Annotated in this window: 59 protein-coding genes and 1 pseudogene (2 of these 60 only partly in view); 37 read left to right on the top strand and 23 right to left on the bottom strand. The window is 59.4% G+C overall.

Annotated features, from left to right (window positions below):
• Positions 1–125 carry the 3' portion of a sensor histidine kinase gene (locus N6L24_RS12440; RefSeq protein ID WP_271845008.1) on the top strand. 1,345 nt of this gene lie to the left of the window's left edge, so the window shows 125 of its 1,470 coding nt (coding positions 1,346–1,470); its start codon lies off the left edge, out of view; it ends in the stop codon at positions 123–125.
• A gap of 10 nt (positions 126–135) precedes the next feature.
• Here N6L24_RS12440 and N6L24_RS12435 read toward each other — a convergent pair whose 3' ends face one another.
• Positions 136–948: a protein-disulfide reductase DsbD domain-containing protein gene (locus N6L24_RS12435; RefSeq protein WP_271845007.1), complete on the bottom strand. Its 813-nt coding sequence runs from the start codon at positions 946–948 to the stop codon at positions 136–138.
• A gap of 188 nt (positions 949–1,136) precedes the next feature.
• Here N6L24_RS12435 and N6L24_RS12430 point away from each other — a divergent pair, with 188 nt between their 5' ends.
• Positions 1,137–1,673 (top strand): YqgE/AlgH family protein, encoded by a 537-nt coding sequence (locus N6L24_RS12430; RefSeq protein WP_271845203.1) that lies wholly within the window; start codon positions 1,137–1,139, stop codon positions 1,671–1,673.
• A 2-nt stretch (positions 1,674–1,675) separates the two neighbouring features.
• Here the strand turns inward: N6L24_RS12430 and N6L24_RS12425 are convergent, their stop codons facing one another.
• Positions 1,676–2,629 (bottom strand): L-threonylcarbamoyladenylate synthase, encoded by a 954-nt coding sequence (locus N6L24_RS12425; protein ID WP_271845006.1) that lies wholly within the window; start codon positions 2,627–2,629, stop codon positions 1,676–1,678.
• 109 nt (positions 2,630–2,738) lie between these two features.
• Between N6L24_RS12425 and N6L24_RS12420 the strand changes: the two genes are divergently transcribed.
• The 9 genes from N6L24_RS12420 to N6L24_RS12380 all read left to right on the top strand — a co-directional run bounded on the left by N6L24_RS12420 (position 2,739) and on the right by N6L24_RS12380 (position 10,243).
• On the top strand, positions 2,739–4,457 hold the full coding sequence (locus N6L24_RS12420; RefSeq protein WP_271845005.1) for an acyl-CoA dehydrogenase: 1,719 nt from the start codon (positions 2,739–2,741) through the stop codon (positions 4,455–4,457).
• A complete protein-coding gene (locus N6L24_RS12415; protein ID WP_271845004.1) occupies positions 4,454–5,506 on the top strand; it encodes an MBL fold metallo-hydrolase in 1,053 nt (350 codons plus the stop codon). Before N6L24_RS12420 ends, N6L24_RS12415 begins: the two co-directional genes overlap by 4 nt.
• Before the next feature lie 3 nt (positions 5,507–5,509).
• Entirely contained in the window at positions 5,510–5,962 is a 453-nt protein-coding gene (locus N6L24_RS12410; protein WP_271845003.1) for a DUF6173 family protein, read from the top strand.
• Positions 5,963–6,092: 130 nt separating this feature from the next.
• Complete coding sequence (locus N6L24_RS12405; protein ID WP_271845002.1) at positions 6,093–6,227, top strand: aa3-type cytochrome c oxidase subunit IV; 135 nt, start codon at positions 6,093–6,095, stop codon at positions 6,225–6,227.
• 31 nt (positions 6,228–6,258) lie between these two features.
• The gene (locus N6L24_RS12400; RefSeq protein WP_271845001.1) at positions 6,259–6,879 is read left to right on the top strand and encodes a hypothetical protein; all 621 of its coding nucleotides are present in this window, start codon (positions 6,259–6,261) and stop codon (positions 6,877–6,879) included.
• Between the two features lie 103 nt (positions 6,880–6,982).
• Positions 6,983–7,864 (top strand): formate dehydrogenase accessory sulfurtransferase FdhD, encoded by an 882-nt coding sequence (locus N6L24_RS12395; RefSeq protein WP_271845000.1) that lies wholly within the window; start codon positions 6,983–6,985, stop codon positions 7,862–7,864.
• Entirely contained in the window at positions 7,861–8,475 is a 615-nt protein-coding gene (gene mobA, locus N6L24_RS12390) for a molybdenum cofactor guanylyltransferase MobA (RefSeq protein ID WP_271844999.1), read from the top strand. Before N6L24_RS12395 ends, mobA begins: the two co-directional genes overlap by 4 nt.
• Entirely contained in the window at positions 8,472–8,972 is a 501-nt protein-coding gene (mobB, locus tag N6L24_RS12385) for a molybdopterin-guanine dinucleotide biosynthesis protein B (RefSeq protein WP_271844998.1), read from the top strand. The genes mobA and mobB overlap by 4 nt, the downstream gene beginning before the upstream one ends.
• Positions 8,969–10,243 (top strand): molybdopterin-binding protein, encoded by a 1,275-nt coding sequence (locus N6L24_RS12380; protein ID WP_271844997.1) that lies wholly within the window; start codon positions 8,969–8,971, stop codon positions 10,241–10,243. The genes mobB and N6L24_RS12380 overlap by 4 nt, the downstream gene beginning before the upstream one ends.
• Here the strand turns inward: N6L24_RS12380 and N6L24_RS12375 are convergent.
• On the bottom strand, positions 10,240–11,253 hold the full coding sequence (locus N6L24_RS12375) for a hypothetical protein (RefSeq protein WP_271844996.1): 1,014 nt from the start codon (positions 11,251–11,253) through the stop codon (positions 10,240–10,242). The two genes, N6L24_RS12380 and N6L24_RS12375, sit on opposite strands and share 4 nt — an antisense overlap.
• Positions 11,254–11,271: 18 nt before the next feature.
• Complete coding sequence (gene greA / locus N6L24_RS12370; protein WP_271844995.1) at positions 11,272–11,742, bottom strand: transcription elongation factor GreA; 471 nt, start codon at positions 11,740–11,742, stop codon at positions 11,272–11,274.
• Between the two features lie 330 nt (positions 11,743–12,072).
• Between greA and N6L24_RS12365 the strand changes: the two genes are divergently transcribed.
• The 3 genes from N6L24_RS12365 (at position 12,073) to N6L24_RS12355 (ending at position 16,509) form a co-directional block, all read left to right on the top strand.
• Positions 12,073–13,722, top strand: coding sequence for an electron transfer flavoprotein-ubiquinone oxidoreductase (locus tag N6L24_RS12365; protein ID WP_271844994.1), 1,650 nt, complete (start codon positions 12,073–12,075; stop codon positions 13,720–13,722).
• A 251-nt stretch (positions 13,723–13,973) separates the two neighbouring features.
• Positions 13,974–15,662 (top strand): tetratricopeptide repeat protein, encoded by a 1,689-nt coding sequence (locus tag N6L24_RS12360; RefSeq protein ID WP_271845202.1) that lies wholly within the window; start codon positions 13,974–13,976, stop codon positions 15,660–15,662.
• A complete protein-coding gene (locus N6L24_RS12355; RefSeq protein ID WP_442872602.1) occupies positions 15,655–16,509 on the top strand; it encodes a 4-(cytidine 5'-diphospho)-2-C-methyl-D-erythritol kinase in 855 nt (284 codons plus the stop codon). The genes N6L24_RS12360 and N6L24_RS12355 overlap by 8 nt, the downstream gene beginning before the upstream one ends.
• Positions 16,510–16,563: 54 nt before the next feature.
• Here the strand turns inward: N6L24_RS12355 and N6L24_RS12350 are convergent, their stop codons facing one another.
• A complete protein-coding gene (locus N6L24_RS12350; protein WP_271844992.1) occupies positions 16,564–17,565 on the bottom strand; it encodes a polyprenyl synthetase family protein in 1,002 nt (333 codons plus the stop codon).
• Between the two features lie 55 nt (positions 17,566–17,620).
• On the opposite strand from N6L24_RS12350, the gene N6L24_RS12345 reads away from it, so the two are divergent.
• The 3 genes from N6L24_RS12345 to N6L24_RS12335 all read left to right on the top strand — a co-directional run bounded on the left by N6L24_RS12345 (position 17,621) and on the right by N6L24_RS12335 (position 18,932).
• Positions 17,621–17,839 (top strand): putative signal transducing protein, encoded by a 219-nt coding sequence (locus N6L24_RS12345; RefSeq protein ID WP_271844991.1) that lies wholly within the window; start codon positions 17,621–17,623, stop codon positions 17,837–17,839.
• On the top strand, positions 17,836–18,588 hold the full coding sequence (locus N6L24_RS12340) for a tRNA1(Val) (adenine(37)-N6)-methyltransferase (protein WP_271844990.1): 753 nt from the start codon (positions 17,836–17,838) through the stop codon (positions 18,586–18,588). The genes N6L24_RS12345 and N6L24_RS12340 overlap by 4 nt, the downstream gene beginning before the upstream one ends.
• Positions 18,589–18,767: 179 nt before the next feature.
• Positions 18,768–18,932 carry a YdcH family protein gene (locus N6L24_RS12335; RefSeq protein WP_271844989.1) on the top strand — a complete coding sequence of 55 codons (165 nt, stop codon included), beginning with the start codon at positions 18,768–18,770 and terminating at the stop codon, positions 18,930–18,932.
• A gap of 40 nt (positions 18,933–18,972) precedes the next feature.
• On the opposite strand, the pseudogene yddG reads toward N6L24_RS12335, so the two are convergent.
• The 5 genes and pseudogenes from yddG to N6L24_RS12310 all read right to left on the bottom strand — a co-directional run bounded on the left by yddG (position 18,973) and on the right by N6L24_RS12310 (position 23,607).
• A pseudogene (gene yddG / locus N6L24_RS12330) lies at positions 18,973–19,862 on the bottom strand (aromatic amino acid exporter YddG).
• Between the two features lie 66 nt (positions 19,863–19,928).
• Entirely contained in the window at positions 19,929–20,654 is a 726-nt protein-coding gene (gene phbB, locus N6L24_RS12325; RefSeq protein ID WP_271844988.1) for an acetoacetyl-CoA reductase, read from the bottom strand.
• A 165-nt stretch (positions 20,655–20,819) separates the two neighbouring features.
• Positions 20,820–21,998: an acetyl-CoA C-acetyltransferase gene (locus N6L24_RS12320; RefSeq protein WP_271844987.1), complete on the bottom strand. Its 1,179-nt coding sequence runs from the start codon at positions 21,996–21,998 to the stop codon at positions 20,820–20,822.
• 126 nt (positions 21,999–22,124) lie between these two features.
• On the bottom strand, positions 22,125–22,973 hold the full coding sequence (locus tag N6L24_RS12315; RefSeq protein ID WP_271844986.1) for an EAL domain-containing protein: 849 nt from the start codon (positions 22,971–22,973) through the stop codon (positions 22,125–22,127).
• 67 nt (positions 22,974–23,040) lie between these two features.
• Positions 23,041–23,607, bottom strand: a complete 567-nt coding sequence (locus tag N6L24_RS12310; RefSeq protein ID WP_271844985.1) for a TlpA family protein disulfide reductase — start codon at positions 23,605–23,607, stop codon at positions 23,041–23,043.
• A gap of 21 nt (positions 23,608–23,628) precedes the next feature.
• On the opposite strand from N6L24_RS12310, the gene argH reads away from it, so the two are divergent.
• From argH to N6L24_RS12290, 4 genes are all read left to right on the top strand, one after another.
• Positions 23,629–25,020, top strand: coding sequence for an argininosuccinate lyase (argH, locus tag N6L24_RS12305; protein ID WP_271844984.1), 1,392 nt, complete (start codon positions 23,629–23,631; stop codon positions 25,018–25,020).
• A complete protein-coding gene (locus N6L24_RS12300) occupies positions 25,017–25,190 on the top strand; it encodes a hypothetical protein (RefSeq protein ID WP_271844983.1) in 174 nt (57 codons plus the stop codon). The genes argH and N6L24_RS12300 overlap by 4 nt, the downstream gene beginning before the upstream one ends.
• A 128-nt stretch (positions 25,191–25,318) precedes the next feature.
• Positions 25,319–26,584 carry a diaminopimelate decarboxylase gene (lysA, locus tag N6L24_RS12295; RefSeq protein ID WP_271844982.1) on the top strand — a complete coding sequence of 422 codons (1,266 nt, stop codon included), beginning with the start codon at positions 25,319–25,321 and terminating at the stop codon, positions 26,582–26,584.
• A 36-nt stretch (positions 26,585–26,620) separates the two neighbouring features.
• The gene (locus tag N6L24_RS12290; RefSeq protein ID WP_271844981.1) at positions 26,621–29,197 is read left to right on the top strand and encodes a TIGR02302 family protein; all 2,577 of its coding nucleotides are present in this window, start codon (positions 26,621–26,623) and stop codon (positions 29,195–29,197) included.
• 17 nt (positions 29,198–29,214) lie between these two features.
• Here N6L24_RS12290 and N6L24_RS12285 read toward each other — a convergent pair whose 3' ends face one another.
• Positions 29,215–30,363 carry a zinc-ribbon domain-containing protein gene (locus N6L24_RS12285; RefSeq protein ID WP_271844980.1) on the bottom strand — a complete coding sequence of 383 codons (1,149 nt, stop codon included), beginning with the start codon at positions 30,361–30,363 and terminating at the stop codon, positions 29,215–29,217.
• Positions 30,364–30,509: 146 nt separating this feature from the next.
• On the opposite strand from N6L24_RS12285, the gene N6L24_RS12280 reads away from it, so the two are divergent.
• The 3 genes from N6L24_RS12280 to N6L24_RS12270 are packed head-to-tail and all read left to right on the top strand — an operon-like array spanning position 30,510 to position 32,838.
• Complete coding sequence (locus N6L24_RS12280) at positions 30,510–31,187, top strand: cell division ATP-binding protein FtsE (protein WP_271844979.1); 678 nt, start codon at positions 30,510–30,512, stop codon at positions 31,185–31,187.
• Positions 31,184–32,089 (top strand): cell division protein FtsX, encoded by a 906-nt coding sequence (locus tag N6L24_RS12275; RefSeq protein ID WP_271844978.1) that lies wholly within the window; start codon positions 31,184–31,186, stop codon positions 32,087–32,089. Before N6L24_RS12280 ends, N6L24_RS12275 begins: the two co-directional genes overlap by 4 nt.
• Positions 32,086–32,838: a lysophospholipid acyltransferase family protein gene (locus N6L24_RS12270; RefSeq protein WP_271845201.1), complete on the top strand. Its 753-nt coding sequence runs from the start codon at positions 32,086–32,088 to the stop codon at positions 32,836–32,838. Before N6L24_RS12275 ends, N6L24_RS12270 begins: the two co-directional genes overlap by 4 nt.
• A gap of 249 nt (positions 32,839–33,087) precedes the next feature.
• Here the strand turns inward: N6L24_RS12270 and lpdA are convergent, their stop codons facing one another.
• From lpdA to N6L24_RS12235, 7 genes are all read right to left on the bottom strand, one after another.
• Positions 33,088–34,479, bottom strand: a complete 1,392-nt coding sequence (gene lpdA, locus N6L24_RS12265; RefSeq protein WP_271844977.1) for a dihydrolipoyl dehydrogenase — start codon at positions 34,477–34,479, stop codon at positions 33,088–33,090.
• Positions 34,480–34,549: 70 nt separating this feature from the next.
• A complete protein-coding gene (locus N6L24_RS12260) occupies positions 34,550–34,936 on the bottom strand; it encodes an MAPEG family protein (protein WP_271844976.1) in 387 nt (128 codons plus the stop codon).
• Between the two features lie 110 nt (positions 34,937–35,046).
• Positions 35,047–36,555 (bottom strand): 2-oxoglutarate dehydrogenase complex dihydrolipoyllysine-residue succinyltransferase, encoded by a 1,509-nt coding sequence (gene odhB / locus N6L24_RS12255; RefSeq protein ID WP_271844975.1) that lies wholly within the window; start codon positions 36,553–36,555, stop codon positions 35,047–35,049.
• Positions 36,556–36,562: 7 nt separating this feature from the next.
• The gene (locus tag N6L24_RS12250) at positions 36,563–39,520 is read right to left on the bottom strand and encodes a 2-oxoglutarate dehydrogenase E1 component (RefSeq protein ID WP_271844974.1); all 2,958 of its coding nucleotides are present in this window, start codon (positions 39,518–39,520) and stop codon (positions 36,563–36,565) included.
• 93 nt (positions 39,521–39,613) lie between these two features.
• Positions 39,614–40,495, bottom strand: coding sequence for a succinate--CoA ligase subunit alpha (sucD, locus tag N6L24_RS12245; protein ID WP_271844973.1), 882 nt, complete (start codon positions 40,493–40,495; stop codon positions 39,614–39,616).
• 4 nt (positions 40,496–40,499) lie between these two features.
• A complete protein-coding gene (gene sucC / locus N6L24_RS12240) occupies positions 40,500–41,693 on the bottom strand; it encodes an ADP-forming succinate--CoA ligase subunit beta (protein ID WP_271844972.1) in 1,194 nt (397 codons plus the stop codon).
• 227 nt (positions 41,694–41,920) lie between these two features.
• Positions 41,921–42,328, bottom strand: coding sequence for a DUF4345 domain-containing protein (locus N6L24_RS12235; protein ID WP_271844971.1), 408 nt, complete (start codon positions 42,326–42,328; stop codon positions 41,921–41,923).
• A gap of 89 nt (positions 42,329–42,417) precedes the next feature.
• On the opposite strand from N6L24_RS12235, the gene N6L24_RS12230 reads away from it, so the two are divergent.
• Positions 42,418–42,978 (top strand): TetR/AcrR family transcriptional regulator, encoded by a 561-nt coding sequence (locus tag N6L24_RS12230; protein ID WP_271844970.1) that lies wholly within the window; start codon positions 42,418–42,420, stop codon positions 42,976–42,978.
• 63 nt (positions 42,979–43,041) lie between these two features.
• On the opposite strand, the gene mdh is transcribed toward N6L24_RS12230, so the two are convergent.
• Complete coding sequence (gene mdh / locus N6L24_RS12225; RefSeq protein ID WP_271844969.1) at positions 43,042–44,004, bottom strand: malate dehydrogenase; 963 nt, start codon at positions 44,002–44,004, stop codon at positions 43,042–43,044.
• A 166-nt stretch (positions 44,005–44,170) separates the two neighbouring features.
• On the opposite strand from mdh, the gene N6L24_RS12220 reads away from it, so the two are divergent.
• Complete coding sequence (locus N6L24_RS12220) at positions 44,171–44,908, top strand: sulfite exporter TauE/SafE family protein (RefSeq protein WP_271844968.1); 738 nt, start codon at positions 44,171–44,173, stop codon at positions 44,906–44,908.
• Here N6L24_RS12220 and N6L24_RS12215 read toward each other — a convergent pair.
• Positions 44,905–45,219, bottom strand: a complete 315-nt coding sequence (locus N6L24_RS12215; protein WP_442872601.1) for a hypothetical protein — start codon at positions 45,217–45,219, stop codon at positions 44,905–44,907. The genes N6L24_RS12220 and N6L24_RS12215 overlap by 4 nt on opposite strands.
• Positions 45,220–45,461: 242 nt before the next feature.
• Between N6L24_RS12215 and N6L24_RS12210 the strand changes: the two genes are divergently transcribed.
• The 11 genes from N6L24_RS12210 to N6L24_RS12160 all read left to right on the top strand — a co-directional run bounded on the left by N6L24_RS12210 (position 45,462) and on the right by N6L24_RS12160 (position 53,785).
• The gene (locus N6L24_RS12210; protein ID WP_271844967.1) at positions 45,462–46,316 is read left to right on the top strand and encodes an HpcH/HpaI aldolase/citrate lyase family protein; all 855 of its coding nucleotides are present in this window, start codon (positions 45,462–45,464) and stop codon (positions 46,314–46,316) included.
• Positions 46,317–46,349: 33 nt separating this feature from the next.
• Positions 46,350–46,898 (top strand): NnrU family protein, encoded by a 549-nt coding sequence (locus N6L24_RS12205; RefSeq protein WP_271844966.1) that lies wholly within the window; start codon positions 46,350–46,352, stop codon positions 46,896–46,898.
• A 3-nt stretch (positions 46,899–46,901) separates the two neighbouring features.
• Positions 46,902–47,105, top strand: a complete 204-nt coding sequence (locus tag N6L24_RS12200) for a DUF1737 domain-containing protein (RefSeq protein WP_271844965.1) — start codon at positions 46,902–46,904, stop codon at positions 47,103–47,105.
• Entirely contained in the window at positions 47,105–48,136 is a 1,032-nt protein-coding gene (locus N6L24_RS12195) for a MaoC family dehydratase (RefSeq protein ID WP_271844964.1), read from the top strand. The genes N6L24_RS12200 and N6L24_RS12195 overlap by 1 nt, the downstream gene beginning before the upstream one ends.
• Before the next feature lie 7 nt (positions 48,137–48,143).
• A complete protein-coding gene (locus tag N6L24_RS12190) occupies positions 48,144–48,893 on the top strand; it encodes a DUF4344 domain-containing metallopeptidase (protein ID WP_271844963.1) in 750 nt (249 codons plus the stop codon).
• A 203-nt stretch (positions 48,894–49,096) separates the two neighbouring features.
• Complete coding sequence (gene sdhC, locus N6L24_RS12185; protein ID WP_271844962.1) at positions 49,097–49,480, top strand: succinate dehydrogenase, cytochrome b556 subunit; 384 nt, start codon at positions 49,097–49,099, stop codon at positions 49,478–49,480.
• A gap of 17 nt (positions 49,481–49,497) precedes the next feature.
• Positions 49,498–49,869, top strand: coding sequence for a succinate dehydrogenase, hydrophobic membrane anchor protein (sdhD, locus tag N6L24_RS12180; RefSeq protein ID WP_271844961.1), 372 nt, complete (start codon positions 49,498–49,500; stop codon positions 49,867–49,869).
• A 15-nt stretch (positions 49,870–49,884) separates the two neighbouring features.
• The gene (sdhA, locus tag N6L24_RS12175; RefSeq protein WP_271844960.1) at positions 49,885–51,690 is read left to right on the top strand and encodes a succinate dehydrogenase flavoprotein subunit; all 1,806 of its coding nucleotides are present in this window, start codon (positions 49,885–49,887) and stop codon (positions 51,688–51,690) included.
• Positions 51,691–51,696: 6 nt separating this feature from the next.
• Positions 51,697–52,575 carry a hypothetical protein gene (locus N6L24_RS12170; RefSeq protein ID WP_271844959.1) on the top strand — a complete coding sequence of 293 codons (879 nt, stop codon included), beginning with the start codon at positions 51,697–51,699 and terminating at the stop codon, positions 52,573–52,575.
• Positions 52,576–52,671: 96 nt separating this feature from the next.
• On the top strand, positions 52,672–53,451 hold the full coding sequence (locus N6L24_RS12165) for a succinate dehydrogenase iron-sulfur subunit (RefSeq protein ID WP_271844958.1): 780 nt from the start codon (positions 52,672–52,674) through the stop codon (positions 53,449–53,451).
• Positions 53,452–53,581: 130 nt separating this feature from the next.
• The gene (locus N6L24_RS12160) at positions 53,582–53,785 is read left to right on the top strand and encodes a hypothetical protein (protein WP_271844957.1); all 204 of its coding nucleotides are present in this window, start codon (positions 53,582–53,584) and stop codon (positions 53,783–53,785) included.
• Here N6L24_RS12160 and deoD read toward each other — a convergent pair.
• The 3 genes from deoD to N6L24_RS12145 all read right to left on the bottom strand — a co-directional run.
• Positions 53,782–54,486: a purine-nucleoside phosphorylase gene (gene deoD, locus N6L24_RS12155; RefSeq protein ID WP_271844956.1), complete on the bottom strand. Its 705-nt coding sequence runs from the start codon at positions 54,484–54,486 to the stop codon at positions 53,782–53,784. The two genes, N6L24_RS12160 and deoD, sit on opposite strands and share 4 nt — an antisense overlap.
• 68 nt (positions 54,487–54,554) lie before the next feature.
• Complete coding sequence (locus N6L24_RS12150) at positions 54,555–54,833, bottom strand: acylphosphatase (RefSeq protein ID WP_271844955.1); 279 nt, start codon at positions 54,831–54,833, stop codon at positions 54,555–54,557.
• 56 nt (positions 54,834–54,889) lie between these two features.
• Positions 54,890–55,811: the end of a methylmalonyl-CoA mutase family protein gene (locus N6L24_RS12145; protein WP_271844954.1), read on the bottom strand. Its footprint extends 1,046 nt past the window's final position; the window shows 922 of its 1,968 coding nt (coding positions 1,047–1,968); its start codon lies beyond the right edge, outside the window; its stop codon occupies positions 54,890–54,892.

The raw sequence follows: 55,811 nt of genomic DNA, 5'->3' as shown, positions 1-55,811 counted from the left end.
CCACGATCTCGTCGAGCAAACTGGGATCAATGCTTGTGGCGCAGCTGGCAACTGATTTTGGGGCGACGGTCGAAGCAGACCCCGGCGAGACCCATTATCAGGTGCGGGTGACTTTACCAATTTGACAAAAGCGCATCACCCGGCGCGACAGCCTTTGATATCAACGCTATATTTGCTGCCAAGCACGGTGATACGGACCCCATCGCGATTCAGCAGAAAGGGGTCGTTTTCCACGTGGATGATCTCGCTGCTGACGCTCAGTGTTGCGCCGCGCCGCGCAAGGGCGGCCTCTGCCACCCAAAGTTCTGGGTTGTCAGTTTCGATCACTGCAAACTCACGCCCGGCATCGGGCATTTGAATGGTCGCGCTGAGACGAATACCGTCCGGCGTTGCATCCATATGGCACTCCACGGTGCTGACACCGGCCTCTTGTGCGCTATAGGGCTGTGCCGCCAAAGCCGCAGCGATCCGTGGGTCCACCTCGGTGGCGGTACCGGGCAGAACAGCGACCACTTTCAAGGTCTCGGGGATACAGACGTCTTTGCAGACACCGATCTCTAGCGTGCCGCTCAGTTTGATATCGGCCCCGGCGCGCCGTGGGGCGATGGCAAAAGGCAGCAAAAGCTCGCGTTCATAGCCGACCGAGCGCAGGCCGTTTTGCAAAAACACGCTTGGTGCGGGCCAGATCGGTTGCAGTGCCTTTAGGTTACGCGAACCTGACCAGTTAAACCGGGGCGGAATGCCGCCATCGCCGGGCGCGCGCCAATAGGTCTTCCAGCCGTCTTTCAGAACGATGCGCAACGCCGCGACATGGGTGCCATCGGCCTGTCGCCAGCCGGGCAGAATGTCTGCGTGGGCGGGCTGCTCCAGCAGCTGCGCGAGGGCAGCGCGCTGTGGTACAATCAAAGAGAGGGCGGCCAATCCAGCCAGAATACAGTGCTTCAACATGGTTCAGACATGCGCGATTGGTGCAGAAAAGCCAATTCACTTTCCGGCGAGGCAGGGCGTGAACCCCTGACTTAATTGCGAAATTGCTTGCGCGATGGCATCGCAGCTCTCACAATGGCTAAGCGCTTTGCGTAGGAAGGTAGGGTCTTTTGCAGATAGCCGCTGAACCGCTGAAGCTAACCGGAAAGATGTTGATCGCCATGCCGGGCATGGGGGATCCAAGATTCGCGCATTCGATTGTTTATCTCTGTGCCCACAACGACGATGGGGCCATGGGGCTGATCGTCAATAAAACCATGGGCTCGATGCAGTTCTCTGATCTGCTGGAACAGCTTTCGATTGCCAAAGGGCACGCCAGCCGAGATTTTCCGCTGCACTTTGGCGGTCCGGTCGAAAGTGGGCGCGGCTTTGTGTTGCATTCTGCAGACTACCGCTCCGAGATTTCGACGCTGGAGGTCAAAGCCGGCTTTGCCATGACTGCGACGCTTGATGTGCTGGAGGATATGGCCGAAGGCGGCGGGCCTGATCGGGCCATTCTGGCCTTGGGGTATAGCGGCTGGGGGCCGGGGCAGCTGGAGGCCGAAATTGCCGACAATGGCTGGCTTATCTGTGATCCTGCGCTTGAACTGGTGTTTGACACCGCAGACGATCAGAAATGGGGCGCGGCGCTGAATACATTGGGAATTGATCCGCTGACGTTATCGGCCAGCGCCGGGCACGCCTGAGCCTAGCGATCACGCGGCGCGGCAGCGCGGCGCAGTCGATCGTTGATGGCCGCGCCTAAACCATGCATTGGAATGGGTGACACAGCAATGGCGCGCGCCGCGCGCGCATCAAGCGCGTGCAGGTGGTGAAATAGATTGGCAGCAGCCTCACGCAGATCGCCCGCTGCTGATAGGTTAAGGTCACAGTCTACCGCGCCAAACCCCAGCAGAAGCTCGCCCTCCGCCGCGCTTTCGGCGTTCAACCGTACCGGCGCACCCGGGGCGTAGTGGGATTGCATCTGCCCGGGGGCAACCAGCGGGTCATCCCCGCCGTGCTGCGCCAGCGGGGCATCCAGCGCGGCCTCAAGCGCTTCGGCAGGCAAACCGCCCGGACGCAGCAGCATTGGCGCATCTGCCAGACCGACGATGGTACTTTCCAGCCCGACGTCACAGGCCCCACCATCAAGCACCGCGTCAATTCTGCCGCTGAGCCCCTGAAGAACATGTGCTGCGCGGGTGGGGCTGATGCGGCCTGAAGGGTTTGCCGACGGTGCCGCCACCGGCCCGCCAAAGGTCGCCAGAAGCGCCTGCGCAACCGGGTGCGCGGGCAGTCGAATGGCCAATGTGGGCAGACCCGCTGTGACCAGAGGCGAAAGACCTGCGTTTTCCTTAAGTGGCAACACCAATGTCAGCGGACCGGGCCAAAAGGCCTGTGCCAGCCGATCGGCGGCAGCCGACCAAATCACGTATTTCTGCGCATGCGCGATGCTGTCGACATGTACGATCAGGGGGTTGAAACTTGGCCGTTCCTTGGCGGCAAAAATCCCGGCCACCGCATGATCGTTGCGCGCATCCGCGCCCAGCCCATAGACCGTTTCTGTCGGGAAAGACACAAGCCCGCCTGCTTGCCAAATTGCGCTGGCCTTGGCATAGCCGCGCGCATCTGGCGGCAGGGTGAGAGTCGTTAGGTCATTCATGGGTCTGACGCCGCGTTATGATAGGCGGGGAATACGCCCGAGCTTAGGGTTGTTGACAAAGCTGCATACTCGTCAATTTTAACATTGCCAACTGCCAAGGGTAAATCAGATGCCATACCGCGCGCCCGTTTCCGAGTTTGAATTCATCTACGCCAACATCGTCGGGCTGGATCAAGTGCAACAGACCTCGCGCTTTGCCGAGGCAGATCCTGACACTGTGACAGCAGTTCTGACCGAAGCGGGCCGTCTTTGTGAGGATGTGCTTGCCCCGGTCAATCGCAATGGCGATTTGACACCATCCGTGCTGGAAAATGGCGCACTGCGCAGCGCGCCGGGCTATGCCCAGGCTTTCGCAGCCATTGCCGAAGGTGGCTGGGTTGGCGTCGGGGCCGACCCGGAGCACGGCGGTATGGGCCTGCCCCTCTCCGTGGCCACGGCTGTGGGCGAAATGATGGCTTCGGGGTGTCTGGCGCTGCAGCTGAACCCCCTGTTGACGCAGGGCAATATCGAAGCGCTTGAGGTCCATGCCTCTGATGACATCAAAGCGCTTTATCTGCCAAAACTGAACTCGGGCGAATGGTCCGGCACGATGAACCTGACAGAGCCGCAGGCCGGTTCGGATGTCGGCGCGCTCCGCACCAAGGCCGAGCGAAACCCAGATGGCACCTATGCGATCACCGGGCAGAAAATTTTTATCACCTGGGGTGATTGCGATTTTACCGAAAACGTCTGCCACCTGGTGCTGGCGCGACTGCCCGATGGCGGCAAAGGCACCAAAGGCATCAGCCTGTTTATGGTGCCGCGCAACCTGCCGGACGAAAACGGCGAAGCCGGTGTTGCCAATGCGCTGAAGGTGGTGAGCCTGGAACATAAGCTTGGTATCCATGGCTCTCCGACGGCAGTGATGCAATATGACGGCGCGACCGGGTGGCTGATCGGCCAGGAACATGACGGCATGAAATGCATGTTCACCATGATGAACAACGCACGTCTCGGGGTGGGCATGCAAGGGGTCGGCGTGGCCGAAGCGGCCTATCAGCAGGCGCTAGAGTATGCGCAGGAGCGCAAACAAGGCCGCACGCCGGTCGCCGACGGCAGCGGTGCGATTTTTGAACACGCCGATGTGCGCCGGATGCTCGCGACCATGAAATCGGAAATTTTCGCCGCCCGCGCCATTGGGCTGGAATGTGCGCTGGCCCTTGATATGGCGCAGGCCACAGGCGCAGAGAACTGGCGCGCGCGCGGGGCGTTCTTGACCCCGATTGCCAAGGCCTTTGGCACCGATGTCGGCATTCGCACGGCGGATACCGGCGTACAGGTGCATGGCGGCATGGGATTCATCGAAGAGACCGGCGCAGCGCAATATCTGCGCGATGTGCGCATCACCTCGATCTACGAAGGCACAAATGGCATTCAGGCCATGGATCTGGTGGCGCGCAAGATGATGGATGGCGGCGAAATGGCCCAGACCCTGATCGACGAGGTTGAGCAGTTTGCCGAGACCGCCCGCGCCAGCCGCCCCCGGATGGCCGAAGCGGTCTGGCAGGCCAGCGAGACGCTGCGCGAAGCCACGGAATGGATGGTGTCCCAAACGGATCTGAACGACCGTTTTGCGGGCTGCGTGCCCTATCTTGCGGGTTTTGCCCGGATCCTAGGTGCGCATTATCACCTGAAAGCTGCCGGCGCCGAAGGCGGCGAAGGCCCGCGCACCCGTCTTGCGCGGTTCTACATCCGGCGCCTGTTGCCTGAACATGAGGGGCTTTTAGCGCATGCCAAAGCCGGCCAAGGGGATATTTACGCGCTGAGCGCCGAAGATTTGGGCGTGTGACGCAAGCCGTGCCAGCCGAAACCGGTCTGCGCTATCCTTGGGCCGAGCCACCGGCGGAGGGCGAGGCGATTAAGGTCGCCGAAGGCGTGCTTTGGATGCGCCTGCCGCTGCCCATGGCGCTGGATCATGTCAATGTCTATGCGCTGGATGACGGGGACAGCTGGACGCTGGTGGATACCGGCATGTCCTCTCGTCGCAGCCGCGCGATCTGGCAAAAACTGCTGGACGGACCGCTGGATGGGCGACCGATTACGCGCGTCATTGCGACCCATCACCATCCGGACCACATCGGCCTCGCCGGGTGGTTTCAGACCGAATTTGGCGCAGAATTGCTGACCTCACGGACGGCCTGGCTGTTTGCGCGCATGCTGCAACTGGATGAACAGGCGGTGCCCCGGCAAGAAACGCTGGAATTTTACCGCGCCGCCGGGATGGACGCGGCCATTTTCGACGAACGCAAATCCGAACGCCCGTTTAATTTTGCCGATGTGGTCTATGCGCTGCCGCTGGGATTTCGGCGGCTGAAGCAGGACGATACGATTCGCATGGGGGGGCGTCAGTGGGACGTGCATATTGGTCACGGGCACGCGCCAGAGCATCTGACCTTCTGGTCGCGCGATGACAATCTTGTGATCGCTGGCGATCAGATCCTACCCTCGATCAGCTCTAATATAGGGGTCTATGCCACCGAACCCGACGCTGACCCCGTCGCCGACTGGATGGAGAGCTGCACAAGGCTGTCCGCCTTTGCTAGACCTGAAAATCTGGTGCTGGGCGGCCATAAATTACCCTTTAAGGGCCTGCCGACACGCATGCGGCAATTGATCGACAACCACCATGGCGCGCTGCAGCGTCTCCGCGCCCATATCGCGACCCCAAAGACAGCGGGTGACTGTTTTCCGGCGCTGTTCAAACGCAGCATTGGCAAAGGTGAATATGGGTTGGCGCTGGTCGAGGCGATTGCCCATCTCAATCATCTGTATCACAGTGGGCAGGCCACCCGCACGCGCCGCGCCGATGGGGCCTGGCTGTGGCAGATGAAGGAATGAGCCATGGATAACGAGATACGCACCTCTGCAGAGGCCGAAGAGGCCGCCGCCCTGCCGCGCCGCTATGAGGTGGACGCCGAAAAAGGCGAATGCGCCAAAGATCTGCCAACCAAAGTTTCGGAAAAGCCGATCAAAAACAAAAGCGCAGCGGAATGGGCCTATGAGCGGCTGATTCTCTATATCCAGAACTTTGAAAAACAGCTCGACAATGAGCACGAGATTGCCATGGGCTTCACCGGCGGCAACACCGGCGTGCTGCGCATCGAGGGCATGGGGTTTTTCGACCCGGATATGGTCACGTTTTATGGCACAGACACCAGCGGCGCAAAAACCCAGCTGGTACAGCATGTTAGCCAGTTGAACGTGACATTGCGTGCGCTGCCAAAACAGCCGGAAACGGCCGAACCCAAACGGATCGGTTTTCGCCTCGCCCAAGATCTGGATGAAAATACCTAGGCGCTCGCTCGCCAAGTTTCTGGCACGCCAGACCCTTGCAATTGTTTCGTAATGACGCAGTTTGCTGTGGTGACAGCGCCGGAAATTTGCAGTATCCAGCCAGCAAACCAAAGACATAGGGACATTCACAATGGCCGAACACGAACATGGCTCCATGAACATCGAAGTTCAGGAAAAAACCTTCACCGGATTCATCAAGGCATCGACTTGGGTTGCGGGTGTGTCGATCTTTATTCTGATCGTGCTGGCGCTGTTCCGCACCTGATCCACAGGCAGCACCCAAAGGGGGCGGGTTCATGAGTTTCGTTTTGCGTATCTTGGCCCTGTTGGCCGCGCTTGCCACGCTGACGGCCTGTACAGTGCCCAACAAGGGCGGCAGCAGCCCCGATGAGGTGGCGCGCGCAGCCTATCGCCATGACGGGCCGCCCTCGATCACGCTCTACACCATGCTCTCCAACCGCAGCGGGGCTGGGGCGCATACATCCATCCTCGTGAATGGCAGCCAGCGCGTCGCCTTTGACCCGGCCGGCACATTCCGTCACCCCAAGATCGTGTCCTACAACGATACGGTTTACGGCATGACCCCTTATATGGTGGATCAATACACCCGCTTTCACGCGCGCGAGACCTATCATGTTGTAATCCAGACCCTTGAGGTTTCTCCCGAGGTTGCAGAGCTGGCCTTGCGCAAGGTGATGGCGCATCCGGCCGTGGCGCAATCTCATTGCGCCATGTCCACGTCGCAGCTGCTCGCCTCCCTGCCGGGGTTTGAAGATGTGAAACCGTCATTTTACCCCAAAAAACTGATGGATACCTTTGCCGCCAAAGGGGCCAGTTTTGATCGGCTCTATGAATATGATGGCGATGACAAAACCAAAGTGCTGCGCGCCTTCGTTCCCGAGTACGAAAAGCGCTGAGTCGCTGACACGCCGCAATCTGTCGTATTTCTTCAAAGACTTGCATGCCGCTTGCGTTAGGCTCACTGTGGCTGGGCTGTGATATTCTGGCAAAAGGTCCGCGATGGCAAAGCTGCATGATATTCCTTACCGCATTGCGCCTGCGCCGCAGGCCGATGGGCTCACGCGGCAGATCGTGGGGACCGATCACACCGGACAGCCCGCAGCGCTGTCGGTGATCGAAGAACGCCCGCTGACCATTTTCCTGAACCGCCGCGAGATCGTAACCGCGATGACCACGCGCGATTACCCGGAGTATCTGGCGCTGGGGTTTCTCAGCAATCAGGGCATGCTGCGCGCGGATGATGAAGTGACCGCAGTCGATTACGATGAAGAGCTTGAAACTGTTGTGGTGCGCACCGCCACGGAAACGGACTTTGAGGATAAACTCGCCCGCAAAACCCGCACCAGCGGCTGCGCGGTGGGGACGGTATTTGGCGATATGATGGAGGGGCTGGCCGCTGTGCGCCTGCCGCAGAGCACGGTTAAGACATCAGACCTTTATGCGCTTTCTGGCAAGATCAACCGCACGCCGTCCCTTTACCTTGAGGCGGGCGCAATCCATGGCACGGTGCTGTGTCAGGGCAGTGATCCGCTGGTCTATATGGAAGATGTCGGGCGCCACAACGCGGTGGACAAAATCGCCGGTTGGATGCTGCGCCATGGCGAAAGCGGCGGCGACAAGACCCTGTATACAACCGGGCGGCTGACCTCGGAAATGGTGATCAAATGCGCCACGATGGGAATCCCGGTCCTGGTCAGCCGCTCTGGTTTCACCGCCTGGGGGGTAGATATCGCCCGGCAGGTTGGGCTGACGCTGATTGGGCGCCTGAAGGGCAAGCGCTTTGCCTGTCTGGCGGGGGAAAACCGGCTGGTGCGTGATCAAGACCCGGACACTGTGCCGGCAGAACCCTCGAAACACGCGCGCAAGGGCCAGGCGTCATGATCTGCGCCGGTGTCATCTTGGCAGGCGGGCAGGCGCGGCGCATGGGCGGCGGCGACAAGGGGCGCTTACCACTGGGCACGGGCAGTCTGTTGCAGGAGGTGATTGCGCGGCTTTCCCCGCAGGTCGATCTGCTGGCGCTGAATGCCAATGGTGATCCGGCGCGATTTGCCGATCTGGACCTGCCGGTCATCGCCGATAGCGTTGTTGATTTTCCCGGCCCGTTGGCTGGCGTGCTGGCCGGGCTCGATTGGGCCGCCGCGCAGGGCGCGGACGCCATCATCACTGCTGCGGCAGACACCCCATTTTTTCCGCGCGACCTTGCCGACACCCTGCGCATGGCGGTGGCCGATATGCCTGTGCCGCTGGCAATCGCGTGCAGTCGGGATAACAAGGGCAGGCTCTGGCGGCAGCCGACCTTTGGGCTCTGGCCTGTTGCGCTGCGCGAAGATCTGCGCGCCGCGTTGAGCGATGGCCTGCGCAAAGTGGTCCTTTGGACCGATCGCCACAATGCCCGATACGTGGAATTTGATGGCGCTGAGGTTCCTTTTTTTAACGTGAACACGCCGCAGGATCTGGCGGAGGCGCAAAAACGGGCGGCAGGCTCGGCATGAAAGTATTTGGCATCACCGGCTGGAAAAACAGCGGCAAAACTGGGCTGACAGAGCGATTGGTTGCCTATTTCACGGCAGCGGGGCTGCGCGTTTCGACCATCAAACACACGCATCACGCTGTGGATATTGATCAGCCGGGCACCGATAGTTTTCGCCATCGCGCCGCCGGGGCAGCCGAGGTGATCTTGGCTTCTGACAGCCGCATGGTGCTGATGCGGGAGGCGCGCGCTACCCCGCCCACTCTGGAGGCGCTGATAGCGCGGCTCGCGCCGGTGGATCTGGTCTTGGTCGAGGGCTACAAATCTGCACCCCATTTGAAAATTGAATGCCTACGGGCAGAGACCGGGCAGCCGCCGCTCTACCCGCAGAATGATACGATCTGCGCGCTGGCGTGCGATCAACCACAGGCATCGGCCCTGCCGCAGTTTTCCCTAGATGACACCGCAGGCATCGCTGCGTTCATCACAGATCGCCTTGGCATTCAGGGGGCGCGATGAGCCAGCCAATCCTCACGCCACCGCCGCTCAAGAACGACTGCTTTGCCTTGCCGCCTGGCGCGCATTGGACCCCGGTTGGCGAAGCGCAGGCGCTGCTGCAAACGCGGTTGCGCGCCATCACCGGGCAGGAGGTTTTGCCGCTGAGTGGGGCGCTTGGCCGGGTCTTGGCCTGCGATGTTCATGCGCAACGTGCCAATCCGCCAACCGCCAACAGCGCCGTCGATGGCTATGCCGTGCGCGGCGCCGATTTGGGCGAGGGCGTGCATCGCTTACCCTTGGCAGAGGGGCGCAGCGCTGCGGGCGCGCCATATGTTGGCGAGGTTCCGGGCGGCCAAGCCCTGCGCATCCTCACTGGCGCTGCGGTCCCAGGCGGGGTGGATACCGTGATCTTGCAAGAGGACGTCACGCTGGGCAGCGGCGAAATTGCCTTTCATGGGCCAGTGAAGATCGGCGCCAATCTGCGTCGCGCGGGCGAAGACTGCGAGGCGGGCGCGCTGATCCTGTCCAAAGGGCGGCGGCTGACCCCTGCTGATCTGGCGCTACTGGCAGCGACGGGGCATGGGCAGGTGCAGGTGTATCGGCGATTGCGCGTTGGGGTGCTGTCTACCGGCGATGAGCTGGTCGAGGCTGGTCAAGCTGCGCGGGAAGACCAGATATTTGACGCCAACCGCCCGATGCTCTTGGGGTTGATTGCTGCGCTTGGGTACGAGCCTGTCGATCTGGGCACGGCCCCGGACGATCGCGCGCGATTGGAAGCGCTCTTTGATGATGCCGCCACCAAGGCAGATGTCATCCTGACCTCCGGCGGGGCCTCTGCGGGGGATGAAGATCATGTGTCAGCGCTGCTGCAAGACAGCGGTGCGCTGACGCTGTGGCGCATCGCGATGAAGCCGGGGCGTCCATTGGCACTGGGTGTCTGGAAAGGTACCGCCGTCTTTGGCCTGCCGGGCAACCCGGTCGCCGCCATGGTCTGCGCGCTGGTTTTTGCCGCCCCCGCGCTGGCGCAGATGGCCGGGCAGGGGTGGCGCTGGCCCGAAGGGCAAAGGCTGCCAGCCGCCTTTGAGAAGCGTAAGAAAGCCGGGCGCAGCGAATTTTTGCGCGCCCGTGTGCGGGATGGCAAGGTCGAGGTATTCCCCTCTGAAGGGTCAGGGCGTGTGTCCGGCCTAAGCTGGGCGGAAGGTCTGGTGTACCTGCCAGAAGAGGCGATGGAGATTACAGCAGGCACTCCCGTGTACTACATATCCTATCGCGATTTCGGGTTGCAGATTTAGTCAAATATTCCGGCGACACGCCCCAAGAGCATGAAGGCTCGCGCGGTGCGGGTTTCTGACAGCGCGGTGATTTCAGCATCGCTGGCCGTTTTCTCAAATTCGACAAAGGATTTGTCAAACCGGCGGAGGAAATGATGCGCGGCGTCGCGGAAAATCGGGTCTTGCTTCATGCGGCCCGCGGCCAGAGCCAGCGATGAGCGGTCGCGCACCCCGCCAAGCGCGGCAATCTCGCGCCCCCGCAGCCCATTGGCAAACTGCCGCCAGATTTCCGGGCGCGCCAGATCAGGGCGCAGGTCATCCATATAGATGCCGTCCTGACTGAGCAGTGTCAGCGCATCTTGCGCCGCCTGCACCAGCTGGCTGGCCTGACGATCCTTCAGCGCTTTGCGCAGCGCGTTGAAACCTTCTTGATCTTCTGCGGTTTCCGGAAAGTGCATGGCCCGGATGAAATCGGCATTGCTGAGTGGCGGCTCCAGCGCCTCGGCCGGGGTGCCAAGCGCCAGAAGGCCCTGGTCTTCGGCCTCTGCCTCATTCGCAGGCTGCGGCACACTTGGCCGCGCCGCTTGGGTTTCGCGAGTGGTTGAGAACATCGCAATCGCGGTTTCGGTCTTGCGCTGAGCAGCTGCAATTTCATCAAGCTTCTTGGCGATGCTTGGCTCCATGCCGCTGGGGTGACCTTGCGTGGTCTGCGCCATATAGCTGTGGCGCAGCGCATCTACCGCGGCGCTCAGTCGATGGCCCTCTTCGCGCATGGTCCGGCTGGAGCGCGCGGCCATGGCCGCGACCCAGATCAGGGCGACGGGCAGGAAGATGGCCAGCATGGTCATCAGAAACTGCAAGGAATTTGCCTGCGTGTCCGCAGGTTCGAGCACGAGAAAGAAAACTACGGTGCCGAGGAGCCACAACAGGCTCAGCAGCACCGCGATAATCTCGATCCCTGTCACCTCCTGCGGGCGGGGACGCTCGTACAACCCGATCGTGGTTGGTTTACTGTCGCTCTCATCAACCATGCAGCACTCAATGAACCGTTACTTGTACTCGATTTCTACAACTTCGTAGGATTTCACGCCACCGGGGGTGCGAACATCCACGCTGTCGCCCTCTTCCTTGCCGATCAGGGCGCGGGCGATGGGCGATTTGATATTAAGCAGACCCTTTTCGACGTTGGCTTCGTATTCGCCGACAATCTGCCAGGTCTTTTCTTCGTCTGTGTCCTCATCCGCCACCGTGACGGTCGCGCCAAATTTGATTGCGCCAGACAGAGAGGCCGGGTCAATGACATCGGCCAGCGATAGAATGCCCTCAAGCTCTTTGATGCGCCCTTCGATGAACCCCTGCTTTTCGCGGGCCGAATGGTATTCGGCGTTTTCCTTCAGGTCGCCCAATTCGCGGGCTTCGGCAATCGCCTGGATAATGGCTGGGCGCTCTTGGACTTTCAAAGTCTTGAGCTCGGCTTCCAGCACCTTGGCCCCGGTGCGTGTCATCGGGATTTTGTCCATTTCTCGTTCCTCAGAATCTTTTTGGTTCTTGAGGCACCGCATGCCCCGTGGTTCGGCGATTGAATTACCTGACCCAAAGCGGAATGTGAATGCAAGGAAAAGCTTGGTAGGCAGCGAGGTTTCGCGCGCAATTCATGGGGTGAATCAACCTCTTGCCCCGGCCGAATGCCAGCCGCGTGCGCCGCCAGATGCGCAATTTTTGAGAAATATGGGCTAACGTGGCGTTTCAGCCCGATTTTGCGTCGCGTTCCGATTGACCCACAGTGCCGGTTATGGATAGCAATCGCGGAACACTAATGCTGCCCAGCCACCCGGAGGAAGGACGCCCAGATGGCCCAGATCGAACGCGAAACCATGGAATATGATGTTGTCATCGTTGGTGCAGGCCCTGCGGGTCTGTCTGCGGCGATCCGGCTGAAACAGCTTGATGCTGATCTGGATGTTGTTGTGCTGGAAAAAGGCTCTGAGGTTGGGGCGCATATTCTGTCTGGAGCGGTGCTTGACCCATCTGGTCTGGACGCGCTGATCCCTGATTGGAAAGAAAAAGGCGCGCCGCTTAATGTGCCGGTCAAAGAAGATCAATTTTTCGCATTGGGCGAGGCGGGCAAAATCCGCATCCCGAATTTCCCGATGCCGCCATTGATGAGCAACCATGGCAATTACATTGTGTCGATGGGCAATGTCTGCCGCTGGATGGCCGAACAGGCCGAAGCGCTGGGGGTTGAAATTTTCCCCGGCATGGCCTGTTCAGAGCTGGTTTATGGTGACAATGGCGAAGTCAAAGGTGTGGTTGCCGGGGTCTTTGGTCTTGAGGCCGATGGCACTTATGGGCCGAACACCGAACCGGGCATGGAGCTGCATGGCAAATATGTCTTCCTCTCTGAGGGTGTGCGCGGGTCTCTGGCCAAAGAAGTGATCGAGAAGTACGGCCTGTCGGATGGCAAAGAGCCGCAGAAATTCGGCCTCGGCATGAAAGAAATTTGGGAAATCGACCCTGCCAAACACAAAGAGGGCCGCGTCACCCACACCATGGGCTGGCCGCTGGGCAGCAACGCAGGTGGCGGTTCGTTCATCTATCACCTCGACAACAACCAAGTTTACGTCGGGTTTGTGGTGCACCTGAACTACAAGAACCCGCATCTCTTCCCTTACATGGAATTCCAGCGTTTCAAGCATCACCCGATGGTGGCTGACCTGCTGAAAGGCGGCAAGCGCGTGGCCTATGGCGCGCGCGCGATTTCCGAAGGCGGCTATCAGTCCATGCCGAAAATGGTCGCTTCCGGTGTGGCGCTGCTGGGCTGTTCGGTCGGCATGGTTAACGTGCCGCGCATCAAGGGCAACCACAATGCCATGCTCTCGGGCATGGCCGCGGCAGAGGCGGCCCATGCCGCCATCAAAGACGGCCGGTCCGGCGATGAGCTGCACGATTACGAAGTTGAGGTGCGCAAAGGTGCCATCGGCAAAGACCTGAAAAAGGTGCGCAATGTCAAACCGCTGTGGTCGAAATACGGCATGGTGGCGTCCCTTGCGCTCGGCGGTTTTGACATGTGGACCAATTCGCTCTTTGGGGTGTCGCTGTTAGGCACCATCAAACACGGCAAGACCGATGCCCAAGCCACCGAACCGGCCTCGGCGCATCAGCCGATTGACTACCCCAAGCCGGACGGCACCCTGTCCTTTGATCGCCTGACCAATGTCAGCTTTGCCATGACCAACCATGAGGAAAGCCAGCCCTGCCACCTGCGTCTGGAGGATCCGTTGGTGCCGATCACAGACAATCTGCCGATGTATGACGAACCGGCGCAACGCTATTGCCCGGCGGGTGTCTATGAAGTGGTGGAAAAGGACGGCAAGCCGGAGTTTGTCATCAACTTTCAGAACTGCGTGCATTGCAAGACCTGTGACATCAAAGACCCGGCCCAGAACATCAATTGGGTCACGCCACAGGGCGGGGACGGGCCAAACTACCCCAACATGTAAATCTCAGTTCAGCTTCGCCTGATATTTGCCCGCTCACGATCACGTGAGCGGGTTTTTGAGTATGCGCGCGCGGAAACTCGCGCAAATGTCATTCTGCGATGGCCTGATTGCGTGCAATCAAATGCGCCAATGCCCGCGGCCCATTGCCTCTCAGAAATTGGCCGTCTAGGGTCTAGAAAAGAATTGCTGTGACGACCCACTGTTACGCTCAATGGACAGGAGCCGCCCCCGTGACCAGATCTTTCCTTCGCATGTTTGCCCTTGCCGGGCTGCTGAGCACAACTGCGCTGAGCGCCGTGGCAGACACGGAAGCCGGTTCTTACCTGGCCGCGCGCTCGGCAACCTATGGCAGCGATTTTGTCACTGCATCGCAATATTACACCCGCTTGCTGGCGACCAACCCTGCCGATGATTTCCTGATGGAAAGCCTGATCCTCGCAGATTTGCCGCTGGGCAAGATGGCAAAGGCAATCCCTGTGGCGCAACGGCTGGATGCGGACGGGCACAACAGCCAGATCGGCAACATGGTGCTGTTCTCCGACCTGATCGCGCGTGGGCACTATGATGACCTTGTGCGCCGCATTGAGGCGGAACAAGGTGTTGGCCCGCTTGTTGATGGGCTGGTTCTTGCATGGGCGAAATTAGGCCAAGGCAAGATGTCAGAGGCGCTTCAAGCCTTTGATACCGTCGGCGAAGAACGCGGCCTGTCGGGTTTTGCGCTGTATCACAAGGCGCTGGCTTTGGCCTCGGTGGGTGATTTTGAAAGTGCCGAAGCCATCTATGGCGGTGAAAATGGCAGCGCCGTCCAAATGAGCCGCCGCGGCGCGCTTGCGCATATCGAAGTGCTCAGCCAGCTTGAGCGCAACGAAGATGCCCTGGCGGTGATCGACGCGCTCTTTGGTGGTGATCTGGATCCGCAGCTGCGGCAGATGCGCACCACGCTTGAGGATGGGCAAACCTTGCCAGTCACCCATGTCGGTGGCGCGCGCGAAGGCATTGCTGAGGTGTTTTTCAGCTTGGCCAGCGCCCTAAAACGCGAAGCCTCGCCGGATTACACCATTCTTTATTCCCGCATCGCTGAATACCTTTGGCCTGAGCATGTCGACGCTTTGTTGCTTTCGGCGGAACTGCTTGAGGATGTTGAGCAATTTGATCTCGCAAACGAGGCTTACAAACGTGTTCCGGCCGATCATGTGTCCTTCCATGCTGCAGAGCTGGGGCGGGCAGATGCGCTGCGCCACAGTGGCCGCGAAGAGGCCGCCATCGAGGTGCTGGAGCAACTGACCCGCACCCATGGCGACCTGCCGATTGTGCATACCTCATTGGGGGATATCCTGCGGCAGCAGAAAGATTTCGCTGGGGCGGTGGCCGCTTATGATCAGGCGCTAGATCTCGCCGAGGGCGGCGACGATAGCCAATGGTTTTCCTACTATGCGCGCGGCATTTCGCATGAGCGGCTGGACAATTGGGACGCGGCCGAGGCGGATTTTCGTCAAGCGCTTGAGCTCAACCCCGATCAGCCGCAGGTTCTGAATTACCTTGGGTATTCGCTGGTTGAAAAGCAGATCAAACTTGATGAGGCGCTCTCGATGATCGAGCGCGCGGTCGCGGCACGCCCGGACAGCGGCTATATCGTCGACAGCCTGGGTTGGGTGCTCTATCGCCTGGGCCGCTTTGAGGAAGCGGTGTCGCATATGGAACGCGCGACCGAGCTGATGCCGGTGGATCCCGTGGTCAATGATCATCTTGGGGATGTCTATTGGTCGGTGGGCCGTAAGACCGAAGCCGAGTTCCAGTGGCGTCGTGCGCTGTCATTCGTGGATGACGACACCGCCGAAGAAGCCAAGCCAGATCGCATTCGCGCCAAGCTCGAAAAAGGTTTGGATGCTGTCTTGGCCGAAGAGGGCGCAGACCCGATCCAGGTTGCCGATGGTGGCTGACGTTCGCGCGTTTGCCCCGGCGAAAATCAACCTTACCCTTCACGTGACTGGCCGTCGTTCGGATGGCTATCACATGTTGGATTCATTGGTGGTTTTTGCCGACATCGGGGATGAGATCACTGCAACCCCCGCCAAAGATCTAAGCTTGTCCGTCACCGGGCCTTGCGCAGCTGGTGTGCCGCAGGACAGCAGCAACCTTGTGCTGAGGGCCGCCGAATTGCTGCGCGCAGGCGCGCCTCTCGGGGCGACGCTGACATTGAACAAATTTCTGCCTGCTGCTTCGGGCATTGGGGGCGGGTCCTCGGATGCAGCGGCCAGCCTGCGGGCGCTGGCCGAACTCTGGGGTCTGCCGGTGCCGGGGCGCACAGAGGTCTTGCCGCTGGGCGCGGACCTGCCGGTCTGCATGCAGCCCGCGCCGCAACGCATGTCCGGCATTGGCGACGTGCTAAGTGATCTTCTGCAGGTCCCTCCGCTGCATATCGTGTTGATCAATCCGCGCATTCACGTGCCAACACCGCAGGTCTTCAAAGCGCTGGCGCAGCCGGACAACCCGGCCATGGCGGCGCAGCTTCCCGCTTGGGCTGGGGCTGCGGAGTTTGTGAGCTGGCTTGCGCAGCAACGCAATGATCTGGAAGCACCCGCCATTGCCACCGCAGCGCCGATTGCCGCCTGCCTTGCCGCGCTGCGCGCCCATTCAGAGTGCCAGCTGGCGCGCATGTCCGGCAGCGGCGCCACATGTTTTGGGATCTATCCAAGCGCGCAGGCCGCCGAAGAGGCCGCGCAAACCCACCGGGCGCAGCACCCTGGCTGGTGGGTGGCCGCAGGCACCACAGGCGGCAGTGTGTAAGCCAAAAAAAGGGCACCCGAGGGTGCCCTTTTCTGTCCAACCTATGCTTCGCTCTCAGCTGACCCGCGCCACAACGTAGTCTGCCAGGTCAATCAGCAGCGACTTTATCTCATGCTCGGGCAGCGGGGCGAGGGCGGTCTTGGCCTTTTCGGCCCAGGCCAGCGCATCCTGCCGGGTTTCGGCCAATGTGCCGTGCGTGTTGAGAAGTGTCAGCGCATGTTCCAGATCACCATCGACCTGTTTGCCCTTTTCAATGGTGCGCTGCCAAAAGGCGCGTTCATCCGCATTCGCCTTGGCCACCGCCTTGATCACGGGCAGCGTCAGCTTGCGCTCCCGAAAATCATCTCCGACGTTCTTTCCGGTCGCTTTGCTATCACCTTGGTAATCAAGCAAATCATCCACAATCTGGAACGAGATCCCCAACGCATCGCCATAGTCAAACAAGGCCTTTACCAACGTCTCGTCCGCACCCGCGATCACGCCGCCGACTTCTGTGGCCGCCGAGAAAAGCGCTGCGGTCTTGCCGCGCACGACCTGAAGGTAAATCGATTCGTCCGTGCGCAGATCCTGCGCGGCGGTCAGTTGCAAAACCTCGCCTTCCGCGATCGTGGCCGATGCGTTGGCCAGAATATCCAGCACCCGCAGGCTGCCGGTTTCCACCATCAATTGGAACGAGCGCGAAAAGAGATAATCGCCGACCAACACGGAACTTTTATTGTCCCAAAGCAGGTTGGCGGTGGGGCGCCCTCGGCGCTGCGCGCTTTCGTCAACCACATCGTCATGCAACAGCGTCGCTGTGTGGATGAATTCAACGGTGGCGGCCAGATGCAGATGATACGGGCCGTCATAGCCGCAGAGCTTGGCAGCGGCCAGAGTCAGCATCGGGCGCAACCGTTTGCCCCCCGCGCCCACCAGATGCGCCGTGACTTCCGGAATCCTTGGCGCATGTTTGCTTGCCATGCGCTCTGTGATCAATGCGTTCACCGCTTGAAGTTCGTTTTGCAAAAGCGCGCTCAGCGCCTCGTGCGGCTTTGTTGCAGCGTGGTCCAGACCCATCACACTCCCGTCACAAGGCTCGACATTCGCCGACCCATGCCCTTAGATCCCTAATATGAAAGAACTTCTGCGCACCACGGACCCGACCATTGTCGCCTTCGCGATGGCTCTCCTTCAAGGGGAGGGTATAGACTGCTTTGAAATGGACGTAAATATGAGCGTTTTGGAAGGTGGGATCGGGATTTTTCCGCGCCGCATCCTTGTGCATTCAGACCATCTTGCAGCGGCGGAAATTGTGATGCGCGACAATGACATCCCCTTGGGGCGCCCGTGACGCAGACCACTGAAAACGATTATCTCGGCGGGCGTGTCAAGATCACCCAGCCAGCGGTTGGATATCGGGCGGGGGTTGATCCTGTGCTTTTGGCGGCATCGGTGCCAGCGGTGCCTGGCCAAACCGTCTTGGAGCTGGGCACAGGCGTCGGAACCGCCGCCCTCTGCCTTGAGGCGCGGGTGGGCGGGCTATCGCTGACCGGGCTGGAATTGCAACCGGAATACGCGGCATTGGCCCGCGCGAATGGGCGGCGCAATGGCGCAGAATTTGAGGTTGTGACGGGCGATCTTGCGGCGATGCCGGCGGCGCTGAAGCAGCGCACTTTTGATCACGTGATTGCCAACCCGCCCTATTTTGATCGCGCCGCGGGATTTGCCGCAACCGATAGCGGCCGCGAAACCGCAATGGGAGAGGCCACGCCGCTGTCCGTTTGGCTGCAGGTGGCGGCCAAACGTGTCGCGCCCAAAGGGTTTCTGACCTTTATTCACCGGGCCGAACGTTTGGCCGATCTGCTGATTGCCCTGCCAAGCGCCATGGGGTCCATTCAGGTGCAGCCCTTGCAGCCGCGACACGGGCGCGATGCGCAGCTGTTGATATTGCGCGCGCGGCATTCCGGGCGGGCAAAACTGCGTCTGCATGCGCCAATTCGGATGCATGAGGGGGATGAACACGCCAGCGACGCCGAAGATTATACCCCCCAAATCAGAAATATTTTGCGGTTTGGCGGTTCATTGCCGATGCCGGATTAGCGCAATATTTGCGCTTCTGCCTGAAAAATATGGGAAATTTGGGTGCATTTGCCTGCCGCCTGTGCGCGCGGTCAATTCAGCTCAATTTTTGGCTGATTTCTTCGCAACCGCAGCGTGACACAAAGCATTTTTTGTGCTGCACTGATTTTGTAAAACCCAACCATGAGAGGAGGACTGCCATGAGCGTAAGCTCGCATTTGGAAGAACTGAAACGGAAACATGAAAACCTCTCACGAAAAGTCGAAGAAGAACAACGCGCCCCAGGGTCCGATGACATCTCGATCGCCGAGATGAAAAAGATGAAGCTGAAAATCAAAGAACAGATTGAGCGGCTCTCGGCCTAACCCAGCGGGCGATGCCCAAGATGAACCACCCCGTTTCTTACTAAGAAGCGGGGTTTTTTGATGGCTTGTCGGCAGACTTTCCGGCCCGCGCCGCCAAGAGCGCCCCGGCGCTGATCAGGGTGGCGGCCAGAACGAGGGCACCGCTGGGCGCAGCGATGCCGCTGATCACAAGGATCAGTGTGGACAGCAGCGGGGCGGCATAGGCCGCCGTTCCCAAGAGCTGAATATCCCCGTGTTTCATGCCGATATCCCAGACAAAAAACGCAAGCCCCACCGGTCCGGCCCCAGAAGCGCCACAGAGGCCCAACCCCAAAGCGTTTCAGGCAGGGCCGGCGTCTCAAACGCGAGATGCAGCGGAAAGGAGAGCGCCGCTGTCATCAGGCAAAATACTGTCACCGCGGCGGTGGGAATATTGCCAAGACGGCGCGAGAGGACGGAATAACCAGACCAGAACAGCGCGCAGGCCAAGGCCGCGCCATATCCCGGCAGCGCCGCCGGTTGAAAATTGGTCCCGCCGCCGCCGATGATCAAGGCAGCGCCGAGCGCCGCAATCCCGGCCCCAATGATATGGCCCTGCCGCAGGTGTTCGCCGGGCAACAGGCCAGAAAAGAGCACGATAAGCAAAGGCCAGAGATAGGCGATCAACCCGGCTTCGGCAGCCGGGGCCAGCCGCAGAGCGGTGAAATAGAAAATGTGAAAGCCGAACAGCCCCAAGGTGCCAAAGCCATAGACCCATAGCGGGATGCGTCGCAGCCGGCTGAGCTGGCCCGTGCTGAGCAGCCAAACCAGCCCGATACCGCCGCTGATCGCAAAGCAGAACGTATTCAGCAGCAAGGGCGGGACCGGGGCGGAGCCGACGGTGAAGAGCGCCAGAAAGGACCACATCAGAATGGCCGTCAGACCGATCAGAGTTGCTTTGGTGCGGGGCATGACAGGCTTTCGCGCAATAAAAAAGGGCCAGTCCGAAGACTGGCCCAAACTTTGTATGGGTGCAACTTATACGAAGAATTGCGCGCCGTTGGCCGAGATGGTCGAGCCATTGATAAAGCCGGAGTCGTCAGACGCCAGGAAAGTCACGCAACGCGCGATTTCTTCGGGCTCACCCAGGCGGCCTGCCGGAATCTGCGGGATGATCTTTTCGTTCAATACCGCCTCTGGGATGGCGCGGACCATTTCGGTGCCGATGTAGCCGGGGCAGATGGCGTTGGCGGTAATGCCAGCGCGGGCACCTTCTTGGGCCAGCGATTTCACGATGCCCAAGTCACCCGCCTTAGTGGCGGCATAGTTCACTTGACCGAACTGGCCCTTTTGCCCGTTGATCGACGAAATGACGATAACGCGACCAAATTTGCGCTCGCGCATGCCGGGCCAGACAGGGTGCACGGTGTTAAAGACGCCAGTCAGATTGGTATCGACAACCTCTTTCCACTGTTCTGGGCTCATCTTGTGGAAAGGCGCGTCGCGGGTGATGCCTGCATTGGCGACGACGACGTCAATCGGGCCAAGGTCTGCTTCGACCTGCGCGATGCCGGCCTTTGAGGCCTCATAGTCAGCAACGTTCCATTTGTAGGTCTTGATGCCGGTTGCCTCGGTGAAGGCGGCGGCCTTTTCATCGTTGCCCGCATAGGTGGCGGCTACGTCGTATCCTTCGGCTTTCAAGGCTTTGGAAATGGCCTCTCCGATGCCACGCGATCCACCGGTGACGAGTGCTACTTTGGCCATGGTCTTCCTCCAATTTGGCTTTGTCTTTGAGAAATTAAGTTACAAACGGATTCTGTGATGTGCAAGAAAATGACTTCGCGACGCCGCGATATCTGCATGGATCACAAACAAAAATGGGCACCCAAGACCGGGCGCCCAAAATCAATGTCATTCAGGCGCAGAGACTCAGGGGCGTTCGACGCACAGCGCCACACCCATGCCGCCACCGATGCACAGCGTTGCGAGGCCTTTTTTGGCGTCGCGGCGTTGCATTTCAAACAGCAGCGTGTTGAGCACGCGGCAGCCAGAGGCCCCAATCGGGTGGCCAATGGCAATCGCGCCACCGTTCACGTTGACGATATCCGGGTTCCAGCCCATTTCCTTGTTCACGGCACAGGCTTGTGCGGCAAAGGCTTCGTTGGCTTCAACCAGATCAAGGTCTGCGGCAGACCAGCCCGCTTTGTCCAGCGCCTTGCGCGAGGCGTGAATTGGACCCACGCCCATGATCGCCGGATCCAGACCCGCGGTTGCATAGGAGGCAATACGCGCCATTGGCGTGATGCCACGCGCTTGCGCATCTTCTTCGGACATCAGCAGAACAGCTGCCGCACCGTCGTTCAGGCCCGATGCATTCGCTGCAGTCACAGACCCGCCGTCGCGCACAAAGGCCGGGCGCAGTTTCTGCATGCTTTCGATCGTCGCGCCGTGGCGGATGTATTCATCCTTGTCCATCACGATATCGCCCTTGCGGGTTTTGATGGTGAAGGGCACGATCTCGTCCTGAAATTTGCCGGCCTTCTGGGCTTCTTCGGCTTTCAGTTGCGATGCCAGGGCGAATTCGTCCTGCTGTTCGCGCGAAATCTGCCATTTGTTGGCAACGTTTTCGGCGGTCTGACCCATGTGGTAGCCGTTGAACGCATCCCACAGGCCGTCGCGGATCATCGAGTCGATGAATTTCACGTCACCCATTTTATGCCCAGCACGCAGATGCGCGACATGGGGGGACAATGTCATGTTTTCCTGACCACCTGCGGCGACGACCTTGGCGTCACCCAGCATGATGTGCTGCGCCCCAAGGGTAACAGCCCGCAGGCCAGACCCGCAGACCTGGTTGATGCTCCACGCGGCGCTTTCTTGCGGCAGCCCGGCATTGATGTGCGCCTGGCGGGCCGGATTCTGGCCCTGGCCTGCTGTCAGAACTTGGCCGAGAATGGTTTCGGACACGTCAGATTTTTCGATACCGGCGCGTTCCACGATGGCTTCCAGTACGGCGGCGCCAAGATCATGGGCGGGTGTGTTCGCAAATGAGCCGCTAAAGCTGCCTACGCCTGTACGTGCCGCGGAGGCAATAACTACGTTCGTCATAATTTCATTCCTCTAAGGTGGTGAAGCGGCGGCCGTTTCAACACGGGGCCCCTCAATCCTCTTCCACTTGCGTCCTTAGCGGATTTGCCGCATTGCGGCAAGAATTTCAGCAAATAAAATTACAAATTATGCAGCGTTTTTGGAATTTTTGTTCTTTCCCCACGGGGGATTAACCGTCGGTGCGCCGAAAACAAATCCTTGCAGACAGTCAAACCCCAGATCGGCCAGGGTGCTTGCATCCTCCATCGTCTCCACCCGGGTTGCAACAGTGAAGATATCAAATTGGCGCGCAATAGAGGCCATGGCACCCGCCAGAACCTGATTTTCGTGATCAGTTTGGATATTGCGGGTGAATTGGCCGTCGATCTTGAGGATGTCAAAGAAGAATTCTTTGAAATACCGAAAAGAGGTCAGATCCGACGCATAGTCATCCAGCGCAAAGGCAATGCCTTTGGATTGCAATTCATCCATAAAATCCATCACAAGTTCGGGCACCTGCATTGCTGACGGTTCCGAAATTTCCAGGATCAGGCGGTTGGCAAGATCCGGGCGTTTGCGCAGGGCAGCGTCCAGAACCGTCATCCAGCGCCGATAACCGATCGAGCGTGCGGACATATTGATCGAGAGCCGCAGGTTTGATGTGCGCTCCAGCTCTTGCAGACCAAACTCAAGCGCCAAACAATCCAGTTTGCGGCCAATTTCCGTGTCGCTGACAGAGGACATGAAATCCTTGGCCGGAATAATCCGCCCGGTTTCATCCAAGACCCGCAGCAGCCCTTCGTAAAACGCGGGCTTCGTGGGGTCGTTGGCTTTCACGATGGGTTGAAAGGCCAGCATCACCTCTTTGTGGGCAATGGCATCACTGACCATATCAAGCGTGCTTTTGTCGCGTTTGGCGACCGCATACTCCAATGGATTGCTGCGCTGGGCCCTTTCCGCGCGCTTTTTCTGATCAGCATTTCCCCGACGTGCCATGCGCCCTACCTTATATGAACCCCGGGCAGTGTGCCCCGGCAGAGCTAAACGGCGGGTTAAGGCGTATTTAGGAAGGGGCGTCTTTGCCGATCAACGCGCGCAGCACCGCTTTGGCAGAGTCGCTGGCCCAATCGGCATCGCCGCGCAGACGTGCGATTTCCTGCCCTTCGGGGCTGAGAATCACGGTGGTCGGCAGCCCAAATACAGCCATCTCGCGGGCGACTTTTTGCTTGGGGTCCTGGTGGCGCGGCAGGTTGTCAACGTTGATTTCGGCCAGAAACTTCTTGATCGCAGGGGGCATGTTGCGCCCGGTGGCAAGGGTGACAACTTCAAACGTCTCGCCGCCCAATTCGGTCTGCAATGCCGACAGCATCGGCATTTCATGGCGGCATGGCGCGCACCAGGTGGCCCAGAAATTCAGCAGCACATATTTGCCCGCGTAATCCTGCAAGGTGGCCTCACTGCCATCTTCGTGCACAAAGGTCTGCGCTGAGATCGGGACAGGCTCCGGGTGGAACACCAGTTTTTTCATGTCCCCTTCGCGCAGGGCCTCTGCGGCTTTGATATCAGCGAACGCAACATTTGCGCTGAGCGCCAAGGCCATATAAAGCACGCTAAACCGTAACAGACGCATAGTTCCTCCGAAGGGCACGACATGACAGACAAATCCTCAAACCAGATGTGGGGCGGCCGCTTTGCCGCCGGACCGGACGCGATCATGGAAGCGATCAACGCTTCGATCGGGTACGACCGACGGATGGCGGCGCAGGATATCTCTGGCTCTCGGGCCCACGCAGCCATGTTGGCCAAGGCGGGCATTATTACGGATAAGGATGCCGAGGCGATTAGGGAAGGGCTGCTCACGGTCTTGTCAGAAATCGAGGGCGGATCGTTCAACTTTTCTGCAGCCCTTGAAGACATCCACATGAATGTCGAGGCGCGGCTGAAAGAGATCATTGGCGAACCGGCGGGCCGTCTGCACACAGGGCGTTCGCGCAACGATCAGGTGGCGACCGATTTCAAACTCTGGGTACGTGATCAGATTGATGCTGCCATCAGCGGCATTGAGGCGCTGATGCGCGCGCTGCTGGCCCAGGCCGAGGCGGGCGCTGATTGGGTCATGCCGGGCTTTACCCATCTGCAGACCGCCCAGCCGGTCACATGGGGCCACCATATGATGGCCTATGTCGAAATGCTGGCGCGGGATCGCAGCCGCTTTGAAGATGCGCGGAAACGTATGAACGAATCGCCCCTTGGCGCTGCGGCGCTGGCGGGCACCTCTTTCCCGATTGATCGCCACATGACCGCCGAGGCGCTGGGCTTTGATCGGCCATCGGCCAATTCGCTTGATGCGGTGTCGGATCGCGACTTTGCGCTCGACTTTTTGTCGGCCGCATCTATTTGCGCCATTCACCTCAGCCGCCTGTCCGAAGAGCTGGTGATTTGGTCTTCTGCGCAGTTCCGCTTTGTAACCCTGTCTGATCGCTTCTCCACCGGCAGCTCGATCATGCCGCAAAAGAAAAACCCGGATGCGGCAGAGTTGATCCGCGCCAAGATCGGGCGGATTTTTGGCGCGAACACCGCGCTGACCATTGTGATGAAAGGCCTGCCGCTGGCCTATTCCAAGGACATGCAGGAAGACAAAGAACAGACGTTTGATGCCGCCGACAGCCTGATGCTGGCGCTGGCCGCGATGGAAGGCATGGTCAAAGATATGTCCGCCAACCGCGACAGCCTTGAGGCGGCGGCAGGCAGCGGCTTTTCCACCGCCACTGATCTGGCTGACTGGCTGGTGCGCGCGCTGAACATGCCGTTCCGCGATGCGCACCATGTCACCGGCACGCTGGTGGCCATGGCGGAATCTCGCGGCTGTGATTTGCCCGATCTGTCACTAGAGGATATGAAATCAGTGCATGCCGAGATCACGGAAGAGGTCTTTGGCGTTCTGGGCGTGCATAATTCTGTTGCCTCGCGCGTGTCTTATGGCGGTACAGCCCCTGATCAAGTGCGCGCGCAGGTGGCCCGCTGGAAGGAAACCCTGGGATGAAACTGATCGGCCCGATCTTGGCTCTGGTGCTTTTGGCCGGCTGCGGCGTGGATGGCGCGCCGATCCGTCCCAGTGCGAATCTTGGCATTAATATTGGGCCCGGCGGCATTTCGCCTTCGGCCCGTGTCGGGGCAAGCCAGGGGCCGGTCTCCGTGGGCGTCAGCCTTTGAAGCAGACAAGCGCCGCGCACCGTCGCGGCGTTTTCGCTTATTAACGGGCCTCATAAGAACAACCATGATTGCCCTGACGGCATTCTGTGCCTAAAGAGGCCGGACAGTTTTGGCTAAGGCGGTGGATCATGGACCATTTTCTCTATCAAGATGGCGCGCTCTGCGCAGAGGACGTGCCGGTTGCGGAAATCGCAGCCCAGGTTGGCACGCCGTTTTACTGCTATTCCACCGCAACGCTTGAGCGGCACTTTCGTCTGTTTGACGAGGCGCTGGACGGGACCGATCACCTGGTCTGCTACGCGATGAAAGCGGCCAGCAACCAAGCGATCCTTAAAACACTCGCAGCGCTTGGTGCGGGGATGGATGTGGTCTCGGGCGGTGAATATGCCCGCGCCAAGGCTGCAGGTGTGCCGGGCGAGCGGATCGTTTTTTCCGGCGTTGGCAAAACGCATGAGGAAATCCATGCCGCGCTGAGCGGCGGTATTCGTCAGTTCAATGTAGAGTCCGAGCCAGAGATGGCGGTGATCAACGAGGTCGCGCTTTCGCTTGGAATGCGCGCGCCGATCACCGTGCGCGTCAATCCCAATGTCGACGCCAAAACCCACGCCAAAATCGCGACCGGAAAATCCGAGAACAAATTCGGCATCCCGATCAGCCGCGCGCGCGAGGTTTATGCCCATGCGGCCAGCCTGCCCGGGATCGAAGTTGTGGGCATTGATGTGCACATCGGCAGCCAGCTGACCCAGCTGGAGCCATTTAAGCTGGCCTATGAAAAGGTTGCAGAGCTGACCGAAGCCCTGCGCGCCGATGGGCATGACATCCGCCGTCTGGATCTGGGGGGCGGGCTTGGCATTCCTTATGAGCGCTCCAACACTGCGCCGCCACTGCCGGTGGAATACGGCCAGATGGTCAAAGAGACATTGGGGCATCTGGGCTGCGAGATTGAAATTGAACCTGGCCGTCTGATCGCGGGCAATGCCGGGATCATGGTCAGCAAGGTCATCTATGTCAAAGAGGGCGAGGATCGCCAATTCATGATTCTGGATGGCGCGATGAATGATCTGATCCGCCCGGCCATGTATGAGGCGCATCATGATATCGTGCCGGTGCAAGAGCCTGAACCGGGCGCAGCGCCGACCACCTATGATATCGTCGGGCCGGTCTGCGAAACCGGCGATACCTTTGCCAAAGGTCGCGCCATGCCCACCGTTGCCCCCGGTGATCTGGTCGCCTTCCGGTCCGCAGGGGCCTATGGTGCCGTCATGGCCAGCGAATACAACACCCGGCCGTTGATCCCCGAGGTTTTGGTGCATGGTGATCAATTCGCGGTTATCCGCCCACGACCGACCTTTGAAGAAATGATAAATCGCGATACCATCCCTGAGTGGCTTTAGGGCAATTCCGCCCATTCAGCCCAGAATCGGAGTAGCGTGACCCGTAAGGTTTCGCAAAGACGCCCATTTGATCGGCTGCGGCTGGTCCTGGCTGTGACGCAGCTGGGGCTGATCGCAGAACGTGGTCTGCGCGCGTTTTGGCCGCTTTGGTCGGTTGTCTTCTTGGCTGTTACCCTGGTTATGATGGGGCTGCACGATGCGGCCTCGGTCGAACTTGTTTGGACGGCCGCTTTGCTGTTTGGCGCGGCCATGCTCTGGGCCGTTTGGCGCGGGCTGCGCATGTTTGACTGGCCAAGCGGCGACGCGGCGCTACTGCGGCTGGACCAAACCCTGCCGGGCCGCCCGGTGCGCAGCTTGCAGGATACCCCGGCGATGGGGGGCGATGATTCCGGCAGTCAGGCGCTTTGGCGGGCGCATCAGGCACGTATGGCCGCCAAAGCCGCGGAGGCCAAGCCGGTTGCCCCTGATCTCGTGTTGTCGCGTCACGATCCTTTCGGGCTGCGTTATGTTGCCCTGTTGGGTTTGCTGATTGCGTTGCTGTTTGGCAGCGTCACGCGCGTTGGCAGCCTTGCTGAAATGACTCCCGGCACCGCGCCGGGTGGCCCGGTCGCCTCTTGGGAGGGCTGGGTAGAGCCGCCGGCCTACACCAGGTTGCCGACGCTTTATTTGAATGACCAGCCCGAAGGGGCGCTGACCTTGCCGGTGAACAGCCGCGTGATTCTGCGGCTTTATGGCGAGGTGGGTGCCTTGACCGTGGCCGAAACGGTTTCGGGTCGCACCGACGATATCCCAAGCGCTGCGGAGACCGCGCAGGATTTTTCCCTGCGTCAGGATGGTATGTTGGAAATTGCCGGCCCGGGTGGCCGCAACTGGACCATAGCGCTGACACCGGATACCGCGCCAGAAGTGGCCGAGGTGGGCCTGCCCGAAACCTCGGGCCGGGGCGAGATGAGCCTGCCGTTTGTCGCACGTGACGACTATGAGGTCATTGCCGGGCAGGCGACCGTGGCGCTGGATCTTGCGGCGGTGGACCGCCGCTATGGCCTTGCGGCTGCGCCAGAAGCGTCCAGCGCGATTGAGTTGCCTTTGCCGATGCCAATCAATGGCGATCGCGATTTTTTTGAAGAGACTTTGATTGAAGATTTCTCAGATCATGTCTGGGCGCATTTGCCGGTGCGCGTGACCCTGCAGGTTGAGGACGCCGCAGGGCAGAACAGCGCGCCTTATGTCATCCAAATCAACCTCCCGGCGCGGCGGTTCTTTGACCCGCTTGCCAATGCGCTGATCGAGCAGCGACGCGATCTTCTTTGGGCGCGCAGCAATGGCGTGCGGGTGGCGCAGATTATTCGGGCCATTGCACACCGTCCACAAGATGGCATTTTCCGCAAAGAGACTGATTATTTGCGGTTGCGCACCATCTTGCGCAGCCTTGAGGCGGGCAATGCTGCGGGACTGACCGTCGAAACCCGCGATCAGATTGCCAGCGAACTCTGGGATCTGGCGCTGAAGCTGGAAGAAGGCGATTTGAGCGACGCGATGGCCCGCATGCAGCGCGCGCAGGAACGCTTGGCGGAGGCGATGAAGAATGGTGCAAGCCCGGAAGAAATCGCTCGGCTGATGCAAGAGCTGCGCGAAGCGACGCAAGACTACATGCGCCAACTTGCACAGCAGCAGCGCAATGATCAGGACGGCGCGCCTGAGCAGGGCCAGCAGCAGGCCGAGAATTCGATGCAGCTGACACAAGATGATTTGCAGCGCATGATGGACCGCATTCAGGAACTGATGGAACAAGGCCGGATGGCCGAAGCGCAGCAGGCGCTCGAAGAGTTTCAGCGCATGATGGAAAACATGCGTGTCACCCAAGGCGGTCAGGGCCAGCAAAGCCCCGGTGAGCAAGCATTAAACGAACTGGGCGAAACCCTGCGGGAACAGCAAGGCTTGTCCGATCAGGCGTTCCGCCAGTTGCAGGAACAGTATAATCCGGGTGCGCAAAGCGGCCAGTCCTCAGAAAACGAGGGCTATAGTGGCGGTCAAGGGCGCGGCGAAGCGCATGAAGGCAGCGGTGGCGCTCAGGGTCAGGGCGAAGGCGACAATCAGAACCAATCTGGCGAAGGACAGGGCAGCGCTGGGGCGCTCTCAGATCGTCAGCAAGCCCTGCGCCGCGAAGTAGAACGACAGCGCGGCAATCTGCCGGGCCAAGGCACCCCCGAAGGTGATGCGGCGCGCGATGCGCTTGGCCGCGCCGAAGGGGCCATGGAAGGGGCCGAACAGGCGCTGCGCGACGACCGGCTGGCCGATGCGATCGACAAACAGGCCGAAGCAATGGAAGCGCTGCGCGAAGGCATGCGCTCTCTCGGGGAGGCGCTGGCGCAGAACCAAAACCCCCAGGGACAAGAGGGACAGGGCCAGGAACGCGCGGGCCTGTCGCGCGACCCGTTGGGGCGCGATCCGGGGGCGCAGGGGCTGACAGGCACGGACGAAGGGCTGTTGCAGGGCGAAGATATCTACCGACGGGCGCGCGATCTGCTGGATGAAATCCGTCGCCGCGCTGGCGAACAGGCACGCCCCGAACAAGAGCGCAACTATCTGCGCCGCTTGCTGGATCGTTTCTGATCAGATTTGACCGGGCCTTAGCTTTCCGCAGCGTCGGTTTGCGGGGCCATACTGTCCAGCCAAAGCATCAGATCGGTGACTTTGGCATCCAGCGCCAGACGCGCTTTGTTCACCGCCTCAATGTAAGAAATCACATAGCTTTCGGACTGCGGAAGCATATCAACCACGGTCTGTGGCTGCGTGTAGACGACGATGGCCACGGCCACGATCAGCAGCGCCAGCGCAAAGCCCAGCCGCCCACCGCGCGCGCGCATCTGGGTTGGCGTGGGGCGCCCATCGGGTTGTTCCAAAACGCTACGATCTTCGGTGGCGCGCAGTGTCGAGTTGATCTCTTCGATGTCCGGCAGCAGATCGCGCCGTGAATTGGCCGGGATCGGCGCGGCGGGTTTTTCCATCTCTTCAACGGATACGCCGCGCATGCGCGCCATGCGCTCTCGCGCCTGACGGGCACGGGTCTCTGCATCGGGATCTGGCGGATCAAGCCCAAGCTCCGGCTGACTTTCCAGGTTTCCGTCCTCAGCCCGGCGTGCCGCTTCCAGCGCGGCCTCTTCGCGCAAGACATCGGCGATGGCTGGGTCAAGCTCGCGGCGCTTTGGGGCTGTGCTCGGCTCGGCGGCGGCTTCCGGCGTTTGCGTGGCGGCAGGTTCTGCCGCATCCATTGCGTCTATATCCGCCTCAAGCTGCGCTTCGAAGTCGGGCAATTGGCTTGCGTGATCCGGCGCTGGCGGTTCCGGCATGACCTCAGCAGGGGGCTCCTCGGCGTCAAGGTCCAAAGAAACTGGCGCGCCCTCGCGGTCCGCGCGGGCACGCTGCACGGCGGCTTTTACCGCTGCGGCCAAAGCAGCATCGTTCTCGGCGCTCTCGGGTGTTTTGTCAGACGGCGCGGCGGCGTCTTGCGCACCCTCTTCTGGATCAGCCTCTGCATCCGGTGCGCCGGCGTCAGAGGTGTCGTCTTCGCCGTTCTCTAGGGGGGCGTCGTCGACCTCGGGCGTCCAGGTGACATCTGTGTCAAAATCATCTGTGTCCGCGTCCGTAGGTTCGGCGCTGGCGTGGGCTTGAAACCACGTATTGGAGCAGTTGGAACACTGCACATCCCGCCCGTCGGCTGGAATCACATCTTCGGGCACCTCATACTGAGCGTCGCAATTCGGGCATGTCAGCCGCATTGATCCCCCAAACCCCTGTTATTCCAGAACCTATCCACAACATATTGTGTATCACCCATGTAGGAAAGTGCAAAGCTGGTTCGCTCTGCATTGCAACCGAAGCGATGCTGCGGCACAACAGGGCAAACTGAGATTGGGGCCCTTCTGTGATTGAGTTGGATAACATAGCCTACAGCTATGGCGGTGGCGAATTGCTGAGCGAGATTTCCCTCTCGATCCAGCCGGGCGATTTCTATTTTTTGACCGGCCCTTCGGGTGCGGGCAAGACCACTTTTTTGAAACTCTGCTATGGTGAGCTGACGCCAACATCCGGGCATGCCAAGCTGTTTGGTCAGGATGTGCGCGGCATGAGCCGCGATGATCATGCCACCACGCGCCGGCGTATTGGCGTGGTGCATCAGGATTGTGCCTTTCTTGATCATCTGCCGCTGTCAGACAATGTGGCGCTGCCGCTGACCGTATCGGGACGCGACGATCTGGATCAGGTCGCCAACCTCAAAGAACTTTTGGCCTGGGTTGGGCTGAAGGAACGGGCCCATGCCTTGCCGCCAGAGCTTTCGGGTGGCGAACGCCAGCGCGCGGCCTTGGCGCGCGCGGTGATCATGTCGCCGGATGTGGTACTGGCGGATGAGCCGACGGGCAACGTGGATTGGGATATGTCGCAACGGCTTTTGCAGTTGTTGGTGGAGCTGAACAAGATGGGCAAAGCCGTGGTCATCGCCACCCACGACATGAACCTTATTCGCGCCGCTAAATCCAAGGTGCAGGCGCGGGTGCTGCGCATCGCCAATCGGCATGTGCAATTGGCGGGGGCGGATCTGTGAAGGCGCTGCTGTCTGATATCTCCGCTGTATTTGTGGGCGACGCACAGGCCGATCGCGTGGTGCCGCCCACTGGATTCACCGCGCGCCTGACCTTATTCGCGGCCGGCGCTATGGCCTTTCTGGCCGTTTTTGCGCTGGCGCTTTCGATGGCCTCTGGTCGGTTGGCGCAGCGGTGGGGCGATGAACTTGCGCAAAGCTCGACGCTGCGCATTTCTGCGCCGGTCGAGCAACGCGATGCCCAGACCGCAGCCGCGCTCAGGGTGCTGGAAACCACACCGGGCATCGCCGCAGCACGGGCGCTCAGCGATGCCGAGCAGCGCGCGCTTCTGGCCCCGTGGTTCGGGCCGGATCTGCCGGTGGAAAACCTGCCGATTCCGCAGCTGATTGCGATCGAAGAAACCGAGGCGGGCTATGATGCTGATGGGCTGCGGTTGCGCCTGCAGGCCGAAGTGCCGGGGGCCATTCTTGATGACCACACCCGCTGGCGCAAACCGCTGCAGCAGGCCGCCGGGCGTCTGCGTCTGCTCGGCGGATTGGCGATCGTGCTGATTGCCGCAGTCACCGCCGCGATGATCACCTTGGCCGCCAACGCCGCATTGGCCGCCAATGCCAAGATCATTTCGGTGCTGCGCCTTGTCGGCGCGCGCGACAGCTATATTGCCAAGGCCTTTGTGCGCCGCTTTACCCTGCGCGCGTTCCTAGGGGCCGCAGGGGGCACGGTGCTGGGGGTTGGCGCTGTGCTGCTTTTGCCCGCCGCGCAAGACCAGGGTGGCTTTCTGACCGGTCTTGGTTTTCAGGGGCTATCGGCCCTCTGGCTGGTTCTGGTGCCGCTTTTGGCCGCGATTGTTGCCTTTGTTGCCACGGGTGCGGCCGCGCGGCGCACCTTGTCGGAGTTGCGCTGATGTTAACGCTTCAATGGATCCGGTCGCTGGTTTTCATCATCCAGATGTATGTGATGATGTTGCTGATGGGGCTGTTTTTCTTCATCCCGGCGCTGCTGAGCAGACGTGCCGCGATATTTGGCATGCGCAGCTACTGCGCCTGGGTGCGCTGGACGCTGTCTTGGATGGTGGGGTTGACCACTGAGGTGCGCGGCCCGGTGCCGGAGGGCGCGGTGCTGATTGCGGCCAAACACCAATCCTTTCTTGATATCATCCTCTTGATGGGCAGCCTCCCTTCCGGGCGCTTCATCATGAAGCGCGAGCTGATGTATGCGCCGATCTTGGGCCAATATGCCCTGCGCATCGGCTGCGTTCCGGTCAATCGTGGCAAGCGCGGAAAGGCGATCAAGAAAATGGCAGAAGATGTGCGGCGCGGGGCGACGACACCGGGGCAGCTCATCATCTATCCGCAGGGCACGCGCATCGCGCCGGGGGTGAAAGCGCCCTACAAGGTGGGCACCTTTGTGCTTTATGATCAGCTGCAACAACCCTGTGTTCCGGCGGCCACCAATGTCGGGGTCTTTTGGCCCAAACGCGGCATCTTGCGCAAGCCGGGCCATGCGGTGATGGAGTTTTTGCCCCCTCTTGCACCGGGGCTCGATCAGGCCAGCTTTATGTCCCAGATCGAAGACGTTGTGGAACGTAACTCAAACGCGCTGATGCGCGAGGCGGGGTTTGATCCGGAGGCTTCGGCGCGTACCCCTGCCTAAGCACGGCAATGTGATCAGGCGTCACAAGCAATTTGCCCCTTTGCACCTATGTTAAAGCTATCGCATCCCGATTGCGACGATATGGACGAGTTGCACGTCCAAGCGGGGTGGCAGTTGCACTGAGCAATGTGCTCAACCCCCTGCCATCCCGCGCCGCGCGTCTGACTTACCTCCGCGCGCTTGACTTACCTCCAAAGGAAAAGGCAGCCCCGGATGGGACTGCCTTTTTGACTTTCTGAGATCGGCCGATCAAGCGTGGATCGAGCCATCGCCGCAGGCCAGCGCTGCTTCGCGCATGGCTTCGGAATAGGTGGGGTGGGCATGGCAGGTCAGGGCCACGTCTTGAGCAGAGGCCCCAAATTCCATCGCAACACAGATCTCGTGGATCATGTCGCCTGCGGCTGGGCCGATGATGGCCGCCCCCAATACGCGATCGGTTTCGGCATCTGCGATCAGCTTTACAAACCCATCCGCTTGGCCGATGGCCTTGGCGCGGGCGTTGCCCATGAACGAGAATTTGCCAACCTTGATCTTGCGACCCTCGGCTTTCAGCGCGTCCTCGGTCTGTCCCACTGTGGCCACCTCTGGGGTGGTGTAAACCACGCCGGGGATGACGCCATAGTTCACATGGCCATGTTTGCCGGCCAGAACTTCGGCGACGGCCATGCCCTCGTCTTCGGCTTTATGCGCCAGCATCGGGCCTTCGATCACATCGCCGATGGCATAGATGCCGGGCACATTGGTGGCCCAGTGGTTGTCGACGGCGATCTGGCCACGTTCGGTCATTTTGATGCCGAGTGCATCCAGACCCAGACCCTCGGAATAGGGTTTGCGACCGGTCGCAACCAGAACCACATCCGCGTCCAGCACCTCTTCGGCATCCGGGGATTTCTTCAGCGCATATTTGACCTTGGCTTTGGTCTTGGTGGCCTCAACGCCAGAGACAGCCGCGCCCATGATGAATTTGAGGCCCTGTTTTTCCAGAATACGCTTGAAGGTGCGCTGCACGTCCTTGTCCATGCCGGGGCAGACCGCGTCCATATATTCAACAACGGTCACTTCAGAGCCGAGGCGCTGATAGACAGAGCCAAGCTCTAGCCCGATCACGCCTGCGCCGATCACAACCATTTTCTTAGGCACTTTGCCCAGCTCAAGCGCGCCAGTGGATGTCACGACGACTTTCTCGTCGATCTCAACACCGGGCAGGGAGGAGGGCACAGAACCAGAGGCAATGACAATGTTCTTGGTCTCATAGGTGGTGTCGCCCACCGTGACCTTGCCCGTCGCCGGGATCGAGCCATAGCCTTTGATCCAGTCGATCTTGTTCTTTTTCATCAAGAACTCAACACCACTGGTGTTCTGGCCCACGACCTCGTCTTTGTAAGACTTCATCTGGGTCCAATCGACAGACTGGGTTTTGCCCTTCAGGCCCATATTGGCAAAGTTATGCTCAGCTTCGTGCAGCATATGCGTTGCGTGCAGCAATGCCTTGGACGGGATACAGCCCACGTTCAAGCAGGTGCCGCCAAGGGTCTCGCGGCCTTCCACGATGGCGGTTTTCAGGCCCAGCTGGGCGCAGCGGATCGCGGAGACATAGCCGCCGGGGCCTGCACCGATGATGATGACGTCATATTGGGACATATAGATTGGTCCTTTTTAAGTGGCGACAGTGCGGCTTTGGATAGGTGTAAACGCCGCGCGCGCCCGGAAATCAGAGTGCGAGAAGGTAAAGCAGCCCCGTGCTGAGAAGCCCAGTGACAAACGCGAGGGTACGGATGGTTGGAATGCCCATGACATAGCAGATCACATAGATCACGCGGGTAATCAGATAGACCCATGCCGCGGCCAATGTCGTGCCGGTGAACCCATCGGTGACCGCAAGGATCAGAATGGCCGGTGCGAAAAGAGCAAGACCAATCGCGCAATTCAGAACAGCCCGTTCCGAACGGCCAGCCATACCAGTTTTCTCGCGCTTCTCATCGCGCGGCGAGCGCATGTAGGCGTCGCCAAGCTGCGCAATCGACAGGCCGGTTTCAAAAAAGATCACAAGGATGATCAGCAGCCCGCTGAGGGCGAGTACGGTCAGTTCTCCGGTCATAGCGAGACTCCTAACTCTTTGAATCCAATGGTTGCGATTTGCGGGGGAGGAAGGCGGGCCGGGCCCGCCTTGCAAAATGTTTTGAGCCGAGCTTTAGCCCAGCACTGAGATTACAGATCCATCAACAGGCGGCGTGGATCTTCCAGCGCTTCTTTCACGCGCACAAGGAAGGTCACCGCGCCTTTGCCGTCCACGATACGGTGGTCATATGACAGCGCCAGATACATCATCGGGCGGATTTCCACCTTGCCGTTGATCGCCATCGGCCGGTCCTGAATTTTATGCATCCCCAGAATACCGGACTGCGGCGGGTTCAAGATTGGCGAGGACATCAGCGAGCCATAGACGCCACCGTTAGAGATGGTGAAGGAGCCGCCCTGCATTTCCGCCATCGACAATTTGCCGTCACGCGCGCGTTTGCCTTTTTCGGCGATGGCTTTTTCGATGTCTGCAAAACCCATCTGGTCCGCGTCGCGGATCACGGGAACCACCAGACCTGTTGGTGTGCCGGCGGCGATGCCCATGTGCACGTAGTTTTTATAGACGATGTCGGTGCCGTCGATTTCGGCGTTGACCTCGGGCACTTCTTTCAGCGCATGCACGCAGGCCTTGGTGAAGAAGGACATAAAGCCAAGCTTCACGCCGTGTTTCTTCAGGAACAGGTCTTTGTATTCGTTGCGCAGGGCCATCACCTCGGTCATGTCGACCTCGTTATAGGTGGTCAGCATCGCGGCGGTGTTCTGCGAATCTTTCAGACGTTTCGCGATGGTCTGGCGCAGGCGGGTCATTTTCACCCGTTCTTCGCGGGAGGCATCTTCGGCAGAGACAGGCGCGCGCGGTGCGGCCGTCGCTGCTGGGGCTGGCGCGGCCGCTGGGGCCAGCGCGGCTTTCAGCACGTCTTCTTTCATGATGCGACCGTCACGCCCGCTGCCCTGGACCTGATCGGCGCTCAGGCCTTTTTCGGCCATCAGCTTGTTGGCCGACGGCGCGTTTTCAACGTCTTTGCTGGTGCTGGCTGCCGCCGGAGCCGCCTGCGCAGCAGGTGCAGCAGAGGCTGAGGCTGCCGCGCCATCAGTTGTCGAGAGAACCGCCAGCTTGGCTGTGGCATCCACCGTTGCACCTTCTGCGGCGATGATTTCGGTCAGCACGCCAGCGGCAGGGGCGGGCACCTCAACCGACACTTTGTCAGTTTCCAGCTCGCAGAGCATTTCGTCCGCAGCCACGCTGTCGCCAACGGCCTTGAACCAAGTTGATACCGTCGCTTCGGTCACGGATTCGCCCAGGGTGGGCACCATCACGTCAACGGTCTCGCCGCCAGAGGCCGCCGGGGCCGGCGCTGCGTCGGCTTTCTTTTCTGCCGCAGGGGCAGGGGCCGCGCCTTCGCCAGCGACGATGGTCGCCAGCAGGGCATCCACACCCACGGTGTCCCCTTCGGCGGCGACAATCTCGCCCATGGTGCCAGCAGCGGGCGCAGGCACTTCGACTGTCACTTTGTCTGTTTCCAGCTCGCAGAGCATTTCATCAACGGCAACAGCGTCACCGGGTTTCTTGAACCAAGTCGCCACTGTGGCCTCGGTCACGCTTTCGCCCAGAGTAGGGACGCGTACTTCAGTCGTCATTCTTCAATTACCCTTCAATGGTAAGCGCGTCATTCACGAGCGCTGCTTGTTGAGCTTTGTGTTGGCTGGCCAGCCCGGTTGCGGGCGACGCAGATGCGGCGCGGCCGACATAGACCGGACGGGTGTGTTTCGCATCGATCCGGCCCAGAACCCATTCGATATTCGGCTCGATGAAGGTCCAGCCGCCTTGGTTCTTTGGCTCTTCCTGACACCAGACCATTTCAGCGCCTTTGAAACGCTCCAACTCTTTCACCAAAGAGATCGCCGGGAACGGATAGAATTGCTCGATCCGCAGCAGGTAGATGTCGTCGATGCCGCGCGCATCACGTTCTTCGAGCAGATCGTAATAGACCTTGCCCGAACACATGACCACACGCTTGATCTTGTCATCCGCCGCCAGTTTGGTGGTGCTGTTGCCGTGCTGGGCGTCATCCCACAGCACGCGGTGGAAGCTGGAGCCTTCAAGGAACTCTTCGGCTTTGGACACCGCAAGCTTGTGGCGCAGCAAGGATTTTGGCGTCATCAAGATCAGCGGTTTGCGGAAGCTGCGGTGCAGCTGACGGCGCAGGATGTGGAAGTAGTTCGCCGGTGTCGTGCAATTGGCCACGATCCAGTTGTCGCCGCCACACATCTGCAAGAACCGCTCAAGACGAGCAGAGCTGTGCTCTGGTCCTTGACCTTCAAAGCCATGTGGCAGCAGTACGGTCAGACCGGACATGCGCAGCCACTTGCTTTCGCCAGAGCTGATGAACTGGTCAAACATGATCTGCGCGCCATTGGCAAAATCGCCAAACTGGGCTTCCCACAGGGTCAGCGCATTTGGTTCGGCCAGCGAATAGCCATATTCAAAACCCAGCACCGCATATTCGGACAGGGCAGAGTCGATCACCTCATATTGCGCCTGGCCGCTGCGAATATTGTTGAGCGGGTAATAGCGTTTTTCGGTGTTCTGGTTGACGATGCCGGAGTGGCGCTGCGAGAAGGTGCCGCGTGTCGCGTCTTGTCCCGCAAGGCGGACAGGGTACCCCTCGGTCAGCAGCGAGCCGAAAGCCAGCGCTTCGCCGGTGGCCCAGTCGATATTTTCGCCGCTCTCAAACATCTTGGCGCGCGCGTCCAAAAGACGGCCGACCGTTTTATGGATCGGATAGCCCTCAGGAACACTCGACAGCGACTTGCCTACGTCGTCAAAGGTCTCGCGTTTGATGGCGGTTTCGCCGCGCTGATAGTCTTCGTCCTGACGATCCAGATGCGACCATTTCCCATCCAGCCAGTCGGCTTTGTTGGGCTTGAATTCCTTGCCCGCTTCGAACTCTTCGTTCATCCGGGCCTGGAATGCGGCTTTCATATCCTCGATTTCGCCTTCAGGGATCAGACCGTCTTTGACCAGACGCTCGGTATAAAGGCTCAGCGTGGTTTTGTGACCTTTGATCTTCTTGTACATCACCGGGTTGGTGAACATCGGCTCATCGCCTTCGTTATGCCCAAAGCGGCGGTAGCAGAAGATATCCAGAACAACGTCTTTCTGGAATTTCTGGCGGAATTCTGTTGCCACTTTGGCCGCGTGTACCACGGCCTCCGGGTCATCGCCGTTCACGTGGAAAATCGGCGCCTCGACAACCAGGGCGTTGTCGGTGGGATAGGGGGATGAGCGCGAGAAGTGCGGCGCGGTTGTGAAACCAATTTGGTTGTTCACAACGATATGCATGGTGCCGCCAGTCTTATGGCCGCGCAGGCCCGACAAGGCGAAACATTCTGCCACAACACCCTGACCCGCAAAGGCCGCATCGCCGTGCAGCAGGATCGGCAGAACCTGCGTGCGCTCTTTGTCGCCCAGCTGGTCCTGCTTGGCGCGGACCTTGCCGAGGACAACTGGGTTCACCGCCTCAAGGTGGCTTGGGTTGGCGGTCAGTGACAGGTGCACGCTGTTGCCATCAAATTCACGGTCAGAGGAGGCCCCGAGGTGATATTTCACATCGCCAGAACCATCGACATCTTCGGGTTTGAAGGAGCCGCCTTGGAATTCGTTAAAGATCGCCTTGTACGGCTTTTGCATCACATTTGCCAAAACCGACAGGCGGCCGCGGTGCGGCATGCCGATCACGATGTCACGGACACCCAGCGCGCCGCCGCGCTTAATGATCTGTTCCATCGCCGGAATCAAGCTTTCGCCGCCATCCAGACCAAAACGCTTGGTGCCCATGTATTTCACATGCAGGAACTTCTCAAAGCCCTCAGCCTCGACCATTTTGTTCAGAATTGCTTTACGACCTTCGCGGGTAAAGGTGATTTCTTTGTCATACCCTTCGATGCGTTCTTTCAGCCAGCTCGCTTCTTCGGGGTTGGAAATATGCATGTATTGCATCGCGAAGGTGCCGCAATAGGTGCGGCGCACGATCTCAAGGATCTGGCGCATGGTTGCGATCTGCAGACCAAGCACATTGTCGATAAAGATCGGGCGATCCATGTCTGCGCCCGCAAAGCCGTAAGAGGCTGGATCCAGTTCGGGGTGCGGGGTCTGATCGCGCATGCCCAGCGGATCAAGATCCGCAACCAGATGGCCGCGAATACGATAGGCACGGATCAGCATCAGGGCGCGGATCGAATCCAGCACCGCCTGTTTCACGGCCTCATCAGACACCTCAACGCCTTTTTCAGCGGCCTTGGCTTTGATCTTGTCGCCTGCGGCTTTGCTCTCGGGCTCGGCTGGCCATTCGCCCGTCAGCGCGCCGGTCAGCTCATCTGCAGGTACGGGCGGCCAGTCGCCGCGCGCCCAGCTTGGGCCGGTGGCCTCTGCTTTGACGTCCAGCTCGGCGTCGCCAAGTTGTTTGAAGAACTCCTGCCAGACCTCGTCCACAGCTTTCGGGTCATTCGCGTAGCGCGCGTAAAGCTGTTCAAGGTATTCCGCGTTATGCCCCTGCATAAAGCTGGAGGCGTGAAAAACGGTGTTGGGCGATTGGTCGGTCATGGAAACTCCGCGCCGCTGGTTACAAATCGATGCGGTAACGTGACCGCAGTGTCACAAGAGGGGCCGGTTGGCCCCTCTCTTTGGTTTCAGCTATCAGCCGATGGCTTTCAGGACCGCTTCGCCCAGACCTGCCGGGCTGTCAGCAACGACAATGCCTGCAGATTTCATGGCTTCGATCTTGTCCTCTGCGCCACCTTTGCCGCCCGCGACAATCGCGCCGGCGTGGCCCATGCGGCGGCCCGGAGGGGCCGTACGGCCAGCAATGAAGCCAGCAGTTGGTTTCCAACGGCCCTTCTTCTTTTGCTCTTTCAGGAATTCTGCGGCTTCTTCTTCCGCAGAGCCACCGATTTCACCGATCATGATGATGGATTGGGTTTCGTCGTCATCCAGGAACATGTCCAAAACGTCGATGTGCTCTGTGCCTTTGATCGGGTCGCCACCGATGCCCACAGCTGTGGACTGGCCCAGGCCGATGTCTGCGGTTTGTTTCACCGCTTCATAGGTCAATGTACCGGAACGGGACACAACACCCACAGAGCCACGCTTGTGGATGTGGCCCGGCATAATGCCGATTTTGCAGGCGTCTGGGGTGATGATGCCCGGGCAGTTTGGGCCGATCAGGCGCGATTTGCTGTCCACCAGCGCGCGTTTCACCGCCATCATGTCCAAGACAGGGATGCCTTCGGTAATGCAGATGATCAGCTCCATCTCGGCGTCGATGGCTTCCAGAATGGAATCCGCCGCGAAGGGAGGAGGCACATAGATCACCGAGGCGTTGGCTTCGGTTTTTGCCTTGGCTTCGTGCACGGAGTTAAAGACCGGCAGGCCCAGATGCTCCTGACCGCCTTTGCCCGGCGTTACGCCGCCGACCATTTTGGTGCCGTAAGCAATCGCTTGTTCGGTGTGGAATGTCCCCTGCGAGCCGGTCAGGCCCTGACAGATGACTTTGGTATTTTCGTCAACGAGAATGGCCATGTTATTATCCTTTCACCGCTTTCACGATCTTTTCAGCACCGTCGGACAGGTTGTCCGCCGCGATGACGTCAAGGCCGGAGTTGTTGATGATGTCTTTGCCGGCTTCCACGTTGGTGCCTTCCAGGCGCACAACCAGGGGCACTTGCAGGCCAACCTCTTTCACGGCGGCCACAACGCCCTCTGCGATCACGTCGCAGCGCATGATGCCACCAAAGATGTTCACCAAGATGCCTTTGACGTTCGGGTCAGAGGTGATGATTTTGAACGCTTCGGTTACTTTTTCTTTGCTTGCGCCGCCGCCCACATCGAGGAAGTTGGCAGGCTCAGCACCGTAGAGTTTGATGATGTCCATTGTGGCCATCGCCAGACCCGCGCCGTTTACCATGCAGCCGATTTCACCATCCAGAGCGATGTAGTTGAGGTCGTATTTCGACGCTTCCAGCTCTTTGGGGTCTTCTTCGGTTTCGTCGCGCAGCTCGGCGACGTCGGCGTGGCGATAGACAGCGTTGCCGTCAAAGCCCAGCTTGGCGTCCAGCACCTTCAGATCACCTGAATCAGTCACGATCAGCGGGTTAATTTCCAGCATCTCCATGTCTTTTTCGATGAAGGCTTTGTAAAGCTGACCCATCAGTTTCACACATTGCTTCACCTGCGCGCCTTTAAGGCCGAGAGAGAAGGCGATGCGGCGGCCGTGATACGGCTGATAGCCGGTGGCCGGATCAACAGAGAAAGACAGGATCTTTTCTGGGGTCGCTTCCGCCACTTCTTCGATGTCCATGCCGCCCTCGGTGGAGCAGACAAACGACACGCGAGAGGTCTGGCGATCCACCAGCAGCGCGAGATAGAGTTCGGTTTCGATGCCGGAGCCCGCTTCGATGTAGATGCGGTTGACTTGCTTGCCCGCCGGGCCGGTCTGGTGAGTCACCAGCGTGCGGCCGAGCATTTTTTTGGCTTCTTGCGCGGCTTCTTCAACGGATTTGGTCAGACGTACGCCGCCTTTTTCGCCGGCATCCGCTTCCTTAAAGGAACCTTTGCCGCGACCACCCGCGTGGATCTGCGCCTTGACCACCCAGAGTGGGCCGTCCAATTCGCTGGCTGCGTTCTTGGCGTCTTCGGCCTTCAGGACAACGCGCCCTTCGGAAACCGGGGCACCATATGTGCGAAGCAAAGCCTTCGCTTGGTATTCATGGATGTTCATGAATCTATCCCATATTGCTACGATTGGGACAGGTATAGGCACAGTTGCCTAATAAAACTAAGTGGTTTTTGGCGATTTAGAGAAAAAAGCGAATTTTGTGATCACATGGAAAATTTGTGTGATCACAAAACTAAATTATGTGACCCGACTGTCGAATCATCGGGTTACAAAGCCCTGCCATGCATAGCTCTAACCGCAAATTTCTGAAATCCTTTGCGCCTTAAGTTTCAAAGCGCGAGTCTCGATTTCTCGGTTTTCAGGGCGATAAGACAAATTCCGGCAATCAGCGCCTCAACCCCAAAAGCCATGAGCAAGCTTTGAGCCGGCATGCCATCAGCAGCAAAGCTGAGCACGCGCCCGGCGGCATAGGCACCAAACAGAACAACCGAGACCGTGAGCGGAACCACCAAAGAAGCGCCGCGCAAGGCCGCGAAAATCAGGTAGCCGCCAATTGCGATGAGAAAGACACCGGGTGTCCTGATCTCACTCAGCAAAGACGCATTGTCAGGCAAAGAGACACCTGCGCTGCCAAAGAGTGCGTGCGGCGCGAATGCGATCGTCAAGCCGACAATCAGGCTTATCAGCCCTGCGGCCCCAAGGGTGAGTTTCGTAAAGATATGTGGATTTGCGTTCATTTTCTTACACCATGTAAAGTTGACATGGGGTGCATATCGAATAATTTGACATGATGTCAAGTAAACGAGAAAAAACCCGAGAAAAAATTTTGGACGCGACGCTCGATCTGCTTTTGCGTGACACCAGCCAAATGGTGAAACTGGTGGATGTTGGGCAGCGCGCAGGCGTGTCCCGGCAGACGGTTTATGATCACTTCAGCACGCGCACCGATCTGCTGATTGCCGCCATTCTCCATTTTGGAAACCGGCTGGATATTGAGGGCCGATTGGCCCCGAGCCGGGCCGCGACCGATGGCGCGGCGCGCCTGAGGGCTTATACGCAAGCGATTCTGGAATTTTACCCCGCGATTTATCCGCTGCAGCAGGCGCTCACTCGATTGGGCGAAGATGACCAAGAGGCCAAGGCGGCTTGGGGTCATCGTTTGGACGCCTTAAAAGAGGGATGCGATGCCGCCATCGGGATGTTGGCGGACGATGGGGCGCTTAACCCGGCCTATTCCTTGAAAGAAGCCTGCGATTACTACTTCAGCCTTCTGAGCCTAGAGGCATGGGCCTATTGCGTGCAGCGCGCCGGCTGGACAGAGGACCGCTACTTGGATCAGGTGCAGACCGTGACGCAGCAATTGTTTGTACGCGATCCGCGCGGGTAAAATACCCAACAAAAAAAGCGCGGGCCAAAGGACCCGCGCTTTGTGACATCACTGTCTTGAGTCTTACTTCAAAGAAGGATCGATTTCCTGACAAGCTTCCACGAGGCCTTTGACCGCCGCAACGGATTTGTCAAAGCCTGCTTGCTCTTCTTCGTTCAGTTTGATGTCGATTACACGCTCAACACCGTCTTTGCCGATCACGGTTGGCACGCCAACATACATGCCGTTCAGGCCTAGGGCACCATCAACATAGGCCGCACATGGCAGCACGCGCTTTTGGTCTTTCAGGTAGGCTTCGGCCATTTCGATCGCCGAGGTCGCAGGTGCATAATAGGCAGAGCCGGTTTTCAGCAGACCAACGATTTCTGCGCCGCCATCGCGTGTGCGCTGAACGATTGCGTCCAGTTTCTCTTGTGTGGTCCAGCCCATTTCCACCATGTCAGGCAGCGGGATGCCGCCGACGGTCGAATAACGCACGGATGGCACCATGGTGTCGCCGTGGCCGCCCAGAACAAAGGCAGTGACGTCGCGCATGGAGACGTTGAATTCTTCGGCGAGGAAGTGACGGAAGCGTGCGGAATCCAGAACGCCAGCCATGCCGCAGACTTTGTTGTGTGGCAGGCCAGAGAATTCGCGCAGCGCCCAAACCATCGCGTCCAGCGGGTTGGTGATGCAGATAACGAAAGCGTCTGGCGCGTTGTCGCGGATGCCTTCGCCAACGGATTTCATCACTTTGAGGTTGATGCCTAGCAGGTCATCGCGGCTCATGCCGGGCTTGCGCGGCACACCTGCGGTTACGATCACAACATCAGCACCTGCGATGTCAGCGTAATCTGTGGTGCCGGACATTGCAGCGTCAAACCCTTCGGAAGGGCCGGATTCAGCGATGTCCAGCGCTTTGCCTTGTGGAACGCCATCTGCGATATCGAACAGAACAACGTCGCCCAGTTCTTTCATTGCTGCGAGGTGGGCAAGGGTGCCACCGATTTGACCTGCGCCGATGAGGGCGATCTTGGGTCGAGCCATTGGAATTCTCCGGTCCGGTTAAAAATTGGGGTTTGGGTACGCCCATATTGCCTGCCACGCAAGCATTTTACGCTGCAGCGCGGCGGTGTATTGTGGCTGGGCAGCCATCCACATTCGCTGTATACACATGCATACAAAGATATTTAGCGCTATCGGTTATCTCTTTATGGATCTCGAGTTTTTCCTTGTCGCCCCCCTCGCTGTGCTGTTTGCGGGGGTGTCCAAAGGCGGTTTTGGCGGCAGTGTCGCCTTTGTCGCTTCGGCGATTCTGGCGCTGGTGATCCCGCCGGCGCAGGCCGTGGGGCTGATGTTGCCGCTGCTCATGCTGATGGATTTGGCGACGCTGCGCCCGTTTTGGGGGCAATGGGACATGGCGCAAGCGCGCATCCTGATTCTCGGTGGCCTGCCGGGGATCGCAATGGGCCTGGCGCTGTTTTCTGTCATCAGCGATGACATGCTGCGCGTCTTGCTTGGGGTGATCGCCATTGGCTTTGTTCTGTGGCGAAACTGGCCCTGGGCAACGACACGACAAACTGCCTTTCCGAAATCTGTCGGCTATGTCGCAGGGTTTGTCGCCGGGCTCACCAGCTTTATCAGCCATGCGGGCGGCCCGCCTGCGGCGATGTACCTACTGCCGCAAGGCATGGGCAAAACCCGCTATCACGCGACGGTTACGCTGGTTTTCTGGGTGATCAACGCCTTGAAATTTGTGCCCTATGCGTTTCTTGGCATCTTCACCTACGAGCTTTTCATTGCGGATCTGATGCTCGCGCCCGTCGCGCTGATCGGGGTCTGGATCGGGGTGCGCGTGCATGACGTGATCCCCGAAGCGGTGTTTTTCCCCTTCATCTACTTTTGCCTTGCGGCAACAGGGGTCAAGCTGATCTTTGACGCGCTGACCTAGGCATCCTTGCCTTTTGCAGGCAGCGCCTCGGCCAGGGTCTCAAATCCCTGTCCGGAGGCGATCAGGCAGGTCATACCGTTGGCAAGCGTCACGGTGATGGTCCAACTGCCTGTTTCAGCGCTGGCAAACACTTCGACAATCGCGTTGTTCTGGCCCAGACCGATGGCTTGCCGGCTTTCGCCATAGCCTTCGTTCAGCCGCGCCACCACCGCCTCGCGGGGCGCGCAGTTGCGCGCGGTCTGTGCGTGAGCGCCCGCGCAAATGCTTGCGCTGGTGGCGATGCTAATCAGCAAATGTGTCATCTTCGGCATGGTGCATCCTTTCCTGTTTGGCGCGCGCGCTGGGGCGCACGACCTATGAGGTGATGCGAAAATCTTGCTGCCGAGCATCGCAAATAAATCTTAAGACAGCGTTCGCAGCCCCTTGGAAACGGCCGCTCTGAAAATGATGCCGCGCGTGACGTCCCGTATTTCTGCGGTGCGGCGAATTTTTTCTTGAATTCTTTTTGCAAAAAATGCCAGTACTGAGCGCAATATTATTGCGGGAGGACTCGATGTCGCAGAAAACACGCCCCTATCGTTCGGTGCTCTATATTCCGGCCTCCAAGACCCGTGCCTTAGAAAAGGCTAAGGGGCTTGCTGTGGACGCGATCATCTTTGATCTGGAGGACGCTGTCGCGCCCGCCGAGAAGCAGAACGCCCGTGGCGTGCTGGCTGCGGCGCTGGCCGAGGGCGGTTACGGCGCGCGCATGCGTATCGTGCGCATCAATGCGCTGTCCACCGAATGGGGTCCGGCCGATGCTGCGGCCGTGGCTGAAATGCCTGCGGATGCGGTGCTCTTGCCCAAAGTCGAAAGCGCAGCAGACCTTGATGCCTTGGCGGCGATCACCGGGGATTTGCCGATCTGGGCAATGATGGAAACCCCGCGCGGGATGCTGAACGCAGCGGAAATTGCCGCGCATCCCAAGCTTGAGGGGTTTGTCATGGGCACCAACGACCTCGCAAAAGAACTGCAAACTCGGTTCCGCCCGGATCGATTGCCGCTTCAGACCGGGCTGGGCTTGTGTTTGCTGGCGGCAAAAGCCGAGGGGGTTGTGATTGTCGATGGCGTATACAATGCCTTTAAGGATGAGGACGGGCTGCGCACCGAATGTGACCAGGGCCGTGATATGGGGATGGACGGCAAGACACTGATCCACCCTGCGCAGATCGAGATCGCGAATACCGCCTTTGCACCCTCTGAGGCGGAGATCGACCTTGCGCGCCGTCAAATCGAAGCCTTTGACGAGGTCGAAAAACAAGGCGGCGGCGTAGCTGTTGTGGACGGTAAGATCGTTGAAAATCTGCACGTGGTGACAGCGCGCGAAATTCTGGCGAAAGCGGATGCAATCCTGGAACTTTCTCAGTAGTGTTAATCTGATTAACATAGAGGGAGAGCATAAATGATTCTGCTCATATTGGGGCTGCTGCTGTGGTCGGCAGCGCATTTTTTCAAGCGCTACGCCCCGGCGCAACGTGCGGCGCTGGGTGACAAAGGGCGCGGGTTTGTGGCGCTGGGCATTTTGGCTGGCGTCATCATGATGATCCTTGGCTATCGCATGGCAGAGCCGACCTACCTCTGGCCGCGAGCCGAATGGGCCACGCCGCTCAATAATCTGGTGATGATCTTTGCGCTCTATCTGACTAGCCCGGGCCCCAACAAAGGCGCGCTGCTTCATAAGATGCGCCACCCGATGCTGACGGGGGTTGCACTCTGGGCGGCGGTTCATCTGCTGGTCAATGGGGATCTGCCGTCCTTGGTGCTGTTTGGCGGGCTGCTTGTCTGGACCATTGCGGATATGATCGTGATCAATCGCGCCGAGCCGAACTGGACGCCACACCCAAAGGGCAGCATTGCCAAAGACGCCATGTTTTTTGCGATCTCAATCGTATTGGTCGGTGTGATTGGCTATCTCCACACCCTCTTTGGCCTCAGCCCATTCGGAGGATAAACCATGAAGCTTTATCGCCTGCTGACCGAAGACGATACTTCGGCTTTTTGCCACAAAGTGACCGACGCCTTGAACAAGGGCTGGGCGTTGCATGGCGACCCAAGCTATGCGTTTGACGCCGCCAAAGGCGTGATGCGCTGTGCGCAGGCCGTGGTGAAAGAGGTCGACGGCACCTACACCCCTGACACCAAATTGGGAGCACACTGATGGCCAAGACCAACCCGGGCCGGTTTTTCGAAGATTATGCCGTGGGCGATGTGATCAAACACGCGGTGCCACGCAGCATTTCGGGCGGGGAGCGGGCGCTGTATCACGCGCTCTATCCGGCACGGCATGCGCTCTATTCTTCGGATGAATTTGCCCGGGCCTCTGGTCTGCCCAAAGCGCCGCTGGATGATCTGGCGGCCTTTCATGTGGTGTTTGGCAAAACCGTTCCAGATGTCTCGCTGAATGCGGTGGCCAACCTTGGCTACGCCGAGGGGCGCTGGCATCTGCCGGTCTACGAAGGTGACACGCTGCGCGCCGAATCCGAGGTGATCGGGATCAAGCAAAACTCAAACGGCAAATCCGGTGTGGTTTACGTGCGTACGCGCGGGCTGAACCAACGCGGCGATCTTGTGATGGACTATGTGCGCTGGGTTATGGTGCGCAAGGGCAATCTGGACGCCCCAGCACCTGATACTGTGATCCCGGAGCTGACCAAGGTGATCCCAGCTGATCAGCTTGTCATTCCGGAAGGTCTTGATTTCAGCACTTACGATTTCGCCCTGGCCGGAGAACCCCACCGCTGGGGGGATTATGAAATCGGTGAAACCATCGACCATGTTGATGGCGTCACCATTGAAGAAGCTGAACACATGCTGGCAACGCGGCTTTGGCAGAATACAGCCAAAGTACATTTTGACGCCACGGCGCGGCCCGACGGCAGCCGTTTGATTTATGGCGGCCATGTCATTTCAATGGCGCGCGCCCTGTCTTTCAACGGGCTGGCGAATGCGCAAATGATTTTGGGCCTGAATGGTGGGGCCCATGCCAACCCATGTTTGGCAGGCACGACGCTGCGCGCCTGGAGCGAAGTTCTTGATAAGGCCGAAACATCAGCCCCCGGCGTTGGAGCCGTTCGCCTGCGCCTCGTGGCCACCAGTGGTGGCGCGCCTTTTGCCTTGAAGGGGGAGGATGGAAAATATCTGCCGGAGGTTCTGCTTGATCTTGATTACTGGGCGCTGATGCCGCTTTGATGGCGGCATGAAAACACTTTGTTCGACCTTCGCCCTCATAGGTGCGCTGGCTGGCCCGGCGCAGGCGGAGTTTTCTTTTGAGGCCACGGATGCTGACACGCAGGCCTATGTAGAAAACAATCTTCTTGGCATCTTTTATCACGAGTTCGGCCATGCGCTGATCGACGTGCTCGACCTGCCGATCTACGGGCAGGAAGAAGATGCCGCGGATGTGCTCTCGGTCTTTTTGATGAGCGATTTCTTTGAGGAAGAGTTCGCCGTGCAACTGGCCTATGACACGGCATTCGGGTTTCTCGGCGAGGCGGAGCAGGTTGAAGAAGTGGCCTTTTGGGATGTGCATGGCCCCGATTTGCAGCGCTATTACAATTTGGTCTGCATTTTTTACGGGGCCAATCCCGAAGAACGCAGTGACGTGGCCGAGGATCTAGGGCTGCCGGAAGAGCGCGCTGATTATTGTCCTGATGAATATGAACAGGCGGCTCATGCCTGGGGCGGGGCGCTGGATGAGATCGCGCATGCCGGCGGGGGGCAAAGTTTGAAAATGGCCGCATTGTCAGAAGAAGGTGATGCCGCCCGGCTGTCATTTGACGTGATCACAACGGAAGTTGACGCCCTGAACGCCGAGTTTCGATTGCACGATGAAATCACCGTGCGCGTCGAGGCCTGCGGCGAAGCCAATGCTTTTTATGATCCAGCCCCGCGGGAGATCATCATCTGCACCGAATTTGCAGATCTCTTGACGGAAATGGCCCCTTAAGCCCCAGCGCGGCACAGAGAATTCGGTCTCAAGAAAAATGTGATCACGCAAACTTTTCTTGTGATCACATTGCCGCCAGATGTTTGCGCAAACCTGCGGCATTACGCAAATTCAGCAAAAAAACAGGCCTTTTTGCACTGCAGAAAGGTGACAGAAGAAAAAAATTCTGTACTAAGAGCACAAGGAACCTGAAAGGATTCAGAATGGCTGACGTGAACCGGGGCAATCGCCCGCTTTCGCCGCACCTGACGGTCTACAGACCGCAGCTTACTTCCATGACGTCGATCCTGACGCGCATCACCGGTAATGCGATGCTTGTCTCGGCATTGTTGATTGTCTGGTGGTTCTTGGCCGCTGCCGCCTCTGAGGGGGCGTATAACGTTGCCAATGGCGTGCTGACGAGCTGGTTTGGCGATCTGGTTATGGCGCTGTCGGTGCTCGGGCTTTGGTACCACACCCTGGCGGGTATCCGTCACCTGATCTGGGACAACGGCATGATGCTGGACCTGCCAGACGCAGAAAAGCTCGGCTGGGCCTGCCTGATCGGCGCGCCGGTTCTGACCCTTCTCACCTTCATCTTCGTCTGACCCAAAGGAAGCCAGCCATGCGTTATCTGACCGACCGCAAGCGCGCCACGGGTATGGGCTCTGCCAAGACCGGCGCTCATCACTTCTGGGCCATGAAAGTGTCTTCCGTGGGTCTGTTGATCCTAATGCCTTTGTTCGTCTGCACCTTTGGCAGCGCGCTGGGCGATGACTACGCCACAATCAGCGCCTATTATCAGCGCCCCTTCCCAGCGATCATCGCGATCCTGACGTTTATTGTGGGCTTCAAGCACTTCAATGACGGTGCACAGGTGCTGATCGAAGACTATGTGCACGGCACCGCCCAGAAAATCACCCTGATCCTGCTGAGCTGCCTCAGCTATGCCGCGATGGCTGCCGGTGTTTTTGCCGTCGCCAAAATCGCCCTTTAAGACCCGGAGCTCATCATGGCTGCTTACGAATACGAAACGCACGAATATGACGTTGTTGTGGTGGGTGCTGGCGGTGCAGGTCTGCGCGCCACGCTTGGCATGGCAGAGCAGGGGCTGCGCACCGCTTGCGTGACCAAAGTCTTCCCAACCCGTTCTCACACGGTTGCGGCGCAGGGCGGCATTGCGGCGTCCCTGTCCAACATGGGGCCGGACAACTGGCAGTGGCACATGTATGACACGGTCAAAGGCTCTGACTGGCTGGGTGACACGGACGCCATGGAATATCTGGCGCGCGAAGCGCCCAAGGCTGTTTACGAGCTTGAACATTACGGTGTGCCGTTTTCGCGGACCGAAGAAGGCAAGATCTATCAGCGTCCATTTGGCGGTCACACCACCGAATTTGGCGAAGGCCCCGCCGTGCAGCGTACCTGCGCGGCAGCGGACCGCACCGGCCACGCCATTTTGCACACGCTGTATGGTCAGTCGCTGAAGAACAACGCGGAATTCTACATCGAATATTTCGCGATTGACCTGATCATGTCTGATGAAGGCGAATGTCAGGGTGTTGTCTGCTGGAAGCTGGACGACGGCACTATGCATGTGTTCAACGCCAAGATGGTTGTTCTGGCAACCGGCGGCTATGGCCGTGCCTATTTCTCGGCCACCTCGGCCCACACCTGCACCGGCGACGGTGGTGGCATGGTGGCGCGTGCGGGTCTGGCGCTGCAGGACATGGAATTTGTTCAGTTCCACCCCACTGGTATCTATGGCTCCGGCTGTCTGATCACCGAAGGCGCACGCGGCGAAGGTGGTTATCTGACCAACTCCGAAGGCGAACGCTTTATGGAGCGCTACGCCCCGCAGTACAAAGACCTTGCGCCGCGCGATTACGTGTCGCGCTCCATGACCATGGAAATCCGCGAAGGGCGCGGTGTGGGTGCGGAGGGGGATCACATCTTCCTCAACCTCAACCACCTGCCTGCCGAAGCGCTGGCCGAACGTCTGCCGGGTATCTCCGAAAGCGCGAAAATCTTTGCGGGCGTTGATGTCACCAAAGAACCGATCCCGGTTCTGCCAACCGTGCACTACAACATGGGCGGTATTCCAACCAACTATTGGGGCGAGGTGCTGAACCCGTCCAAAGACGATCCAACCGCCGTTGTGCCCGGCCTGATGGCTGTGGGCGAGGCGGGCTGTGCCTCGGTGCACGGCGCGAACCGTCTGGGCTCAAACTCGCTCATCGACCTGGTGGTCTTTGGCCGCGCCGCCGCGATCCGCGCCGGCAAGGTCGTGGATGCCGAGGCCTCCAATCCGGTGCTGAACCAAGCGTCTGTGGATGCGGCCTTTGACCGGTTTGACGGTCTGCGCAGCGCCAAAGGCACGGTGCCGACCGCTGAGCTGCGCCTTGAGATGCAGAAAACCATGCAGTCTGACGCCGCGGTCTTCCGCACCGACAAGACCCTGAAAGAGGGTGTTGCCAAAATGACCGACATCGCCGCCAAGATGGATGATCTGAAAGTCACCGACCGCAGCCTGGTCTGGAATTCTGACCTGATGGAAACGCTTGAGCTGACCAACCTGATGCCAAACGCGCTGGCCACCATTCATGGGGCCGAAGCGCGCAAGGAATCCCGCGGGGCGCATGCCCATGAGGATTACGCAGAGCGTGACGACAAGAAATGGCGTGTGCACACCGTGTCGCGTGTGGATGGCAACAAGGTGGACCTCACCTATCGCCCGGTCATCACGGATCCGCTGACCACCGAAGCAGAAGGCGGCATCAACCTGAAGAAAATCGCGCCGAAAGCGCGGACCTTCTAAGTCACGATGATGGACGCCGCGCATATTCCGATTGCAGAGGCCCTTGGCATTACGCCGGGGGTCACGCTGCGCACATTCGGGATGCGGCGGTCCGGCAACCATGCGATCATCAACTGGCTGGCCCGCAACAGCGTGGACGGCAGCGTTTTTCTGAACAATTGCGCCGCAGGCCAACCCGCGAGCGACAGCGCGCGCGCTATTGAGGTCAATGGCGAATGGCGCGGGAAGCGCAACGTGCGCCACATGTCCGAGTTGACCCATGACGCGGGCGATGCCCCGATGCTCATCGTGTCCTATGAAGATATCGCACCGGATATTGATGACCTGCGCGCCGGGCTGACGGCGGATTTGCCGGATGGTTTTATACACCGCGATCTGCTGCTTTATCGCAACTTCATGAACTGGGCGGCCTCGCTCTTGCGCAAAATCCAGCAGAACGACGATCAGGATGCATTGGCCTGCCTGCGGATCATGATGGTGTCGCTGGACAAATACCGCGACCTGCTGGAGCTGATCGCCCAGACCGAAGAGGACACGGATGTCTTGGCGATCAACTATGATCGTTGGTGTGCCCGCCCCAAATACCGCGAGCGCGTGCTGGCGGCGCTTGGGTTGCCCTGTCGCGACAATGGGTTGGGCAAGGTGCAGCCCTATGGGGGCGGTTCATCGTTTCAGAAGGGCACCGAAGAGGCGGCCGAGCTGAAAGTGTCCCAGCGCTGGCGCGACATGATCAATGATCCGACATTTCAGATCGTGCTGCTCGCTGCCAGCCAGGATGATGATCTGATCCGGCTGATGCATCGTTTGATGCCACAAGATTCTGAATTGCTGTCTGCCTATCTCAATCAGGCACAGTTCCCTTATCAGGTTGAGGTGACGGAATGACCCCGCGCACCCCGGCCCCCCGATTTGCTGCCATCGGCAGCGCACCACTCACCCCACGCGCATGCAGCGCGTCAGGCAACTGAAGGAGACGACGGTATGGTCGAATTTGCGCTCCCTAAAAACTCCCGTATCACCACGGGCAAAACCTGGCCCAAGCCAGACGGCGCGAAGAACCTGCGCAAGTTCCAGATTTATCGCTGGAACCCGGATGATGGCAAAACCCCATCTGTCGACACCTATTTCGTCGATATGGACAATTGCGGCCCGATGATTCTGGATGCGCTGATCAAGATCAAAAACGAGATTGATCCCACTCTGACGTTCCGCCGGTCCTGCCGCGAAGGGATCTGCGGCTCTTGCGCGATGAACATCGACGGCATCAACACGCTGGCCTGTATCTATGGCATTGATGAGGTCAAGGACACGGTCAAGATCTATCCTCTGCCGCACATGCCGGTGGTGAAAGACCTGATCCCCGATCTGACCCATTTCTATGCGCAGCATGCCTCGATCATGCCGTGGCTGGAAACCAAAACCAACCGCCCTGCCAAAGAATGGAAGCAATCCATTGAAGATCGCAAAAAGCTGGATGGTCTTTATGAATGCGTGATGTGCGCCTCCTGCTCGACCTCCTGTCCGAGCTATTGGTGGAATGGCGACAAATATCTTGGGCCAGCAGCGCTGTTGCATGCCTATCGCTGGATCATCGACAGCCGCGATGAGGCCACCGGCGAGCGTCTGGATGATCTGGAAGATCCGTTCAAACTTTATCGCTGCCACACGATCATGAACTGCGCCAAGACCTGCCCCAAAGGGTTGAACCCGGCCAAGGCGATTGCAGAGATCAAAAAGATGATCGCAGAGCGCGTCGTCTGAACGGGTTGGTCTGCGCCGCAGCGCCGGACTGAGTATTTATGAAAAGATGAAGCGGGCGGGCCATGGGCGCGCCCGTTTTGCATCCATCGCGCGGGTTTGACTTGTCGTTGCGTTTGGGGCAGAGGGGCTTATGCATATTCTGATCGGGCTGGTACTGGCCTTCGTGCTGATCGCGATATTTTCGAACCGCAAAACCCGGGGCTGCCGCTGGCGGGCGGACCGGCGGCGCAATGGCGCTGCAGGCGATTTTTATATGTGCGTGGCCTGCGGGGCGGAGGTGTTTACCACGGATGGTGCCCCGCCGAAGATTTGTTTGAAAGACGGCCCGCGTTAGGCAAAGGCCGCTTCCAGCGCGATTTCCACCATATCCCCAAAGGATTTTTCCCGTTGGTCACTGGGCAGTGCCGCGCCGGTTTTCAGATGATCTGACACCGTCAGTACCGCGAGGGCACGGCAGCCATAGCGCGCCGCAACGGTGTAGAGCTCGGCGGCTTCCATCTCGACCCCAAGAATGCCGTGGCGGGTCATCTGATCGCTGAGATCCTGTCGTTCGTCGTAAAACACATCTGCCGAATAGATACCGCCGACATGCAATGGCGTGCCTTTGACCATGGCGGCGTCGGCCGCGGCGCGCAGCAGCCCATAATCGGCAGAAGGCGCAAAATTCACCTCGCGCAGGATGGCGCGCGACGGGGTGGAAATGGAGCTGGCGGTCATCGCCAAGATCACATCGCGCAGGGCCACCTTGTCTTGCATCCCGCCGCAGGAGCCGATGCGAATCAATGTCTTAGCCCCGAAATCCTTGATTAACTCGTTCACATAGATCGACAGGCTGGGCATGCCCATGCCGGAGCCGTGAATGGTCACCGGGTTGCCTTTCCAGGTGCCGGTAAAGCCGAGCATCCCGCGCACTTCATTGACCAGTTTGACGTCATTCAGGAAGGTTTCTGCCGCCCATTTGGCGCGATAGGGATCGCCCGGCAAAAGCACGGTTTCGGCAATCTCGCCGGGTTTGGCCCCGATGTGAATCGTCATGCGATTTGCTCCTTTGACTTTTTGGTCAGAAAACGCCGCAGTCCAGCATTAGGCAAGCCCCAATTGCGCTAGCGGCGAATTTTGAACCCGCTATCGGTGATCTGCAGCTGTGTGGCACGCGATTGCACATCTCGGACCGAGGCCGCCCCCGGGCCGGACCACATTTCCGAAAGCAGCTGCTGCACAGCGGCTTTGTCGCCTTCGATCTGCGCAATCACGGCACCGGAGACGTCATTGCGAACCCAGCCGCGCAGGCCGAGCGCGGTTGCCCGGGATCGGGCCCAATTGCGATAGGCAACGCCCTGCACCTGCCCGGTGACGCGGGTTGTCATGGAAATTTCGCTCATCTTCTTTCCCCCCCCCGCAAACACTGTGGCGCGCGGGGCGGGGAAATGCAAATTTGCTATTCAGCCGCGATCGACTTGGGATCGGCGAGCACAACGATGTCGGCCATAATTGTGTTCAGCTCAAAATCCTTGGGCGTATAGACGCGCGCCACGCCCATATCGCGCAGGCGCGCTGCGTCGTCCTCGGGGATGATGCCGCCGACGATCACCGGCGTATCGCCGAGGCCGGCCTCACGCATTTTCTGCATCAGATCCTTGACCAGCGGCACATGCGAGCCCGACAGGATCGAGAGGCCCACCACATGGGCGTCATCGTCGCGTGCAGACGCCACGATTTCATCTGGGGTCAGGCGGATCCCGTCATAGGTGATATCCATGCCGCAATCGCGAGCACGGAAGGCGATTTGCTCTGCGCCATTGGAATGGCCATCCAGCCCCGGCTTGCCGATCACGAATTTCAAGCGACGGCCGAGTTTGTCGCTGACGCGATCCACCGCCTCTCGCAGATCCTCCAGCCCTTCGGTCTTGTTCGAGGGGCTTGGCGACACGCCGGTTGGGCCACGGTATTCGCCATGAACCGCCCGCATCTGTGCGGCCCACTCGCCGGTGGTCACGCCCGCTTTGGCCGCGGCGATGGAGGCTGGCATGATATTCTCACCCGCCTTGGCGGCAGCGCGCAGATTGGCCAGTGCGGTTTCAACCGCCGCCGGGTCGCGTGCTGCGCGCCAGTCTTTGACACGGTCGATCTGTTGCTGTTCCACCGCAGGGTCGACCACCATGATGCCGCCATCGCTGGTCATCAGTGGCGAGGCTTCGCCCTTTTGCCATTTGTTCACACCGACAACGACGGTTTCGCCAGCTTCGATACGGTTGAGACGCGCCGCGTTTGAATCCACCAGCCGCGCCTTCATATAGTCAATGGCACCGATTGCTCCGCCCATGGAGTCCAGATTGGCCAATTCGTGCCGCGCGCCGCTT

The sequence above is a fragment of the Cognatishimia sp. SS12 genome (genome assembly GCF_028369055.1).
Classification (GTDB): Bacteria; Pseudomonadota; Alphaproteobacteria; order Rhodobacterales; family Rhodobacteraceae; genus Cognatishimia.
This window is presented reverse-complemented; position numbering and strand designations above follow the sequence as displayed.

Coding starts and splice junctions, on each gene's coding strand:
- N6L24_RS12285 (WP_271844980.1), bottom strand. CDS start 30,363: ATGCGGCTGACATGCCCGAATTGCGACGCTCAGTATGAGGTGCCCGAA.
- N6L24_RS12170 (WP_271844959.1), top strand. CDS start 51,697: ATGATGGACGCCGCGCATATTCCGATTGCAGAGGCCCTTGGCATTACG.
- mdh (WP_271844969.1), bottom strand. CDS start 44,004: ATGGCTCGACCCAAGATCGCCCTCATCGGCGCAGGTCAAATCGGTGGC.
- mobB (WP_271844998.1), top strand. CDS start 8,472: ATGAAAGTATTTGGCATCACCGGCTGGAAAAACAGCGGCAAAACTGGG.
- sucD (WP_271844973.1), bottom strand. CDS start 40,495: ATGGCCATTCTCGTTGACGAAAATACCAAAGTCATCTGTCAGGGCCTG.
- lpdA (WP_271844977.1), bottom strand. CDS start 34,479: ATGTCCCAATATGACGTCATCATCATCGGTGCAGGCCCCGGCGGCTAT.
- N6L24_RS12235 (WP_271844971.1), bottom strand. CDS start 42,328: ATGAACGCAAATCCACATATCTTTACGAAACTCACCCTTGGGGCCGCA.
- N6L24_RS12345 (WP_271844991.1), top strand. CDS start 17,621: ATGAAAGAACTTCTGCGCACCACGGACCCGACCATTGTCGCCTTCGCG.
- odhB (WP_271844975.1), bottom strand. CDS start 36,555: ATGACGACTGAAGTACGCGTCCCTACTCTGGGCGAAAGCGTGACCGAG.
- sdhA (WP_271844960.1), top strand. CDS start 49,885: ATGGCTGCTTACGAATACGAAACGCACGAATATGACGTTGTTGTGGTG.
- N6L24_RS12430 (WP_271845203.1), top strand. CDS start 1,137: ATGTTGATCGCCATGCCGGGCATGGGGGATCCAAGATTCGCGCATTCG.
- N6L24_RS12425 (WP_271845006.1), bottom strand. CDS start 2,629: ATGAATGACCTAACGACTCTCACCCTGCCGCCAGATGCGCGCGGCTAT.
- N6L24_RS12410 (WP_271845003.1), top strand. CDS start 5,510: ATGGATAACGAGATACGCACCTCTGCAGAGGCCGAAGAGGCCGCCGCC.
- N6L24_RS12165 (WP_271844958.1), top strand. CDS start 52,672: ATGGTCGAATTTGCGCTCCCTAAAAACTCCCGTATCACCACGGGCAAA.
- deoD (WP_271844956.1), bottom strand. CDS start 54,486: ATGACGATTCACATCGGGGCCAAACCCGGCGAGATTGCCGAAACCGTG.
- N6L24_RS12210 (WP_271844967.1), top strand. CDS start 45,462: ATGTCGCAGAAAACACGCCCCTATCGTTCGGTGCTCTATATTCCGGCC.
- N6L24_RS12195 (WP_271844964.1), top strand. CDS start 47,105: ATGGCCAAGACCAACCCGGGCCGGTTTTTCGAAGATTATGCCGTGGGC.
- N6L24_RS12220 (WP_271844968.1), top strand. CDS start 44,171: ATGGATCTCGAGTTTTTCCTTGTCGCCCCCCTCGCTGTGCTGTTTGCG.
- N6L24_RS12380 (WP_271844997.1), top strand. CDS start 8,969: ATGAGCCAGCCAATCCTCACGCCACCGCCGCTCAAGAACGACTGCTTT.
- N6L24_RS12190 (WP_271844963.1), top strand. CDS start 48,144: ATGAAAACACTTTGTTCGACCTTCGCCCTCATAGGTGCGCTGGCTGGC.
- N6L24_RS12200 (WP_271844965.1), top strand. CDS start 46,902: ATGAAGCTTTATCGCCTGCTGACCGAAGACGATACTTCGGCTTTTTGC.
- N6L24_RS12215 (WP_442872601.1), bottom strand. CDS start 45,219: ATGCCGAAGATGACACATTTGCTGATTAGCATCGCCACCAGCGCAAGC.
- N6L24_RS12395 (WP_271845000.1), top strand. CDS start 6,983: ATGGCAAAGCTGCATGATATTCCTTACCGCATTGCGCCTGCGCCGCAG.
- mobA (WP_271844999.1), top strand. CDS start 7,861: ATGATCTGCGCCGGTGTCATCTTGGCAGGCGGGCAGGCGCGGCGCATG.
- phbB (WP_271844988.1), bottom strand. CDS start 20,654: ATGGCCAAAGTAGCACTCGTCACCGGTGGATCGCGTGGCATCGGAGAG.
- sdhC (WP_271844962.1), top strand. CDS start 49,097: ATGGCTGACGTGAACCGGGGCAATCGCCCGCTTTCGCCGCACCTGACG.
- sucC (WP_271844972.1), bottom strand. CDS start 41,693: ATGAACATCCATGAATACCAAGCGAAGGCTTTGCTTCGCACATATGGT.
- N6L24_RS12205 (WP_271844966.1), top strand. CDS start 46,350: ATGATTCTGCTCATATTGGGGCTGCTGCTGTGGTCGGCAGCGCATTTT.
- N6L24_RS12250 (WP_271844974.1), bottom strand. CDS start 39,520: ATGACCGACCAATCGCCCAACACCGTTTTTCACGCCTCCAGCTTTATG.
- N6L24_RS12260 (WP_271844976.1), bottom strand. CDS start 34,936: ATGACCGGAGAACTGACCGTACTCGCCCTCAGCGGGCTGCTGATCATC.
- N6L24_RS12335 (WP_271844989.1), top strand. CDS start 18,768: ATGAGCGTAAGCTCGCATTTGGAAGAACTGAAACGGAAACATGAAAAC.
- N6L24_RS12360 (WP_271845202.1), top strand. CDS start 13,974: ATGTTTGCCCTTGCCGGGCTGCTGAGCACAACTGCGCTGAGCGCCGTG.
- N6L24_RS12420 (WP_271845005.1), top strand. CDS start 2,739: ATGCCATACCGCGCGCCCGTTTCCGAGTTTGAATTCATCTACGCCAAC.
- N6L24_RS12350 (WP_271844992.1), bottom strand. CDS start 17,565: ATGGGTCTGGACCACGCTGCAACAAAGCCGCACGAGGCGCTGAGCGCG.
- N6L24_RS12315 (WP_271844986.1), bottom strand. CDS start 22,973: ATGGCACGTCGGGGAAATGCTGATCAGAAAAAGCGCGCGGAAAGGGCC.
- N6L24_RS12400 (WP_271845001.1), top strand. CDS start 6,259: ATGAGTTTCGTTTTGCGTATCTTGGCCCTGTTGGCCGCGCTTGCCACG.
- N6L24_RS12150 (WP_271844955.1), bottom strand. CDS start 54,833: ATGAGCGAAATTTCCATGACAACCCGCGTCACCGGGCAGGTGCAGGGC.
- N6L24_RS12160 (WP_271844957.1), top strand. CDS start 53,582: ATGCATATTCTGATCGGGCTGGTACTGGCCTTCGTGCTGATCGCGATA.
- N6L24_RS12300 (WP_271844983.1), top strand. CDS start 25,017: ATGAAACTGATCGGCCCGATCTTGGCTCTGGTGCTTTTGGCCGGCTGC.
- N6L24_RS12310 (WP_271844985.1), bottom strand. CDS start 23,607: ATGCGTCTGTTACGGTTTAGCGTGCTTTATATGGCCTTGGCGCTCAGC.
- lysA (WP_271844982.1), top strand. CDS start 25,319: ATGGACCATTTTCTCTATCAAGATGGCGCGCTCTGCGCAGAGGACGTG.
- N6L24_RS12405 (WP_271845002.1), top strand. CDS start 6,093: ATGGCCGAACACGAACATGGCTCCATGAACATCGAAGTTCAGGAAAAA.
- N6L24_RS12375 (WP_271844996.1), bottom strand. CDS start 11,253: ATGGTTGATGAGAGCGACAGTAAACCAACCACGATCGGGTTGTACGAG.
- argH (WP_271844984.1), top strand. CDS start 23,629: ATGACAGACAAATCCTCAAACCAGATGTGGGGCGGCCGCTTTGCCGCC.
- N6L24_RS12365 (WP_271844994.1), top strand. CDS start 12,073: ATGGCCCAGATCGAACGCGAAACCATGGAATATGATGTTGTCATCGTT.
- sdhD (WP_271844961.1), top strand. CDS start 49,498: ATGCGTTATCTGACCGACCGCAAGCGCGCCACGGGTATGGGCTCTGCC.
- greA (WP_271844995.1), bottom strand. CDS start 11,742: ATGGACAAAATCCCGATGACACGCACCGGGGCCAAGGTGCTGGAAGCC.
- N6L24_RS12320 (WP_271844987.1), bottom strand. CDS start 21,998: ATGACGAACGTAGTTATTGCCTCCGCGGCACGTACAGGCGTAGGCAGC.
- N6L24_RS12435 (WP_271845007.1), bottom strand. CDS start 948: ATGTTGAAGCACTGTATTCTGGCTGGATTGGCCGCCCTCTCTTTGATT.